The 57,671-nt window shown below is 39.0% G+C and carries 54 protein-coding genes and 1 pseudogene (2 of these 55 only partly in view); 10 read left to right on the top strand and 45 right to left on the bottom strand.

Annotation, left to right across the window (positions count from 1 at the left end):
- From SK642_RS04695 to dhaK, 7 genes and pseudogenes are all read right to left on the bottom strand, one after another.
- A protein-coding gene (locus SK642_RS04695) for an ABC transporter ATP-binding protein (protein WP_033683570.1) crosses the window boundary here: on the bottom strand, positions 1-110 show its beginning. 1,573 nt of this gene lie to the left of the window's left edge; 110 of the gene's 1,683 nt are visible here — the first part of the coding sequence; the start codon lies at positions 108-110; the stop codon falls past the left edge of the window.
- 21 nt (positions 111-131) lie between these two features.
- Complete coding sequence (locus SK642_RS04690; protein ID WP_001244587.1) at positions 132-851, bottom strand: ABC transporter ATP-binding protein; 720 nt, start codon at positions 849-851, stop codon at positions 132-134.
- A gap of 134 nt (positions 852-985) precedes the next feature.
- The gene (locus SK642_RS04685) at positions 986-1,726 is read right to left on the bottom strand and encodes an ABC transporter permease (RefSeq protein ID WP_000949748.1); all 741 of its coding nucleotides are present in this window, start codon (positions 1,724-1,726) and stop codon (positions 986-988) included.
- Positions 1,727-1,897: 171 nt separating this feature from the next.
- A pseudogene (locus SK642_RS04680) lies at positions 1,898-2,532 on the bottom strand (TetR/AcrR family transcriptional regulator).
- Between the two features lie 475 nt (positions 2,533-3,007).
- Positions 3,008-3,382, bottom strand: coding sequence for a dihydroxyacetone kinase phosphoryl donor subunit DhaM (gene dhaM / locus SK642_RS04675; protein WP_033683569.1), 375 nt, complete (start codon positions 3,380-3,382; stop codon positions 3,008-3,010).
- Positions 3,382-3,957: a dihydroxyacetone kinase subunit DhaL gene (gene dhaL / locus SK642_RS04670; protein ID WP_033683568.1), complete on the bottom strand. Its 576-nt coding sequence runs from the start codon at positions 3,955-3,957 to the stop codon at positions 3,382-3,384. The genes dhaM and dhaL overlap by 1 nt, the downstream gene beginning before the upstream one ends.
- Before the next feature lie 21 nt (positions 3,958-3,978).
- Entirely contained in the window at positions 3,979-4,968 is a 990-nt protein-coding gene (dhaK, locus tag SK642_RS04665; protein ID WP_000720681.1) for a dihydroxyacetone kinase subunit DhaK, read from the bottom strand.
- Positions 4,969-5,120: 152 nt separating this feature from the next.
- Between dhaK and dhaS the strand changes: the two genes are divergently transcribed.
- Positions 5,121-5,651, top strand: a complete 531-nt coding sequence (gene dhaS, locus SK642_RS04660; RefSeq protein WP_000168605.1) for a dihydroxyacetone kinase transcriptional activator DhaS — start codon at positions 5,121-5,123, stop codon at positions 5,649-5,651.
- Positions 5,648-6,637, top strand: coding sequence for a DhaKLM operon coactivator DhaQ (dhaQ, locus tag SK642_RS04655; RefSeq protein ID WP_033683567.1), 990 nt, complete (start codon positions 5,648-5,650; stop codon positions 6,635-6,637). Before dhaS ends, dhaQ begins: the two co-directional genes overlap by 4 nt.
- A 195-nt stretch (positions 6,638-6,832) precedes the next feature.
- Here the strand turns inward: dhaQ and SK642_RS04650 are convergent, their stop codons facing one another.
- The 3 genes from SK642_RS04650 to SK642_RS04640 form a co-directional block, all read right to left on the bottom strand.
- Positions 6,833-7,327 (bottom strand): YkgJ family cysteine cluster protein, encoded by a 495-nt coding sequence (locus tag SK642_RS04650; RefSeq protein ID WP_033683566.1) that lies wholly within the window; start codon positions 7,325-7,327, stop codon positions 6,833-6,835.
- A 133-nt stretch (positions 7,328-7,460) separates the two neighbouring features.
- Positions 7,461-9,194, bottom strand: a complete 1,734-nt coding sequence (ptsP, locus tag SK642_RS04645; protein ID WP_033683565.1) for a phosphoenolpyruvate--protein phosphotransferase — start codon at positions 9,192-9,194, stop codon at positions 7,461-7,463.
- 5 nt (positions 9,195-9,199) lie between these two features.
- Positions 9,200-9,463 carry a phosphocarrier protein HPr gene (locus SK642_RS04640; protein ID WP_000146947.1) on the bottom strand — a complete coding sequence of 88 codons (264 nt, stop codon included), beginning with the start codon at positions 9,461-9,463 and terminating at the stop codon, positions 9,200-9,202.
- Positions 9,464-9,813: 350 nt separating this feature from the next.
- On the opposite strand from SK642_RS04640, the gene nrdH reads away from it, so the two are divergent.
- The 4 genes from nrdH to SK642_RS04620 all read left to right on the top strand — a co-directional run bounded on the left by nrdH (position 9,814) and on the right by SK642_RS04620 (position 14,335).
- A complete protein-coding gene (gene nrdH / locus SK642_RS04635; RefSeq protein WP_000259243.1) occupies positions 9,814-10,032 on the top strand; it encodes a glutaredoxin-like protein NrdH in 219 nt (72 codons plus the stop codon).
- Positions 10,033-10,111: 79 nt separating this feature from the next.
- A complete protein-coding gene (gene nrdE / locus SK642_RS04630) occupies positions 10,112-12,271 on the top strand; it encodes a class 1b ribonucleoside-diphosphate reductase subunit alpha (RefSeq protein WP_033683564.1) in 2,160 nt (719 codons plus the stop codon).
- Between the two features lie 189 nt (positions 12,272-12,460).
- Positions 12,461-13,423 (top strand): class 1b ribonucleoside-diphosphate reductase subunit beta, encoded by a 963-nt coding sequence (gene nrdF / locus SK642_RS04625; protein WP_033683563.1) that lies wholly within the window; start codon positions 12,461-12,463, stop codon positions 13,421-13,423.
- A 144-nt stretch (positions 13,424-13,567) separates the two neighbouring features.
- Positions 13,568-14,335, top strand: coding sequence for a DeoR/GlpR family DNA-binding transcription regulator (locus tag SK642_RS04620; protein WP_033683562.1), 768 nt, complete (start codon positions 13,568-13,570; stop codon positions 14,333-14,335).
- Positions 14,336-14,374: 39 nt separating this feature from the next.
- Here the strand turns inward: SK642_RS04620 and lacG are convergent, their stop codons facing one another.
- The 7 genes from lacG to SK642_RS04585 form a co-directional block, all read right to left on the bottom strand.
- Positions 14,375-15,781, bottom strand: a complete 1,407-nt coding sequence (lacG, locus tag SK642_RS04615) for a 6-phospho-beta-galactosidase (protein ID WP_033683561.1) — start codon at positions 15,779-15,781, stop codon at positions 14,375-14,377.
- A gap of 455 nt (positions 15,782-16,236) precedes the next feature.
- Positions 16,237-17,928 carry a lactose-specific PTS transporter subunit EIIC gene (locus SK642_RS04610; RefSeq protein ID WP_033683560.1) on the bottom strand — a complete coding sequence of 564 codons (1,692 nt, stop codon included), beginning with the start codon at positions 17,926-17,928 and terminating at the stop codon, positions 16,237-16,239.
- A complete protein-coding gene (locus SK642_RS04605) occupies positions 17,928-18,245 on the bottom strand; it encodes a PTS lactose/cellobiose transporter subunit IIA (protein ID WP_001078323.1) in 318 nt (105 codons plus the stop codon). The genes SK642_RS04610 and SK642_RS04605 overlap by 1 nt, the downstream gene beginning before the upstream one ends.
- Positions 18,246-18,280: 35 nt before the next feature.
- A complete protein-coding gene (locus SK642_RS04600) occupies positions 18,281-19,117 on the bottom strand; it encodes a PRD domain-containing protein (protein WP_033683559.1) in 837 nt (278 codons plus the stop codon).
- A gap of 305 nt (positions 19,118-19,422) precedes the next feature.
- On the bottom strand, positions 19,423-20,145 hold the full coding sequence (locus SK642_RS04595; RefSeq protein WP_033683558.1) for a class I SAM-dependent methyltransferase: 723 nt from the start codon (positions 20,143-20,145) through the stop codon (positions 19,423-19,425).
- Complete coding sequence (locus SK642_RS10015) at positions 20,123-20,827, bottom strand: methyltransferase domain-containing protein (protein ID WP_033683557.1); 705 nt, start codon at positions 20,825-20,827, stop codon at positions 20,123-20,125. Before SK642_RS10015 ends, SK642_RS04595 begins: the two co-directional genes overlap by 23 nt.
- A 3-nt stretch (positions 20,828-20,830) precedes the next feature.
- Positions 20,831-21,745 (bottom strand): DMT family transporter, encoded by a 915-nt coding sequence (locus SK642_RS04585; protein WP_033683556.1) that lies wholly within the window; start codon positions 21,743-21,745, stop codon positions 20,831-20,833.
- A 195-nt stretch (positions 21,746-21,940) separates the two neighbouring features.
- Here SK642_RS04585 and SK642_RS04580 point away from each other — a divergent pair, with 195 nt between their 5' ends.
- The 3 genes from SK642_RS04580 (at position 21,941) to lacB (SK642_RS04570) (ending at position 23,528) form a co-directional block, all read left to right on the top strand.
- Positions 21,941-22,417, top strand: coding sequence for an RrF2 family transcriptional regulator (locus SK642_RS04580; RefSeq protein ID WP_033683554.1), 477 nt, complete (start codon positions 21,941-21,943; stop codon positions 22,415-22,417).
- 152 nt (positions 22,418-22,569) lie between these two features.
- The gene (gene lacA, locus SK642_RS04575; protein WP_033683553.1) at positions 22,570-22,998 is read left to right on the top strand and encodes a galactose-6-phosphate isomerase subunit LacA; all 429 of its coding nucleotides are present in this window, start codon (positions 22,570-22,572) and stop codon (positions 22,996-22,998) included.
- Positions 22,999-23,009: 11 nt separating this feature from the next.
- Complete coding sequence (lacB, locus tag SK642_RS04570; protein WP_033683552.1) at positions 23,010-23,528, top strand: galactose-6-phosphate isomerase subunit LacB; 519 nt, start codon at positions 23,010-23,012, stop codon at positions 23,526-23,528.
- 127 nt (positions 23,529-23,655) lie between these two features.
- Here lacB (SK642_RS04570) and lacD read toward each other — a convergent pair whose 3' ends face one another.
- The 24 genes from lacD to gyrA form a co-directional block, all read right to left on the bottom strand.
- Positions 23,656-24,636, bottom strand: coding sequence for a tagatose-bisphosphate aldolase (lacD, locus tag SK642_RS04565; protein ID WP_001229114.1), 981 nt, complete (start codon positions 24,634-24,636; stop codon positions 23,656-23,658).
- A 1-nt stretch (position 24,637) separates the two neighbouring features.
- Complete coding sequence (locus SK642_RS04560) at positions 24,638-25,567, bottom strand: tagatose-6-phosphate kinase (RefSeq protein ID WP_033683551.1); 930 nt, start codon at positions 25,565-25,567, stop codon at positions 24,638-24,640.
- Positions 25,568-25,577: 10 nt separating this feature from the next.
- Positions 25,578-26,093 carry a galactose-6-phosphate isomerase subunit LacB gene (gene lacB, locus SK642_RS04555; protein ID WP_001216918.1) on the bottom strand — a complete coding sequence of 172 codons (516 nt, stop codon included), beginning with the start codon at positions 26,091-26,093 and terminating at the stop codon, positions 25,578-25,580.
- A 30-nt stretch (positions 26,094-26,123) separates the two neighbouring features.
- Entirely contained in the window at positions 26,124-26,549 is a 426-nt protein-coding gene (gene lacA, locus SK642_RS04550) for a galactose-6-phosphate isomerase subunit LacA (RefSeq protein WP_000029277.1), read from the bottom strand.
- Between the two features lie 284 nt (positions 26,550-26,833).
- A complete protein-coding gene (locus SK642_RS10010; RefSeq protein ID WP_080708934.1) occupies positions 26,834-27,730 on the bottom strand; it encodes an aldose 1-epimerase family protein in 897 nt (298 codons plus the stop codon).
- Between the two features lie 100 nt (positions 27,731-27,830).
- Positions 27,831-29,306, bottom strand: coding sequence for a PTS galactitol transporter subunit IIC (locus tag SK642_RS04540; protein ID WP_033683550.1), 1,476 nt, complete (start codon positions 29,304-29,306; stop codon positions 27,831-27,833).
- A gap of 46 nt (positions 29,307-29,352) precedes the next feature.
- Positions 29,353-29,658, bottom strand: coding sequence for a PTS sugar transporter subunit IIB (locus tag SK642_RS04535; RefSeq protein ID WP_000590547.1), 306 nt, complete (start codon positions 29,656-29,658; stop codon positions 29,353-29,355).
- A 38-nt stretch (positions 29,659-29,696) separates the two neighbouring features.
- Positions 29,697-30,173 (bottom strand): PTS sugar transporter subunit IIA, encoded by a 477-nt coding sequence (locus tag SK642_RS04530; RefSeq protein ID WP_033683549.1) that lies wholly within the window; start codon positions 30,171-30,173, stop codon positions 29,697-29,699.
- 261 nt (positions 30,174-30,434) lie between these two features.
- Complete coding sequence (gene lepA, locus SK642_RS04525) at positions 30,435-32,258, bottom strand: translation elongation factor 4 (RefSeq protein WP_033683548.1); 1,824 nt, start codon at positions 32,256-32,258, stop codon at positions 30,435-30,437.
- A 78-nt stretch (positions 32,259-32,336) separates the two neighbouring features.
- Positions 32,337-33,065, bottom strand: a complete 729-nt coding sequence (locus SK642_RS04520; RefSeq protein ID WP_033683547.1) for a metallophosphoesterase family protein — start codon at positions 33,063-33,065, stop codon at positions 32,337-32,339.
- 1 nt (position 33,066) lies between these two features.
- Positions 33,067-34,734 (bottom strand): DNA repair protein RecN, encoded by a 1,668-nt coding sequence (gene recN / locus SK642_RS04515; RefSeq protein ID WP_033683546.1) that lies wholly within the window; start codon positions 34,732-34,734, stop codon positions 33,067-33,069.
- Positions 34,735-34,740: 6 nt separating this feature from the next.
- Positions 34,741-35,172 (bottom strand): arginine repressor, encoded by a 432-nt coding sequence (locus SK642_RS04510; RefSeq protein ID WP_020900686.1) that lies wholly within the window; start codon positions 35,170-35,172, stop codon positions 34,741-34,743.
- Positions 35,165-35,980 carry a TlyA family RNA methyltransferase gene (locus tag SK642_RS04505; protein ID WP_033683545.1) on the bottom strand — a complete coding sequence of 272 codons (816 nt, stop codon included), beginning with the start codon at positions 35,978-35,980 and terminating at the stop codon, positions 35,165-35,167. The genes SK642_RS04510 and SK642_RS04505 overlap by 8 nt, the downstream gene beginning before the upstream one ends.
- The gene (locus tag SK642_RS04500) at positions 35,973-36,848 is read right to left on the bottom strand and encodes a polyprenyl synthetase family protein (RefSeq protein ID WP_033683544.1); all 876 of its coding nucleotides are present in this window, start codon (positions 36,846-36,848) and stop codon (positions 35,973-35,975) included. The genes SK642_RS04505 and SK642_RS04500 overlap by 8 nt, the downstream gene beginning before the upstream one ends.
- Positions 36,845-37,057 (bottom strand): exodeoxyribonuclease VII small subunit, encoded by a 213-nt coding sequence (locus SK642_RS04495; RefSeq protein ID WP_000043226.1) that lies wholly within the window; start codon positions 37,055-37,057, stop codon positions 36,845-36,847. The genes SK642_RS04500 and SK642_RS04495 overlap by 4 nt, the downstream gene beginning before the upstream one ends.
- On the bottom strand, positions 37,035-38,375 hold the full coding sequence (xseA, locus tag SK642_RS04490; RefSeq protein WP_033683543.1) for an exodeoxyribonuclease VII large subunit: 1,341 nt from the start codon (positions 38,373-38,375) through the stop codon (positions 37,035-37,037). Before xseA ends, SK642_RS04495 begins: the two co-directional genes overlap by 23 nt.
- Before the next feature lie 127 nt (positions 38,376-38,502).
- Positions 38,503-39,141 (bottom strand): uridine kinase, encoded by a 639-nt coding sequence (gene udk / locus SK642_RS04485; protein WP_033683542.1) that lies wholly within the window; start codon positions 39,139-39,141, stop codon positions 38,503-38,505.
- Between the two features lie 109 nt (positions 39,142-39,250).
- On the bottom strand, positions 39,251-40,129 hold the full coding sequence (gene truB / locus SK642_RS04480) for a tRNA pseudouridine(55) synthase TruB (RefSeq protein WP_033683541.1): 879 nt from the start codon (positions 40,127-40,129) through the stop codon (positions 39,251-39,253).
- An 11-nt stretch (positions 40,130-40,140) separates the two neighbouring features.
- Entirely contained in the window at positions 40,141-41,415 is a 1,275-nt protein-coding gene (locus tag SK642_RS04475) for a DUF2130 domain-containing protein (protein ID WP_033683540.1), read from the bottom strand.
- 94 nt (positions 41,416-41,509) lie between these two features.
- Positions 41,510-42,790 (bottom strand): O-acetylhomoserine aminocarboxypropyltransferase/cysteine synthase family protein, encoded by a 1,281-nt coding sequence (locus tag SK642_RS04470; protein ID WP_033683539.1) that lies wholly within the window; start codon positions 42,788-42,790, stop codon positions 41,510-41,512.
- Between the two features lie 146 nt (positions 42,791-42,936).
- On the bottom strand, positions 42,937-43,734 hold the full coding sequence (locus tag SK642_RS04465; protein ID WP_033683538.1) for a formate/nitrite transporter family protein: 798 nt from the start codon (positions 43,732-43,734) through the stop codon (positions 42,937-42,939).
- A gap of 285 nt (positions 43,735-44,019) precedes the next feature.
- Positions 44,020-44,817 carry a formate/nitrite transporter family protein gene (locus SK642_RS04460; protein ID WP_033683537.1) on the bottom strand — a complete coding sequence of 266 codons (798 nt, stop codon included), beginning with the start codon at positions 44,815-44,817 and terminating at the stop codon, positions 44,020-44,022.
- Between the two features lie 270 nt (positions 44,818-45,087).
- Positions 45,088-45,831 carry a class A sortase gene (locus SK642_RS04455; RefSeq protein WP_033683536.1) on the bottom strand — a complete coding sequence of 248 codons (744 nt, stop codon included), beginning with the start codon at positions 45,829-45,831 and terminating at the stop codon, positions 45,088-45,090.
- The gene (gyrA, locus tag SK642_RS04450) at positions 45,831-48,299 is read right to left on the bottom strand and encodes a DNA gyrase subunit A (RefSeq protein WP_033683535.1); all 2,469 of its coding nucleotides are present in this window, start codon (positions 48,297-48,299) and stop codon (positions 45,831-45,833) included. Before gyrA ends, SK642_RS04455 begins: the two co-directional genes overlap by 1 nt.
- Before the next feature lie 194 nt (positions 48,300-48,493).
- Between gyrA and SK642_RS04445 the strand changes: the two genes are divergently transcribed.
- Positions 48,494-49,480, top strand: a complete 987-nt coding sequence (locus SK642_RS04445) for an L-lactate dehydrogenase (protein ID WP_033683534.1) — start codon at positions 48,494-48,496, stop codon at positions 49,478-49,480.
- A gap of 453 nt (positions 49,481-49,933) precedes the next feature.
- On the opposite strand, the gene pyk is transcribed toward SK642_RS04445, so the two are convergent.
- The 4 genes from pyk to SK642_RS09710 all read right to left on the bottom strand — a co-directional run.
- The gene (pyk, locus tag SK642_RS04435) at positions 49,934-51,439 is read right to left on the bottom strand and encodes a pyruvate kinase (protein ID WP_033683532.1); all 1,506 of its coding nucleotides are present in this window, start codon (positions 51,437-51,439) and stop codon (positions 49,934-49,936) included.
- Positions 51,440-51,497: 58 nt separating this feature from the next.
- Entirely contained in the window at positions 51,498-52,505 is a 1,008-nt protein-coding gene (pfkA, locus tag SK642_RS04430) for a 6-phosphofructokinase (RefSeq protein ID WP_020900675.1), read from the bottom strand.
- 81 nt (positions 52,506-52,586) lie between these two features.
- Positions 52,587-55,688 carry a DNA polymerase III subunit alpha gene (locus SK642_RS04425; protein WP_033683530.1) on the bottom strand — a complete coding sequence of 1,034 codons (3,102 nt, stop codon included), beginning with the start codon at positions 55,686-55,688 and terminating at the stop codon, positions 52,587-52,589.
- A 130-nt stretch (positions 55,689-55,818) separates the two neighbouring features.
- On the bottom strand, positions 55,819-57,671 hold the 3' end of the coding sequence (locus SK642_RS09710) for a YSIRK signal domain/LPXTG anchor domain surface protein (RefSeq protein WP_051734066.1). Its footprint extends 3,796 nt past the window's final position; the window shows 1,853 of its 5,649 coding nt (coding positions 3,797-5,649); its start codon lies off the right edge, out of view; its stop codon occupies positions 55,819-55,821.

Below are 57,671 nucleotides of genomic sequence, written 5' to 3'. Positions count from 1 at the left end.
ATTATAATTTTAATAGAATAAGCAAAAGCAATATTAGTTAAAGGAACTAATATATTAAAAATCATGAAAGTATAAAAATACTTCTTATGGTACTTTGTCAATTGTTTCATTCCTAATCTACCTCGTAATTCTTACATTTCATTTAGAAAATGTGACATAAAATATTCTTCTAAGTCAATATTCTCCCTCCTAATCTCTTTCATAGAGACCTGTTCTAGCATTTCTCCATTTTTGATAAAACCAATTTTATCTGCTATCTGTGAAATTTCCGATAATATATGACTCGATATTAGTATTGTAATTCCATGCTCCTTAGAAAGAGACAACAAAAGATTTCGAATTTCTTGAATTCCTATTGGATCTAAACCATTGATTGGCTCATCTAAAATTAACAATTTAGGTTTTGTTAGAAAGGCACGAGCTAAACCAAGCCTTTGCCTCATTCCTAACGAAAACTCTTTTACTTTTTTAGTCGTATTCTTTAATCCGACCATTCTTAAGGCTCTTATTATATCTGATTCAATAATATTTTTCCCCATATACTGAGCGTGAATTTCTAAAATTTCTTTTGCAGTGCAATTATCATAAAAAATTGGTGTTTCAATAACACTTCCAACCTGACTTAGGATTTCTTCTCTGTGTTCTTGTAGATTTTTCCTAAAGATTTCAATACTACCAGATGTAACAGTTGATAAGGATAACATGCATTTCATTAAAGTTGTTTTCCCTGCGCCATTTGGTCCTAAAAATCCATAGATTTCTCCTTCAGAAATTTGTAAGTTAATACCACTTAAAATTTCTTCTTTATCAATTGTTTTAAAAACTTCTTTTATTTCAACAATATTTCTCATTTCTATCTCTCTTTCTATATCTAGCTTTAAATGCAAGGATTTTTCTTCAGGAGCATAAATACCAATTTATCCAGCTCTTCTTTTAAAGTAATCATTAAAGAATTATCATTTTACTTCCATTAAATTCAGCTATACTACTTGATATTAATATCTTGTCTTGAAATAGTATAAATTGAAAATGAAGTAATCATTAAACTTATGAAACTTGCAAATATCAAAAAGAATAAGTTATCAGCAATATTATTAGATAAACTTCCTGGACTTACATTTGAAAGTAATGCTGCTAAACCAAGTCCTGTAAGCATTGTTATAGCTGTTGAATGCTTAATCATACCTAAAACAAAAGGTAGTATTCCGATTAATACCGTTCCAACCGTAATTCCAGCTAAGTTAATCATTTGATTAGCTATTGGGATATAATTTGATTCGGTTAAAACTGCTACTAATTTAATTAATAATTGAATAACTAAATGTGCAGTAAAATGAGCAATAAATGATATCAGAATTACTGTAAGTACTTTTCCCCATAGTAACTTTATTTTAGAAACAGGGTAGGAAAACAGCTGAAAAATTGTTCTTCGTTTAAATTCATCAATAATAATCGTAGACAATAAATAAGATTCGAAAATTAAAAATGCTGCTTTGGTAAATAAAGAGCCAAACAATGATGTTGCAATTGCCCAACTTCCCCATTTATCAGTAATTCTAATAACATTAGAATCCTGTCCAGTGAATTCTCCTAGTTTATTGTCAGTACCTAAACCCATAATAATGATTGCTGTAATACCTAACACTATAAATATAGTACACAGCCATGCTAAAAATAATTTAAATTTAGAAACTTTATTTAATTCAATTTTAATAAGCGACAACATAGATTTTTCCTCCAAAAAATTTTGTTAATATTAATTACACTATTCAAAAAACACCTTACATACTCCCGGTATGTTAAGATTCAAAAAATAAACATACTAAAGGTATGTATACTGGAATTTTTAATACCATATCTAGAGTATGGTATTTTTTTAAATATCAATACTTAAAATTTATTTGACACCTTTTAAGTGATCAAATAATTGGAAAATTACTTCCATCATTTCATCAGTAATCAACTGCACTCCCAAACCTTCAAAAGTTAGTTTAATGAACTTCATTTTACTCTTTAATTCTTCTACTGAATAAATAGAAATTTGAAACCCAATCCAAATATTCAAAGTTAAAACAATCAAATCAGCTAGCTCTTCAGGATATTCTGTTTTAATTGATTTATCTTTAACACCTTCGAAAACTTTTTCTCTAATCCCTGGTAAAAAATCAGAAAATAAACTTAAATACTGCTCTCCTAACAAACGTGGACTTCTTAGCATAATTGAGACAGAGTATACTAATCTTTGTTGTTCTAAATTAGAGAACGCATCCATCAAAGAATTTTGTATTTTTTCTAATGCAGTATCTCCTCTCCAATTGTAATTTAAAATTTCTTGATTATTTTCGCTAATGATTGATTGCAATATTTCATCTTTAGACTCGAAATGATGATAAATAACACCTTTTGTCAACCCACCTAACCCATCGATTATATCTTGTATTGAGGTATTATCAAATCCTTTTTCTAAAAATAAATCTTTCGAAACTTCTAGTATTTTTTTCTAGTTTCATGTGGGTTTCTATTCCTTGCCATTATAACTCCTTTCCAACATACTAATGGTACGTAATTTCATTATAATGCAAGAAACTAATAATGTCAAGATTCTTTTTATCCTCTCTAATTTTCAAAATTCATTGGCAAACTACTATCCCATACAATTGACAGCCCAAATCTTTCAGAATAGAACAATCCTAACTATCGAATACCCTAACTTCATATATATCCATGTAATTCTAGACCTAGAATTCCTATAAACTAAATGTTTTCGCACTATTCTAAGCCATTGATAGCCTTAAATGTTAATTTTTGAAGGATTCTAAAGCTAGAATAGTCCCATCACAATCTGTTTTGAATGATTCACAATTTAGAAACACTATAGCTTTACTCCTGTTAAAATAAAAAGGAACTGCATAAAGCAATCCCTTTCTGATTTTGAAATTATTTACTTAAAATTTGATAGTTGAGATAATCAATAGCTCACCTATAAAAGGAATGATAGGAAGATTCCTTATTTATTGATTTCAAGCTCCGCCAACTGTGTTTGAATAACTGACAGTTCTGCACCAGCCTGAAGAAGAGCAGCTGCAGTATAGGCACCTTCTACAATTGGAACCCTGTTGATGATGATACTTTTATCACTGAAATCAGCCACCATTTCTAAGTTCATTTTAGCAGAACCTAGGTCAAAAAAGGCTAATAAAGTATCTGCTGGATTTTCGGAAACAACCCTATCTACTTGATCAAAACTCGTTCCAATTCCTCCATCTTCGGTTCCTCCTACATAAGTAATCGGAACATCTTTAGCTACTTCACTAATCAGTTCAACGACACCTTGTGCAATGTGTTTGGAATGTGAAACGATAACAAGACCAATACTTCCCATTAAACCACCCCAGTTTCTAAAAGAGCAGTAAAGAGTAATCCTGATGAGAATGACCCAGGATCAATATGTCCAAGAGAACGTTCTCCTACATAAGATGCCCTTCCTTTAGTTGCAAGTAAATCTTTGGTAGCATTCACTAGCTTATCAATAAGCTCATGAGTCAATTGACCAGCAGACAAGGCAGCAATAACAGGAGTCCAAACATCAACCATTGTCTTCTCTCCAACTTCTGCTTTTCCACGTTTGACAATCATATCCAGACCACTTTGTAAGATTTCTTCTAATTTTGAATGAGAATCAGCCTTGGACATTCCCATAAAAGCAGAGCCATACAAGGGACCAGAAGCACCTCCTACCTTACTTAGTAGTTGCATTGAGACAAGTTTAAACACATCACTGCTGGTTTCAAATTGCTTTCCTTCTAAATTTTCCATAACTGCAGCCATTCCACGCGCCATGTTTCCACCGTGGTCTCCATCTCCTATAGGAGTGTCTAGCTCACTAAGATAATCTTTCTGTTCTTGAATCTTTTCATTAAAAAGCTTCATCCATTCAAGAGCTTGTTCAGCATTCATGCGACATTTCCTCCTTGAGTTTTACCAAGCTGGTGTTGTAACAGGTGCATTTAAAGCATCCAACCACTCATCATCTGCCAATCGAATCAATGTCAATGACAAACCAGCCATATCGATTGAAGTCATATAGTTTCCAATTTTCTTAAACGCCAACTCAACACCTTTTTCATGGAGTAATTTAGCCACATCATTTGCAAATACGTATTGCTCCATAAGTGGTGTGCTTCCTAAACCATTGATGAGAAGCCCATAGCGTTCACCAGCTTTAAGTTGGAAACCTTCAGATAATTTTTCAACCAATTCTGAAGCCAATTGTGCTGAAGGTTGCATTTTCTCTTTTTTATATCCAGGCTCACCGTGAATACCAACTCCATATTCAAATTCATCATCTTCTAGAACAAATCCTGGTTTACCAACTTCAGGAACGGTTGCTCCAGACAAGGCCAACCCAATTGTTTTAATTTCTAAGACAAGTTTGTCGGCCAAGTCCTTCATTTCAGATAATGATTTACCAGAACGAGCTGCATCACCCAAAATTTTATGGACTAAAATAGTACCTGCAACACCTCGACGCCCTTGGGTATAGAGACTATTTTCAACAGCAATATCATCATCAACCACAACGCTTGCTACATCAATACCTTCCATTTCAGCAAGTTCTTGTGCAATTTCAAAGTTCATGATGTCTCCAGAATAGTTCTTGATAACCATGAAAACTCCAGCACCTTCATCAGCCGCCTTAATGGCTTCTAATATTTGGTCCGGAGTAGGTGAAGTGAAGACTGCTCCACAAATGGCAGCAGACAACATTCCATCTCCTACAAATCCAGCATGACTTGGTTCATGTCCTGAACCTCCACCTGAAATGAGTCCAACTTTTCCTGTCTTTTCTGCCTTTCTAACGATGACATCAAAACCATCTAAGCGTTCTACCAAGTCATCATGCATGAATGACAATCCCTGCAACATTTCATCAACAACTTGTGTCGGTTCATTTATAATTTTTTTCATGAGAAACTCCTTTCGGCATGTACCTTTGTTTTCGTTTTCATTATATATTTTTTATTGCTGGCTGATAAGGGACAGATTCTATTATTTGTCCCCTTTTAAACCCGTTTAAAACATTTTTTGGTAAAATGAAGTAAGTAAAAGAAAGGTTTCCTATGGCATCATCACTCATTACAAAAAAACGAATTGCCAAGGCATTTAGAGACCTATTAGCTACTAGAGAATTTGATAAAATCTCTATTGTAGATATCATGGAATCAGCTGGCATTCGTAGACAGACCTTTTATAATCACTTTCTTGACAAATATGAACTGCTAGACTGGATATTTGAAAATGACTTAACCGAGTATATCACCAATAACTTGGACTTCATTTCAGGCCAAAAACTATTACAAGAATTATTTTTTTATTTCGAACAAGAGCGTGACTTTTATATTCAACTTTTTGATATTCAAGGGCAAAATAACTTCTATGACCACTTTATCAGTTACTGTCGCTTGCTTGTATCAAAAATTTTAAAAGAATACGGTCAGATTGATATCGATTCATCTGCTTATACTTGTTTTTTGTTAGACTATCATTCACATGCTCTAGCAGAAATCGTGAAGGCTTACGTCAATAAAAAAAGTCCAGTTCCACAACCAGACTTTCTAATCATGACAATTATTGGAAAGAGACCACAATGACATTTATTTCAAATCATAAACAGAAAATTATTTCAAGTTACATTTCAGCAACTGTTAGCAGTCATCCCGAATTAGAAAAACACCCTACTTTACCATTAGTCTATCAAAAAAATCGAAATCCTCATCAGGTTCCAATCTTGTCGGGTGGAGGTTCCGGTCACGAACCCGCTCATATTGGATATGTGGGAGAAGGAATGCTTACTGCTGCTATCTATGGCCAATTATTTACTCCACCTACAAGAACTGAAATCTTAGAGTCCATTCGTTTTTTAAACAATGGTCACGGTGTCTTCATCATTGTAAAAAATTTCGAAGCAGACATCAAAGAATTTAGCTGGGCCATTAACACCGCTAGACAAGAAGGAATTAAAGTCGGCTATAGTCTAGCACACGACGATATTTCTATTGAACCTCACAATAGATTTCAAATTAGAGGAAGAGGGCTTGCAGGGACAATCTTACTTCATAAAATCCTAGGATTTGCAGCTCAAAATGGTGCTGACATCGAGCAACTAACTGATTTAGGTCATCAGCTTGCTCCCGAAATCGCAACGATTGGCTTTGCAACGAAATCTGCTAGTCTCCCCCAAGCCACCCGTCCACTATTTAACTTGGAAGAAGGAAATATTTCTTATGGTATTGGGATACATGGCGAAGAAGGCTATCGTATCGTCCCATTCCAATCATCGGAAATCCTTGCAAATGAAATTATAAGTAAATTAAGATTACACTATCATTGGAAAAAGGGTGATCAATTTATATTGCTTGTAAATAATCTAGGCACTACCAGCAACCTAGAAATGGGAATATTTATCAATGATCTCCTTCAACTCTTAGAAATTGAAGGAATCACTATTCCCTTTATAAAATCAGGAACATTTATGACCAGTCTGGATATGGCAGGTATATCCGTAACTCTTTGCCCTGTAAAGAATAAGCAATGGTTAGAAGCTCTCAATGCTTTAACGACAGCTTTTGCATGGTAATTTGCTTGTATAACTCAAAAGGGCTCCGTCACTTGGTAGCCCTTTTGATCTTATATAACGTTTAGATGAAAATGTTGAGCTTTTCATAGTTTTCCTTAGAGGCCAGCACTAGCTCCTCTTTTGTTTTTGGTCTAGGCACAGGAGCACTCCCTTCATATTGCTAGTTATTATAAAAAATTTTGATCCTTTAAATCTCTATAACTTATTCTTTAATTTTTCAACAAAGAGATAGGCTGCTGGACAGGTCAAGGTATTCTTAATCGTTAGATGGTTGATTTGATGGATCTTTTTACGGTCTGTATGGGGAAATTCACGACAGGCTTTTGGACGAACGTCATAGATGGAACAGAGATTATCTCCTCCCAAAAATGGACAAGGCATGGATTTAAAAACCTTATCTCCATCTTCATCCACCTGCAGAAACTCCGCTTCAAAAGCTGGTAGTTTCATCTTAAAATACTTAGCAATACGGGTAATATCTGCTTCCTTGAAGTCAGGGCCTAAAGTCTTACAACAGTTAGCACAGGCAGTGCAATCAATCTCCTCAAAGACTTCTTGATGAATCTGCTGGGCTATCTTATCTAGATTTTTTGGTGGCTTTTTCTTTAAATTGGCCAAGACTTTGCGATGCTCCTTCTGCTTTTGCAAAGCTAGCTGGTGGTAATACTCAATATCAATTTCTTTAGACATGGTTTCTCTCTTATTCTATTTACTTCCCCCTATTATACCATGCCTCTGGAGCATTGAAAAGTGAACTTTATAAGACTATACTTTTCCAAAATACGTCAAAAAACCTTGCAACTAAGTTACAAGGTTAATGACATTAATCGAAGTTAACGTATTCTTTTTGAAGTTCAAGAACTTCTTCCATTGTTGAACACTCTGTAAGGGCACGGTTAGCGTACTCTTCCATCTTAGCAGTATCCAATTTCTTCATCAAGCTACGTGTACGGAGTACAGATGTTGCTGACATAGAGAACTCATCCAAGCCCATTCCGACAAGAAGTGGAACAGCTTTTTGGTCACCAGCCATCTCACCACACATACCAGCCCATTTACCTTCAGCGTGAGCTGCCTTGATAACGTTGTTAATCAAGCGAAGGATTGATGGGTTATATGGTTGGTAAAGGTATGAAACTTGTTCGTTCATACGGTCTGCTGCCATTGTGTATTGGATCAAGTCATTTGTACCAATTGAGAAGAAGTCAACTTCTTTAGCAAATTGGTCTGCAAGCATAGCTGCTGCAGGGATTTCAATCATGATACCAACTTGGATATCATCCGCAACTGCAACTCCTTCCGCAAGAAGGTTCGCTTTTTCTTCATCAAAGACTGCTTTGGCTGCACGGAATTCTTTCAAGAGGGCAACCATTGGGAACATGATACGCAATTGACCATGAACAGAAGCACGAAGAAGGGCACGGATTTGTGTGCGGAACATTGCATCTCCAGTTTCGGCAATAGAGATACGAAGGGCACGGAATCCAAGGAATGGGTTCATTTCGTGTGGCATATCGAAGTAAGGAAGTTCCTTATCTCCACCGATATCCATCGTACGAACAACTACTGGTTTACCATTCATTCCCTCAAGAACAGCCTTGTATGCTTCATACTGCTCATCTTCAGTTGGGAAGTCTTGAGAATCCATGTACAAGAACTCTGTGCGGTAAAGTCCAACGGCTTCAGCACCGTTATTGTTAACACCTTCAACGTCTTTTGGAGTACCGATGTTAGCAGCCAACTCGAAGTGTTTACCGTCAGCAGTCACTGTTTGAGCATCTTTCAACAGTGCCCATTCAGCTTTTTGTTTAGCATAAGCTTCACCAGCTGCTTTAAATTCTGTCGCTTGCTCATCAGTTGGGTTGATAATCACTTCACCAGTAATTCCGTTAACGGCAAGGATATCACCGTCTTTCACTACTTCAGTGATGTTATTTGTTCCCAATACAGCTGCAATTTCAAGTGTACGTGCCATGATAGCTGAGTGGCTTGTACGTCCACCGATGTTTGTTACAAAAGCTTTTACAAAGTTTTTGTCCAATTGAGCTGTATCAGATGGTGTCAAGTCATGTGCAATCACGATTACTTCTTCATTGATTGAAGCTGGGTTTGGTAATTTCTTACCAAGAAGGTTTGCTAATACACGTTTTGTCACATCGCGGATATCCGCTGCACGTTCTTGCATGTATGGGTTGTCTTCCATGCCTTCAAAGATAGTGATGAACATGTCAGTCACTTCTTTAAGACCTGCTTCAGCATTGACTTTCTTAGCACGAATTGTTTCTTTAATCTGACCAATCAATTCTGGGTCAGCAAGAACCATCAAATGAGCGTCAAAAACTTGAGCCGCTTCTTCACCAAGCGTACCTACAGCTTTCTCACGGATAAGAGAAAGCTCGTTTTGAGAAGCTTCAAGAGCTACATCCAAACGAGCCTCTTCTGCGTTTGTATCTTCGACTGAAACAGTCTCGAATGACAAATCCGGTTGAACGAGTAGATATGCTTTTGCAACTGCAACACCGTCAGATGCTGCGATTCCTTTAAGCATTTCTGTCATTTTCCTTATGCCAATCCTTCTTTTTCCATTGTTTCTGAGATTGCAGCGATAGCGTCATCTGCATCTGCACCTTCAGCTGAGATAGTTACGTCAGCACCTTGGCCAACACCAAGACTCATAACACCCATGATTGATTTAAGGTTAACTGATTTACCTTTGTACTCAAGAGTGATATCTGAAGCAAATTTGCTAGCAGTTTGTACCAACAATGTTGCTGGACGTGCGTGAATACCTGTTTCTGCCACTACGTGGAAATCTTTAGAAGCCATAGTTTGACTCTCCTTTTGTTCTTTCTTTTTTGAGTTATATGTGATAACCCTTACAATTTGGTATTATATCATCTTCTAGGATTTTTTTCAAGCATTTTATGGGATTTATTCGATTTCCTTTCAGATAACTTGCTGAAAATCTTCTATTCTAGATAACAAAACACAGGATATAGTTTTCTAAAAAACAACTTATAGGAGAATTATCACTATTTTCCAAAACAAACACTACATATTGTGTTTTGTTTAGTTATGTACAAAAACAGACCACTATATTTAGTTTCAAATCGTTGACAAAATTTTAATTTCTGATATACTAAGAAAGTAATCTATTTTGAAAGAGGAGTTACACAATGGTAACCGTTTATTCTAAAAATAACTGTGTCCAATGTAAGATGACCAAACGTTTCTTGGACAGTAATAACGTTGAATATAAAGAAATCAATCTTGATGAGCAACCTGAGTATATCGATCAAGTTAAAGAGCTCGGTTTCAGCGCAGCTCCTGTTATCCAAACACCAACTGAAGTCTTCTCAGGTTTCCAACCAGGAAAACTGAAACAATTAGCATAATCTTAGTACATCATCCAGAAGGAACTGCTTCTAGGGCTAACTAGAGGCCTTTCTTTTGTAATTAGATAAGGGAAATTTTATGGGATTAAAACATCTTGAAGACGTAACTTACTTCCGTCTCAATAACGAAATCAATCGTCCTGTTAATGGACAAATCATGCTTCATAAAGATAAAGAAGCCTTGGATGCCTTCTTTAAAGAAAATGTAGTTCCAAATACTATGTTTTTTGATTCAATCAAAGATAAAATTAACTACCTCATTGAACACAACTACATCGAAACAGCCTTTATCAAGAAATACCGACCAGAGTTTTTGGAAGAATTATCGCAATTTATCAAAGATCAAAACTTCCAATTCAAGTCTTTCATGGCTGCCTATAAATTTTACAATCAATATGCCTTAAAGACTAATGACGGTGAATATTATCTTGAAAGCATGGAAGACCGTGTCTTCTTTAACGCCCTTTATTTCGCTGACGGTGATGAGGCGATTGCAATTGATATTGCCAATGAAATCATCCACCAACGCTACCAACCTGCTACTCCTTCCTTCTTGAACGCTGGACGTGCTCGTCGTGGGGAGTTGGTATCTTGTTTCTTGATTCAGGTCACAGATGATATGAACTCTATCGGACGTTCTATCAACTCTGCTCTTCAACTTTCACGTATCGGTGGTGGTGTGGGAATTACCCTCAGCAACCTTCGTGAAGCTGGAGCTCCTATCAAGGGCTATGAAGGAGCAGCTTCTGGTGTCGTACCAGTTATGAAGCTTTTTGAAGACAGCTTCTCTTATTCAAACCAATTGGGGCAACGTCAAGGCGCTGGTGTTGTCTACCTCAACGTCTTTCACCCAGATATCATCGCTTTCCTTTCAACTAAGAAAGAAAATGCCGATGAAAAAGTTCGTGTTAAGACCCTTTCGCTCGGTGTTGTTGTACCAGATAAATTCTACGAATTGGCTCGTAAAAATGAAGAAATGTACCTCTTCAGCCCTTACTCTGTAGAACTTGAATATGGTGTGCCATTTAACTACATCGACATCACTGAAAAATACGATGAACTAGTCGCAAATCCAAACATCCGCAAGACAAAAATCAAGGCGCGTGATTTGGAAACGGAAATCTCAAAATTGCAACAAGAGTCTGGATACCCTTATGTAGTTAACATTGATACGGCTAACCGTGCAAATCCTGTTGATGGTAAGATTATCATGAGTAACTTGTGCTCTGAGATTCTTCAAGTTCAAGAACCAAGCTTGATCAACGATGCTCAAGAATTTCTTCAAATGGGAACAGACGTATCATGTAACCTTGGTTCAACCAACGTGGTCAACATGATGACTTCACCTGACTTTGGTCGTTCTATCCGTGCTATGGTTCGCGCCCTTACTTTCGTTACAGATAGTTCACACATCGTAGCTGTTCCTACTATCGACCATGGAAATAGCCAAGCTCACACCTTTGGTCTTGGTGCCATGGGACTTCACAGCTACCTTGCCCAACAATTGATTGAATATGGATCACCTGAGTCTGTTGAGTTTACAAGCATCTACTTCATGCTCATGAACTACTGGACCTTGGTTGAGTCAAACAATATCGCGCGTGAACGTGGCATCACCTTCCACAACTTTGAAAAATCAGACTATGCTAAGGGAAGCTACTTTGACAAGTATATTACAGGTGAGTTTGTTCCAAAATCAGACCGTGTTAAAGAACTCTTCAAAGATGTCTTTATCCCAAGTGCTGCTGACTGGGCTGAACTTCGCGACAAGGTTCAAGCAGATGGTCTTTACCACCAAAACCGCCTTGCTGTAGCACCAAATGGTTCTATCAGTTACATCAACGACGTTTCTGCTTCTATCCACCCGATTACGCAACGTATCGAAGAACGTCAAGAGAAGAAAATCGGTAAAATCTACTATCCTGCTGCTGGCTTGTCAACAGAAACCATTCCTTACTATACTTCTGCCTACGACATGGATATGCGTAAGGTCATTGATGTTTATGCTGCTGCGACTGAGCACGTGGACCAAGGACTTTCACTCACTCTCTTCATGCGTAGTGACATTCCAAAAGGACTTTACGAATGGAAGAAAGAAAACAAACAAACGACACGTGACTTGTCTATTCTTCGTAACTATGCCTTTAACAAAGGTATCAAGTCTATCTACTACGTCCGTACCTTTACTGATGATGGTGGAGAAGTCGGTGCCAACCAATGTGAAAGCTGTGTGATTTAATCTCTGCTTGAGGAAACTACATTTTCTCAGATTAGCGATTCATTTACCACACTAAACTAAGCTGGAACAAACATCTATACTATGAAATAAAAGTCGGTCTTCCGACTTTTTGTGCGATACTCCTCTAGATTTATGATAAAATAGAGATAATTGTGAAATCACAATACTAAACACGGAAAGAGATTTCAAATGGAAACTTACTACAAAGCCATTAACTGGAATGCCATCGAAGATGTCATCGATAAATCAACTTGGGAAAAGTTAACAGAGCAATTCTGGCTTGATACACGTATTCCCTTGTCTAACGACTTGGATGACTGGAGAAAGCTATCTAACAAAGAGAAAGACTTGGTCGGAAAAGTCTTTGGTGGTTTAACACTTCTCGATACTATGCAATCTGAAACAGGGGTTCAGGCCCTTCGCTCGGACATCCGTACACCGCATGAGGAAGCTGTCTTCAACAACATTCAATTTATGGAATCTGTCCATGCAAAATCTTACTCATCAATCTTCTCTACTTTGAATACCAAGGCTGAGATTGAAGAAATTTTCGAATGGACTAATACCAATCCTTATCTACAAAAGAAGGCTGAGATTGTCAATGAAATCTACCTCAACGGTAGTCCACTTGAAAAGAAAGTTGCCAGCGTCTTCCTTGAAACCTTCCTCTTCTACTCTGGTTTCTTCACTCCCCTCTACTATCTTGGGAACAATAAACTAGCCAACGTCGCTGAAATCATCAAATTGATCATTCGTGACGAGTCTGTTCACGGAACCTACATTGGTTACAAATTCCAACTTGGTTTCAATGAATTGCCTGAAGAAGAGCAAGAAAAGCTAAAAGAATGGATGTACGACCTGCTCTATACTCTTTACGAGAATGAAGAAGGCTACACAGAGAGCCTCTATGACGGTGTTGGTTGGACGGAAGAAGTTAAAACCTTCCTTCGCTACAATGCTAATAAGGCACTCATGAACCTGGGACAAGATCCACTCTTCCCAGATTCGGCTGATGATGTCAACCCAATCGTCATGAACGGTATTTCAACAGGAACTTCTAACCACGACTTCTTCTCTCAAGTCGGAAATGGTTACCTTCTTGGCGAAGTTGAAGCTATGCAAGACGATGACTACAACTACGGTTTAGACTAATTGCATTATCCCAGAACTGAGAGCCAAAAACATCATGGTTTGTTTAAAACAACCATGATGTTTTTGTTTTGTTTTCTTTTGTTTTTTAAATTGATTGATTGAACACTTTATGATAAAATAGTAATAGAAATAGAGGTGATAAGGATGTTAAAGCAGGAAAAACTAGATAATATTCTAGAAACGGTAAATACAAAGGGAACTATTACTGTAAAAGAAATCATGGCTCGCTTGGATGTATCAGATATGACTGCTAGACGCTACTTGCAAGAGTTGGCAGACAAGGATCTACTTGTTCGAGTTCACGGGGGAGCTGAGAAAATTCGCACAGGTTCTATTTTAAACAATGAACGTTCCAATATTGAAAAACAAAGCTTGCAGATTGCAGAAAAACAAGAAATCAGCCGTTTTGCAGGTCATTTAATTGACGAAGGTGAAACTATTTTTATTGGCCCAGGTACAACCTTGGAATCTTTTGCCCGTGAACTTCCAATCGATAATATTCGTGTTGTAACAAACAGTTTACCAGTTTTTCTCATCCTAAACGAACGAAAACTAACAGATTTGATTTTAATCGGTGGAAACTATCGCTCTATCACTGGAGCCTTTGTCGGAACACTAACCTTGCAAAACTTGGCCAATCTCCAATTTTCTAAAGCCTTCGTTAGCTGTAATGGTATTAAAGACAATGCGATTGCGACCTTTAGTGAAGAGGAAGGTGAATCTCAACGCATCGCCCTCAACAATTCCAATAAAAAATACTTACTAGCTGACCATAGTAAGTTCAATAAATTTGATTTCTACACCTTCTACAATATCTCTGATATTGATACCATCGTTTCAGACTCTAAACTGAGCAAAGAAACATTCGATCAACTTTCAAAACAAACAAAAATTATTCTTTCTAGACCATAAAACTATCCCCACCAATTGGTGGGGATTTTTGTCAACAATTTAATCAATAATCTGAGTTTCCGCTACTTTCTTGTACCAGTGAGCTGATTTCTTAGGATAACGTTCTTGAGTTTCAAAGTCTACATAGAAGAGACCGTAGCGTTTTTCATACCCATTTGACCATGAGAAGACATCCATTAATGACCAAATGAAGTAACCTTTTACATTCGCTCCATCAGCAATAGCATCAGATAATACTTCCAAGTGTTGTTTGACATAATCAATACGGCCATCATCGTAAACAGTATTATCGACGAACTCATCTTTATATCCGAGACCATTTTCAGTGATGTAAATCTTCTTATAGTTCGGATAATCTTTCTTCACGCGCATGATTTGGTCATACAAACCTTGAGGGTAGATAATCCAATCCCAGTCCGTACGTGGTACATAATCAGGAGCTACACGACGACCAACACCTTTGATTTGGTATTTAGAGCTTCCTTTTTCACCTTTACCATTATGGATGATTTCAGTTTCTCCATCAAAGGCTTCCATCCAATCACTCATATAGTAATTGATTCCAAGGAAGTCGTTCAAGTCTTTCGCAGCTTCTAATACTTCGAAATCTTCTTCATGAAGATCTAAGATACCACCATTGGCAGCCAAGATAGCCTCTACCCCTGCCAGGGTCTTTTCAGAGTAGTGACCCAGATAAGTTGCATCCAAGATAAATTTATTGTGAATAATATCTTCCAACTCAGCTGCACGAACATCTGCTGGATTTTCAGGATCTAGAGGATATTTAGTAGGCAGGGCGTGAACAACACCAATTTCCCCTTTATAGCCTTTCTCTTTATACAATTTTACCGCGCGTGCATGAGACACCATCATATTGTGGTGTGATTGAAAGACTTTGGCAAGGTCGTACTGGATACCTGGAGGGAATTTACCAACCAAATATTGACCATCACCGATTGGTCCAATTTCATTGAATGTTGTCCAATAGTTTACTTCTGGAAATTCTTCAAAACAGAAGGCAGCGTAATCTACAAAGTGTTCGATATTTTCACGGTTTAAGAAGTCTCCATTTGAGTGGAGAGCTTCTGGTGTGTCAAAGTGATGAAGAGTTACAAAAGGTTCAACATGACGTTTGTGACACTCTGCAAATAGATTATGATAAAACTCGACACCTTTCTGATTTACTTGACCGTAACCGGTTGGGAAAATACGTGACCAAGCAATAGAAATTCGAATACCATTGACACCATACTCTTCTGCTAGCTTGAGATCAACTGGATATCGATTGTAAAAATCACTAGCTGGCTCCGCAGTGTACCAGTAGTTATCTTCAAGATATTTATCCCAAGCAACTGGTCCTTTTCCATCAGTATGTGTAGCACCTTCTGCTTGATAAGCAGCTGTAGCGCCACCGAAAATAAAGTCTTTTGGTAATGTTTTTGACATATAATTCTCCTTTTAATTAAAAAAGAAATAAGATGGAGAGGAGGCTAGTGAGGTTTTATTCTCCATCTCACTTCTTGTACTAAGTCACCGAATTGTGACATGAGAAGGTAAAAACAATATCTTTTTACCGACGAATTAACAAGGCGATTAGGAAATTCGCCATAGCGATTTCCGTAACGAGAAGAAACTATTTCATAGTCCCTATTATTAATCGAATTGTGACATGAGAAGGTAAAAACAAAATCTTTTTACCGACGAATTAATAAGGCGATTAGGAAATTCGCCATAGCGATTTCCGTAACGAGAGGAAACTATTTCATAGTCCCTATTATTAATCGAATTGTGACATGAGGAGGTAAAAACGATATCTTTTTACCGACGAATTAACAAGGCGATTAGGAAATTCGCCATAACGATTTCCGTAACGAGAGGAGACTGTTTCACAGTCCCTAGCCTTAATCGAATTGAGCTTGTACAAATGCTAGAGCACCTTTTCCATCACGAGTTAATTTGATGTATTGAGCACCTTCTGTTTTCGCAAGTTTAATACCGAGTTTATCGGTTTCTGCTTTCATGTCTTCAAAGTTAGAAGCTACTTGAGGGGCAAGGATAACCAAATCAAACTCTGGCAACATTTCACGGTGAGCACCATAGCCACCTGCTGCTGCTTTCACAGGAACATTGTACTCTGCTGCTGCCTTATTCAAAGCATTTGCAAGAAGTCCACTTGTCCCTCCACCTGCACAAAGAACCAAGACATTTTTTTCTTTAGTGATTGTATTTTTAGCTGCATCGACACCCGCTTTTTCAAGAATAGCATCTGCTTTTGCAGTGTTGAAGTTTGCAGCAACTTTTTCTTTCAATTCATCATTAGACTTACCTGAACGCTCTTCTTCAAGAATTTGTTCATCATAGACTTTAAGGAATGGATAGTAAATGACTACGTCAACCACGATTAGAAGGGCAGCAAGAATGAATGATAGAACTTGGAAGTTAGTACCAAGAACTAGACCTAGTGGAGCTGGAGTTGTCCATGGTAGATTAGCAGTAAATGAGTTCATTCCAAGTGTTTCAATAAAGAATTTGAAAATCCAAACGTTTGCGATAGGAGCAAAGATAAATGGAATGAAGAAGATTGGATTCAATACAAGTGGTGCACCAAACAAGATTGGTTCATTTACACCAAAGAAAGTTGGCACTACTGAAGCACGTCCGATTGCACGGTTTCGTTTCGATTTGGTCAACCACATGAACATGAATGGAACAACCAGTGTCGCACCAGTACCACCCATGGTAACGATAAACATTTGTGTACCAGAAGTAAGAATCTTGTCAGCGTGCATACCTTGTTGAAGAAGGTTCAAGTTGACTTCGGCATTTGCATAGGTAATAGCTGCGATTGCTGGTTCAACGATAGATGGACCATGGATACCAACAAACCAGAAGAAGGCAAAGGCACCAAAGATAATGGTAATACCAAGATAACCATCAGCAGCAGAGAATAATGGTGCAAAGAATTTACCGATTGATTCTGCTACGCTTGCACCAACAAATTGACGAGCAAGGATATCAAGAACATAAAGAGAAACAACTGAGAGAGTGAATGGAATCACATCTTTAAAGACTTGTGAGATATTTGGTGGAACTTCGTCAGGCATGCGAATAGTGACGTTGTTCTTAACACAAACCTTATAGATAGCTACCGTAACAAAGGCAGCAAGGAAGGCTGAAAGCAAGCCTTTTGTCCCCAAGAATCCAGTAGCTAGGCCATTTTCGATAGGATCAGCTGCCAACATCAACAAACCAACAATTGCTGCCAACAGTGTTGACATATAGTTGATTTGGTTAGTTTTTTCCATGCTACGGTTTACTGAGTCGGTCAGTGATTTAGCTGTTGTACCAGCTACCAAGAGAGCTAGAATCCCCATTGAATAGCTGTAAGGTTTCATCAGAAAAGCTACAACTTCATCAGACCATTTAAAGCCCCATGAGTTTGGTACAAAGGCAATCAAGATAAAAATACTTGAAAAGAGAATAACAGGCATACCTGCAATAAAACCATCACGAATAGCACGAAGATAGATATTACGAGATAGCTTCTCAAAGAAAGGTTTTCCTTTCTCAATAAATGCAATTAGTTTATTCATTATTTAACTCCTCTCTTGTAGAGTTCAATTAAATGATGCATCAAATCTTTTAACAAAATAGTTGTCATCAAGTGGTCTTGGCCATGCATCATGGTTACACTATAAGCCAAATCCTCGCCAGCTGCTTCCTTGGTCAATAGACTTGTTTGCGCGTGGTGAGCCTCTGCAATGCAAGAACCAGCTTCCTCAACTAAGCTATCCGCTTTTGCAAAATCACCAGCTTCAGCAGCCTTCAAGGCTTCCAATAGTTTTGAACGAGCATCGCCAGCATAGGCTACGATTTCAAAACCTAACAATGTTACTTCTTCTCTATTCATGATAGAATTCTCCTTATGTATTTTTAATTAAATTTTTATGACAATAAACGTTGGATATGTAGAACTAGATAAACTCGTTCACTCTTATACAAATCAAGACCCGTATGTTGCGTAATCACATCATAGATCTTGGAACCAATCTCGAAGGCTTTTGGATAGGATTGTTTAATATGATCTTCCATATCAAGAAGAGATTGGTTATCATCTCTAGATCTATCCAAATAATCCAAGAAATAATTCAAATGAATCATAAAACGATCATAGAAATGATTATTCTCTTTGGTTCGTTGAATTGCATAACCCTTTAGCACTTCTTCAACATTCCTGAGAATTTCTTTCCTCTTATCAATCGACTCCACAAGTTCCACTTCATTCTCGCCTTCGGCATTAATGAAATGATAAGCAATCCGAATAATTTCGTCCTCAGGAAAATGATTCGCTAGCTTCTGACGGTAAATTTCAAAAGCTTCATTTGCGATTTGAAAAGCGACTGGATACTTAGTGGAAATATCTGGCAGATTGCTATCCTTGTACCTTCCTTGTGCTAGAGCTTGATAAGAACAGTAAACATGGTCTGTCAACGTTACGTAAAGATATTCTTGAATCGGATAATGATATTTCTTTGAAAGCTTATCAATAATCTCATAGGTCACTGTGATAAAATCAAGCGGAACATCTTTTAGAAGAGCCATAAAGTTTTCTCTGGACTCTTCGGTCTTCATCCGAAAGATTTTCTCAACCTGCTGTTCAGCAATCAAATCTCCCTTCTTCTTTCCAAATGCAATCCCCTTACCAATTACAATCACCTCTTCTCCTTTATCATTTCTGACCAGCGAGACATTGTGATTCATTGGATTTAGAATTCGATACATGTCAACCTCCTTTTATATCTTAAAGGTATATGAGTACAAAAAATGACCACAAATGAACCAGAAAATCAGCCGATTTCTAATTCACCTGTGATCATGCCTAATATTACTTAGTAACACTCACCTTGTATTAACTTGTGATTTAAGTATAGCACAAGTAAGTTATTTTGTAAACCCTTACGAATAACTTTTTTTACTTTATTTAAGCATATTTTTATCAAAAAATAAAACCGTAAACAAAATTAGAAAACAAGTGTTTATAGCGCAGAAAATTTCATCTCAATTCAAAAACAAGTGTACTAATAACTCTATATTTTTTTGAAAGCTCCAAACCAAAATCCATTATTCCTAATAAACAACTCATCACCAAAAGCTCTAGTATGTTTTGAACCGATTTCTAATTTTACAAGACGCATAGGAGCCAATAATTCAATTAACTCACTTTCTGTATAAACTCTTTCTAACATTGAATCTAGTTTTCTACGTATATAACCTTTTTCTAGTAAAGAATTATCAGGAATTGCGTCTCGGAAAATTCCATCTTTCCGTGGACAATAAAAATAATACATTCCTCCTGTTTTCAACATCCTTTTTACCTCTGAAAAATAGTTCTGTCTATCTTTTTCATCCACTATAAATGTAATCGCAGACATTATATCAAATATAGAATCGAAATGGTTGTCAGGAAAATCTAAACCTTTACCTACATCTGTCTGTGTTATATGACAATTAAATTGTGGAAATGACTTAGTCAATAATCGTTTTGCACTATCAGCAGCCTCTTTTGTTAAATCTACACCACAATAAGTATCCGCATAATGATTTTCAATTAAATAGTAAAGATTCCTTCCAAAACCACAACCAACTTCTAATACCCTACACTCATCGTTTTGAGTAACGATTTGATTTCTCAAAGAAAAAATCTTTTGAACTGCATCATTAGGAACTAAGCGTGTCTCTGTTTTTGATGATTGGGCATGTAATTCTTCCCATTTCTTGTGATTATCTTCATTTAAAACAAATGTATCCATTGAACTCTCCATATCTCATTATCGTTTCTACATGATGAAATCCAGCACTCTTTAACATTTCTTTATTTTCAGCGTGAGTATGGTTAATCATAACTCCCTCCAAGCTCAATTGCTTAGATAGAATTTCTTCTGGACTAAATCCATGTTCTTGCTTGAATTTAATATAATTGGAAACTATCAACTTATTTACCTTCGGATCTGTCATGATTTCTTTCTCAAATAGAATAAACGCTCCACCTTCAACTAAAGATTCATATATTTTTGATAAAATCTTTATTCTCTTGTCTGGGAGAATAAACTGAAGGAAATAATAGCTAATAATTAAATCGCTGGGTTCTAACCTGGCTTCCTCCACGGAGCTTGTTATAAATTCAAGCTCAGGAAATTTTGATTGTGCCACCTGATTCATTTCTGGAATTTCTTCTATCCCGATAAAACGAACTTCTTTTTTAGATTTGTGACGCTGGTATAATTTACCAATCAGATTACCCGTTGCGGAGCCTAGCTCATAACATAAGGAATGGTCACGAATAAAAAAATCGCTTAGATGACAAACAAGGTTATGTCCTTCATCATATAAAGGAATAGATTGTCTAACATGCTCATCAAAATGTTGAGCTACACCATTACCAAAACTCCATTGTGTTCCATTTTGAATAACAATATCATTTCCAACTTCCATAGACTACTCCTCTTCTCCCTTGACTTTCCAGTTTACTAATACCAATGCTAACACAACCATCGAACCCCCAAGAACCAAATTCAATGTAAACGGCTCATGTAAGCCCATAATAGAAAAGATAGTTGAAAATACTGGAACTAAAAACAAGAAACTGCTAGCTACTGTTGCTCCCCTTTGTCCTAGACTATAAAACCACAGTCCAAACGAACCAGCAGACGCAGGAATAATTAACCATATAAACCAAACCCAGCCCCAAAATCCTAAATTTAGAAAGTTATAACTTTCATGCACAGGTATTGAGAATAAGTAAAGGAATACCCCACCTAATAACAATTGCCAAGCTGTAAATATCCATGGACCGTTATCAAAAGGAATTTTCTTGGTGACAACTGTATTGATTGACCAACAAAATGAACCAAGTAAAGCAAATAAAGCACCTAAACTAAACGCAGATACATCTAGTCCAATACAAGTAACAACTCCAGCCACACCTAATATTAAGGCACTTATCTTCTGAATAGTCAATGTATCTTTTAACAAAAAATGTGCTAAGAAAGCTAACCAAAGAGGATTCGTAAATAAGATAATGGAAGACATCGATGATGACACATCATGAGCTAGGGCAAGATTAAGAAATCCCATGGTTCCAGCTGTCTGTAAGAGCCCGATAGTCACAACCAATATAAACCCCTTTATCTTGCTACCTTGACTTTTAGGAATGATAGTCCCTCCCTTGCAAAATAAAAACGATAATACTAACATCACTAACCCAGCAATAATAAATCGAACACCCCCAAGTAATAATGGAGGAGTCTTTTCAACTACTATAAGATATTTCCCAGTTGGAAAAGACGACCCCATAAAAAGTGTGGTAAGTAATATAGAAATCAAAAAAATAAAATTTGAACCTCGTTTCATTTATTTCGCCTTCTTTCAAAAGATATTGATGATATTTTTTGTCTTTTATTCTACTCTTTTAAAAATGAATGTCAAGAGATTTATCAAAAAATTCCAAGATTATTTTTTTAAACTCCTATGTATTGAGAAAAAAACAAAAAAAGACTATACTGGTAATTGTGGATAATGATTATCTTTTTATATGGAGGTACAAACATGCGATTGTCATCAGGTTGGGAACAGTCAGTCTATGTCTTACTCATGTTAGATCAGCTCCCTGAAGGAAAATATATCAATACAATTTCCTTGAGTGAACGGCTAGAAGTTTCAGATTCTTATTTGAAAAAAATTATAAAACTATTAGACAACGAAGGATTGGTTAAATCCGTTAGAGGGAAAAATGGAGGCGTTGCTCTTTCTAAACCCCTCAGCCAAATCACTTTTTACGATGTATTTGTAGCTATAGAAGGAAAAAATCGAATCTTTGAAAGTCAAAATCTTCTAAAAAAATTCTTAGGCAACAAGGAAAGTAAAAAGGCTAAAAGATGCGTCGTAACCAACTCTCTTGATATTATTGAAAATACTTTAGTTGCAACCCTGACTTCTATTACACTCAGCCAGGTAGCCCATCAATCTGAGATTAACTATGATTTAACCGATATCAGAAATTGGATCAATAAATGCCAAAACTAGCTGAAGAAAAAATTCTTCAACTAGTTTTTATAAATCCTTGACAAATAATTTTACAAGGACTATACTATATTTGAAGATATAATATATCTTCTATATCGTCAACAATGATATTTCATTGCATGCTTTTGGATAGCTAAAGAAAGAAGGTTCTTATGAAAGTTATTTTAGCTACTGACCAAGATGGTTTCCAACTGAAAGAAACCGTCAAACACTATCTGCTTCATTCTGGTTATGAAGTAATTGACCTCAACTCTACACAAGGTTCTGCGGATTTCGTTGATTCTACTGTCAATGCTATTACAGAGTTTAGAAAATATAAGCAAGCTCGTGCTATTCTTTTTGACAAGTTTGGACATTCTTTTATGCCTGCTAATAAGTTTAAAGGTATTATCTGCGCCGCTGTTTCCGATGAACACTCTGCCATGATGACTATTCGACACAATTCTACTCCAATCATTACAATTGGTTCTGGAATTACAGGTGATATTTTAACAGTTGAAATAGTCAAATCCTTTCTTGAGCACAACTATGATGCTGGTCGTCACCAAGTTCGAATTGATATGCTGAACAAGCTCTGCTAGGAGGTATTCCCATGAAAATTGCTCTCGGTTGTGATCACATTGTAACAGATGTGAAGATGAAGATTTCAAAACACCTAAAAGAACAAGGTCATGAAATCATTGATGTTGGTACTTATGATTTCGTCCGTACTCACTATCCTATTTATGGTCGCTTAATTGCAGAGGAGGTCGTCAATGGACGGGCTGACTTTGGAGTTGCCCTTTGCGGTACAGGTGTTGGAATTGCTGTATCTGCTGATAAAGTTCCTGGAACTCGAGTTGTACTTGTCGGAGATGTTGCGACTGCTCGTTCCGCTCGTGAAAATCTCAATGCTAATATTGTTGCTTTCGGTGGTGCAATCCTAGGTATCAATTTCATTAACAACATTGTAGATGAATTTATCAATACCAAATACAAACCAAGTCCTGAAAAAGAGGAATTGATTTCGAAAATTGATAAACTATCTGAAGTGAGCCCAGATGTAGCTGCCAATGATCATATCTTCGATGAAGAGAATGCCAAGTGGGAGCGTGGAGAATATCACGATTAACTTGTATTCCGCCTTCTATATTTTATCTAACCTTGAGGATAACTAGCTCAAGGTTATTTTTACGTCATCAAAAAAGTCTAGAGATATTTCTTATCCCTAGACTGAAGTTTTTTTCACAATTTGAGTGCTACACGCGTTCTTTCCATGAAGTCGCTGTTGTTTGAAGAACTTTGTTGAGCTCGTCAATGTTTTCAAATCCAGTTGTGCGAAGCCATTCGCGAGCTGCTGCTTCACCATCTTTGATGTAAGCTTCAACTGATCCAGCCCATGTAGCACGGCCACAAAGAACTCCGTTAAAGTTTGCACCTGATTCATGAGCAAATACAAGAGTATCTTGGAAAAGTTTAGCTGATACACCAGCACTCAAGTAGATGTATGGCAAGTTTGTTGCTTCATCCTGTGCTTTGAAGAAGGCTGCTGCTTCTTCACGTGTGTAAACCACTTCACCCTCAGCGAAGCCTTCAACATATTTAATGTTAACAGGAACTTCTACTTTCAAGACATCAATGTTAAAGCGTGGGTCTGAGAAGACTTTCATAGCACCAATAACTTTGTGTGGTTTTACTTTCGCGTATTCTACAGAACCTGCGTCCGCAATTTTTTCATCGTAAGCAAGGATTTCAAGGAAGAATGGGATATCTTCAGCCACACACTCAGAACCGATACGTTCGATGTAAGCTTGTTTTTCTTGGTTGAGTTCGTCTGAGCTATCTACATCATAGTAAAGCAAGAATTTAACTGCATCTGCACCTTCTTCTTTAATACGTTTTGCAGACCAAACATCCAAGCAGTCTGGCAAACGTTTTGTACTTGTTGTGTCATAACCTGTTTTTTCATAAGCAAGGAGAAGACCTGCTTTTTCATCAAGAGCTTTAGTTGCTGGAAGTCCATATTCTGGGTCAAGAAGCATAGATGAAGCGTATTTAGTCAATTCATCTGCTACCAAAACTTTGAGTTCTTCCATTTGAGCCACAGTTGGTTCTTCTGTTTGGTGTTGAGCCATGAGGCGTTTCAAAGCACCACGTTGGTCAAATGCAAGAGCTGAGATGATACCATTTTCATCAGAAAGTTTTTCTAAGCGTGCACGTTTTTGTTCTGTTAAAGCCATTTTATACCTCTTTTACTATTAATTGATCATATAGAGCTTGATAGTTAGCCATGTTGACATGACCAGTCATTTTTTCTTGAGCATTGAGCATACCAAGGACATTTGCCTTGATGAGAAGTTCTGCATCCGATTCTTTATGAAGTAGTCCTGAAGAAATCCCTGCCACAGTAGAATCTCCAGATCCGACAGGGTTAACCACTTGAATTCTAGGAATATCCACCTTGTAGAAAGTATCCCCATGTTTGGCAAAGGCACCGTTGGCACCAAGTGAAACGATAATCCATTCAATCCCTGCAAACAAAGGTTCTTGGAGAACTTCTTTTAATTCATCCAAATCCTCGGAAACTTCTCTTCCTAGAAGCTGAGATAATTCCTCATTATTTGGTTTGATGACTGTTGGTTTGTGTGATGATTCAAGAACAGCCTGAAGAGCTGCACCTGAGCAGTCCAAGACTACAGGTTTGCCAGCATCATTTGCAATTTTCACAAGTTGAGCATAGTAATCAACTGGAAGACCAGCTGGCAGACTACCTGAGATAGCTACTACTTCAACTGACTCTAGGAGATTTTTGAAATGTTCCAAAAAGTCTTGACCTTCCTGTTCCAATACTACAGGACCTTTTTCAAGAACTTCTGTTTGGTTGTCTCCGTGGAGAATAGCAATACAGTTCCGAGTTTCTCCCTGAATTGAGAAGAAATCTTTCTTTACTTGATCATCGATATGTTCAACCAAAAACTCACCAAGTTTGCCACCCACTAAACCAGTAGCAAGAACAGAATCGCCAAATTCTGAAAGTACTCGAGTAACATTTAGTCCTTTACCACCAGCTGTTTTGGTTACATCCACCACACGATTGACAGTATCAATCTTCAACTCATCCAAGGGATAGGAGATATCGATGGATGGGTTCATTGTGACTGTTAAAATCATAGGTCACCTCTTAGTCGTGGTATTCTCCGCGATCCCATTTTTCAAGGAATTCAGTGAAGAAGTTTGCGTCTGTTTGTTGAGCATTGTGACTTTCAACGTGTTCAATTTTCGCAATCAATTTTTTGTTTTCTTCAGTTGGTTTGTATTCAGCATGGATGAAAGCTTCGATGATATCACACATAAGCAATTCACCAGTAATTTTACCACCAAAACCGATAACGTTAGCGTTCAATTGTTCTTTAGCATAAAGAGCTGTTGTCATATCACGAACCAAGGCAGAACGAACACCTGGAACTTTATTTACAGCATTGTTGATACCAACTCCAGTACCACAGATACATACCCCAAGATCAGCTTGACCGCTAGTTACAGCTTCACCAACTTTTTTACCAAAGATTGGGTAGTGAGTACGTGTGTGGTCATAGGTACCAAAGTCAATGACTTCATATCCTTTTGATTTCAAAAATTCTGAAACCGCCATTTTTTCATCTGTTACGATGTGGTCACATCCAATTGCAATTCTCATTTTTAACTTACCTTTCTTACTGTAATCTAATTAGCACATTTTGTTCAACATATCAACACGAATTTGGTGACGTCCACCATCGTATTTACCGTTAACAAATCCTTTAGCAATGTTTTTAGCCAATTCATCACCAACAAGTTGTGCACCCATAGTGATCATACGTGAGTTGTTGTGGCCACGAGTCATATAAGCTGAACGTTCGTCAGATACTTCTGCAGCAACCATTCCTTTGATTTTAGTTGCAACCATGAAAGGACCAGCACCATAAGCATCAATCACAATACCAAGGTTTTGTTCTTCTTTGTTTACTTCTGCAGCAACAGCAAGAGTCACATCAACAAAGTCTTGACCTTCAGCTGTAACATCCACAACGTGGAAGTTTTCTTTTTCCAAGAAGTCTTTCACAACTTCTTTCAATCTCAAACCTGCAGCATCTGCACCGATAACAATAGACATATTGTATACTCCTTTTTATTTTTCTAGGCTAGTAAAACCTTTTATAGTTAGCAGTTCATCTACAAAAAGCTTTCTAGCAGTTTATTGACAAATTGGATTGAATGAGATGACTTACACCTTATTCAAGTTTAGGAAATCAGTTTCCTAGAAATAATCCTCCTCCACGAAAGAGAATATAACAAGCGATTTTTTGTTTGTTACAAACATCATTTGTTGCTTACAAACATAATATACTCCTATTTCCTGAAAAAGTCAACAGTTAATGTTTGTTTTTGTGTTTTTAACTAAAAAATTTCGATATCAAAACCAATTTGATCCACTTGACCAGGTTCTAGGAGACGAACATTCTTCTTATCTTCGATATGATCTCCTTCTTCAAGGGATGTTGACAAGCCAGACCATGGTTCAAAAGCAATGAACGGACCTTTATTCAAGGTTGACCAGATAATGAGGTTTGGAAACTCTGCAAAGTGTACTTTCAACCCTTTATCATGTTTACGAGAACGAAGGGCAATTGTTCTAGATTGCAATTCATCTAAGGTAACTGCATCAGTACTGAAAAGATCATAGCTGAGGTCTAATTCTTTTTGACCTTCTAACCATGGACTTCTATCTTGGAAATCCAACATACCTGTTTCTGGGAAAGGGCGTGGAACAGAGCAAGTCTCTTCTTTCTCAAACTCTAAATAGTAATCTTCATAGACTTCATCATCAAGTAGAGGACAATTAAAGCCTGGATGCCCACCAATAAAGTAAGGCATGACCTTGCTAGTTTCTTTATTGAAAATCTTGTATTGAGTCCGTACTGTCTTACCAGTAAGGATATAAGTGATTTCTAGGCGGAAATGATATGGGTAGTTTTGATAGCTATTCTCATCGTCTTCAATTGCAAAAGTTACACTCTTGTCTGTTTGTTCGACTAATTCAAATTCTTTCTTACGAACCAAACCATGACGAGGAATCTTTCCTTTGCTTTCTTGCCCTTTCTCATCTATATAGAAAGCTGTATCCTCTCTTAAAGAACCACAAATAGGGAAGAGAACAGGAGCTTGTCCACTCCAATAAGTAGCATCTCCTTGCCACAAATACTCAAGATCTTCAGCATCTTTTATAGAAGAAAGAGCTCCACCAAAACTGTTAAATTGAACTCTTAGTTGTTCTGATTTTAATTCAATTACCATTATTTTCTCCGATTTCTTGATAGTTTATAAAAAACTAGGCTGTCACTCCTAATGGATGTCGACAACCTAGCTTTAACAATTTACATTTTATAGGAGCGCATTATTTTGCTTTTGCTGCGTACTCTTCGTTACGTTTGATCATTTGTTTTCTGTACCATGCAAAGATACCGATATAGAATACAAGGAAGACTACAGCACCAAGGATTGCTTTGATATCACCTGTTGTAGTGTTACCAATTGTCCAACCAAGAAGTTTTTCGATTGGTCCTTCAAGAGTTGAGTGAGTAATCAATTGAGTTTGACTCACACCTGCTGGGAAGGCACCTACACCTTTAGCAAGTTCTGTTGCAAATGGCGCGATAAGTGTACCTGAAAGAAGGAAGAGTGGCAACAAGAGTGTTCCGAAGATAATCATACGGAGCAATTTACCACGTGTTACAACCAAGAGAGCTGGAGTAACACCCATAGCGATGATACCTGCAAGTGGCAAGATACCATTTCCGACTTTTGAAAGAAGCACTGCTTCAACCAACATGATTGGTGCAAGTACGTTAGCACAAGCCCAGATTTCAGCACGACCAGCGATGAAAGGCCAGTCAAGACCGATGTTGAATTTACGTCCTTGAAGACGTTTAGTAGCAACGTTTGTAATACCTTGTGAAAGTGGTTCTACGGCAGCGATGAACCATGAACCAATAAGTGAGAAGAGTTCCAAAGATACACCAGCTGTCAAACCAAGAGACAACCAACCTTTGATAACTAGACGCCATTTATCTGCATCTGCAACACCTTCAATTGGATGTGGAGTTCCCATAATACCGATAACAATACCAAGAATGAAACCGATGAAGAATTTAGATCCCCAGAAACCGATTTTCTTATTCAATTTAGCAGCGTCAAAGTCATATTTATCAAGACCTGGGAAGAATTTTTCAAAAATCTTATCCAAAACCATGATAACTGGGTTCATCATGTAGTTCATGTGAGTTGAAGTCATTGGTGATGAACTTGGAGCGTTAAGCAGGTCATCAAATGTAGGTTTCATCAAGTCAGAGTTGATGATTTTAAGAACCCCAACAAGTACAATAGCTGCTGTAGCAATCAATAGTGAAACCCCTTGGCTCACACCGTTGTTGTCTGCATACCATTTAATCAAAAGACCTGTGATAGACAAGTGCCAGATATCGAAGATATCAACGTCAAGTGTATCAGTTTTCTTCATAGCAAGCATCACTACGTTGACAATCAACATGATGAGCAAGAAGTAAAGTGTCCAAGCAGATCCCCAAGTGATTGTTGCAAGTGGTGCCCAACCAACGTCAGTGATACTCAATTGGATACCTGTGTTTTCAACGAATTTTGCAAGTGATGCTGAGAAAGCACCATTTAGCATACCGATGATAGCACCGATACCAGTAAGAGCGATGGCAAGTTTGATACCACCTTCAAGCGCTTTGGAGAATTTCACTCCAAAAAGTAAAGCCAATACTGTCAAAATGATTAACATGATGACAGGTCCACCCATATCTAAGATAGGTGTGAAAAAGTCTTTGATTAGACCAAAGATTGCATCCATAACAGTTCCTCCCTTTTTGTGTTATATGAATGTTAACAAATTAAAATTAGCTTAATCCGTGTTCTTTAATAGCTGCTTCAATATTGTCAAATACTGGAGCACTCATAGCTGGGATACGGAATAAGATTGGTCCAGCTTCAATAACTGGAATACCTGGGTCAAAACCAAGGTCTGTAGCAGCAATTGGTGTAAAAATGTCATAACCTTTGATAAGGTCTTCGTTAACGTCTTTAACCATTACCGCATCACAGTGAACATCAAAACCACGATTTGAAAGTTCTTCTTCAAGAGCACTTTTAATTTGGTGACTTGAGTTAACACCTGCACCGCAGGCAGCAAGAATTTTAATCATATGGATTTCCTCCGATTTAATATTTTTAATAGACAAGATTAAGCGGTTGCTTCAGAGATATAAGTATAGAGAGCTTCTGGTTCAGAAATTTTAGCCAAATCTTCCAAATGGCCATTTCCTGTAAAGAAGTCCATCAACTGAGCAAGAATGTTAGTTTGACTTGAACTTGAGTTATTAATGATAAAGAAGAGCAAGGATACTTCTACTTCCTTATCTGGCGCAATCATATTATGGAAAGTCACAGGTTTGTCTAGACGAACGACCACAACTTTTTCGGCAAGATTATGAATCGTATCTGTGTGAGGAATAGCCACATTCGGCAAATCCTTACCCAAAAATTCCATATCTAAGCCAGTTGGAAATGACTTTTCACGCGTGATCAAGGCTTCACGATAGGTTGGAGTCACGATTTCTCGTTCTTCCAATAAAGTTGCAACCTGATCAAAGAGATGTTCTTGATTATCCGCTTCTAAGCAAAACACAAGGTTTTTGTCAAAGAAATGATCTAATCCCATAAGGTTTTCCCTTCTTTCCATTAACTTTATGCTATAAGTATAACACTATATGAAATCGTTGTCAATGATTTTCTGTTCTTTTTTGTCTCTTTTTTTATATTTTTGTTGTTTTTATAGTTTGACTTATAAAAACAAACACTTAAACAAACACACCAAACATTTTTTCTGTTCTAGAAACTAAAAAAGCAGACCATTTAAGTCTGCTTTACTATTGATTCTTATATAAATTTCCTATGAATAAGGAAAAGCAATTATGATAACTTATTCTTCATCCATACTCAAGACACTGAGGAAGGCTTCTTGTGGGACTTCTACAGATCCGATGGCTTTCATGCGTTTCTTACCAGCTTTTTGTTTTTCAAGGAGTTTACGCTTACGAGAAACGTCACCACCGTAACACTTAGCAAGTACGTTCTTACGAAGGGCCTTGATATCTGTACGCGCCACAATCTTGTGTCCAATTGCTACTTGAATCGGCACCTCAAATTGTTGACGAGGGATGATTTTCTTGAGCTTATCAACGATGAGTTTCCCACGTTCGTAAGCAAAATCCTTATGAACGATAAAGCTGAGGGCATCCACCTTGTCTCCATTGAGAAGGATATCCATTTTGACTAGCTTAGATGGGCGGTACTCTGACAATTCGTAGTCAAAGCTTGCATAACCACGAGTCGAAGACTTAAGTTTATCAAAGAAGTCAAAGACGATTTCAGCGAGTGGTATTTGATAGATGACATTGACACGGTTATCATCGATATAGTCCATAGTCACAAAGTCCCCACGCTTGCGCTGAGCCAATTCCATTACTGCTCCGACAAACTCCTGCGGTACCATGATTTGAGCTTTAACATAAGGCTCTTCAATAGTCGCAATCTTGGTCGGGTCTGGGAACTCAGATGGATTAGACACATCCATAGACTCACCGTCGGTCAAGTTAACCTTATAGATAACGGATGGAGCGGTCATGATGAGGTCGATATTGAACTCGCGCTCTAAACGTTCTTGGATAACATCCATATGGAGAAGTCCAAGGAAACCACAACGGAAACCAAATCCAAGTGCCTGAGATGTTTCTGGTTCAAACTGCAAGCTGGCATCATTCAGTTGCAATTTTTCAAGGGCTTCACGAAGATCATTGTACTTATTAGATTCAATTGGGTAGAGACCCGCAAAGACCATCGGATTCATCTGCTTGTAGCCATGTAATGGCTCTTCCGCAGGATTGGTCGCCAAGGTAACGGTATCACCGACACGAGTGTCCTGAACCGTCTTGATAGAAGCCGCAATATAACCAACATCACCAGTCGCAAGGAAATCACGACCAACTGCTTTGGGTGTAAAAATACCTACCTCAGTAACATCAAAAGTCTTGCCATTGCTCATGAGCTGAATCTTATCGCCAGGTTTAACAACTCCGTCCATAACACGAACTTGGAGGATAACCCCACGGTAAGCATCGTAAACAGAGTCGAAAATCAAAGCCTTAAGTGGCGCCGTCACATCACCCGTTGGAGCTGGAACTTTTTCTACGATTTGCTCAAGGATTTCTTCGATACCGATACCAGCTTTGGCAGATGCCAATACTGCTTCACTAGCATCCAAACCAATGACATCCTCAATCTCTGTACGCACGCGCTCAGGATCTGCAGCTGGCAGATCAATCTTGTTAATGACTGGCATGATTTCCAAATCATTGTCCAAGGCCAGATAAACGTTAGCAAGGGTTTGAGCCTCAATCCCTTGGGCAGCATCGACCACCAAAATAGCCCCCTCACAGGCAGCGAGCGAACGTGAAACTTCATAGGTGAAGTCTACGTGTCCTGGTGTGTCAATCAAATGGAAAATATAAGTTTCCCCATCTTTTGCAGTGTAATTCAGCTCAATAGCGTTGAGTTTAATGGTAATTCCACGTTCTCGCTCTAAATCCATGCTATCCAAAAGCTGGGCCTGCATTTCACGGCTTGAAACCGTCTCCGTCTTTTCCAAAATGCGGTCTGCTAGAGTCGACTTTCCATGGTCAATATGGGCGATAATAGAGAAGTTACGAATCTTCTCCTGTCGTTTTTTCAATTCTTCTAAGTTCATGATTCTCTTCCTTTCAGGGTATCTATTTATTATAAATTGTTTTTGACATTTTGACAAGACTATACCCTGCTAGGAGTACTAATCTTCAGCGACAAAGCCGTCATTTTCGATAAAGTGGTGTTCTGTCATTCCTTGGTCTGCAAAGACAATCCCATGAAGGACACCACCATAGACAGCTCCTCCATCCATGCCAATCTTACCGTCTTCTGTAGTCCAAAGCTCAGCTGTACCACGCTCTTGCTTCAATAAACCATAAACCGGTGTATGTCCGAAGACAATGATTTTTCCAGTATGATTTTCGGCTTCATGGAATGGCTTTCTAAGCCAGACTTTCTTATAATCTGTTGTTTCATGCCAATCATCCAAAGTTAAATCAATACCTGCGTGAACAAAGATATACTTGTCTGTCTCTACCACAAATGGCATTTGACGAATAAATTCAACCAAATCTGCCGCTTCAGTAGCAACCCGTTTGGCATCTTCTACTCCGTCAACAGGAGCATCCAAGGGACGACCTAGGATAGAGTTAATGGTTGTATCTCCACCATTGCGACGATAGTGGTCATAACTTTCTTCTGGGTCATCGAGCCAAGTCAAAAACATATACTCGTGGTTTCCTGACAAACAGATAGCCCCTTGATTGTCCACTAAGTCCTTAACCATTTCAAGGACACGGCGACTATCCTCACCGCGGTCAATCAAATCGCCTAGAAAGAGTAACTGGGTTTGACCATCCCAAGTTTTGAGAAGGTCTTCTAGCATCCCAGCTTTTCCGTGAACATCTCCAATTACATAATAGTCTGTCATCTTATTTCTCCTTGTTTCTCAACAATTCTCTGGCTTGCGTCAGGGCTGCTTCCGTCACATCATCACCTGCCAACATCTTGGCAACTTCCTCCACTCGCTCTTCAACCGTCAAGAGACGAACAGTCGAAACCGTTGAATGCTCATTGCTAATCTTCTCAATAAAGAATTGATAATCCGCAATTGCAATCACTTGTGGCAAATGGGAAATAGCCAGAACCTGACCATGCTGGCCAATCTTGTGAATCTTCTGCGCAATAGCCTGAGCTACACGACCTGAAACTCCCGTATCCACCTCATCAAAAACAATGCTGGTCTTACCTTCTTTGCGTGAAAAGGCAGACTTGATAGCTAGCATGAGACGGGATAATTCCCCACCAGATGCAACCTTGACCAAGGGTTTAAAGTCTTCGCCAGGGTTGGTTGAAATGTAAAACTCAACCGTTTCATTGCCCTCGCGACTGAATTTGCCCTTGCTAAAACGAACCTGAAACTGAGCTTTTTCCATATAAAGGTCTTGCAGTTCTTGTTTAATTTCTGCTTCAAGCTGCTGGGCCAAGTCATGACGAGCAGATGCAAGCTGACCTGCCAAGTCGACAAGATTGACTTCCAATTTCTTAAGCTCAGTTTCCATGTCCTCAGACGAGAGGTTATTGCCTGTCAAGAGATTGTATTCATCCGTAATCTTAGCAAAGTAAATCAAGACATCGTCTACAGTCCCACCATACTTACGAGTAATGGTATGAAGAAGGTCCAAACGATTCTCAACCTGCATAAGACGATTGCCATCAAAATCAAGGCCCTCAATAATAGCTTCCAAACGTTTGCTAATGTCTTCTAAGACATAGTAGGTCTCAGACAGAGAGCTGGAAATTTCACGGTATTCGGTGTCATACTCTTCGACACTTTCCATGTCATTCATAGCCGAACGAACATTGGCCAGACTCGAGAACTCTTCATTGTCTAACATGCTATAGGCATTAGTCAGTGTATCCGCAATATTTTTATGGTTGAGAAGTTTCTCTCGTTCTTGGTTGAGAGCCAGGTCTTCTCCAGCCTGCAAGTTTGCAGTCTCAATCTCTGCCATTTGAAATTCCAACATTTCGATACGAGCCTTGTGTTCCTGTTGGTTTTTCTTGACTTCCAGAACCTGCTTGCGCATTTTTCTATAGGCATCAAAACTCGTCTGATAGGTTTCTTTTAAGTCCCAAAAAGCTGCATCGCCAAATTCATCCAGCATCTGGATGTGTAGTTGAGGACGCATTAACTCTTCTTGGTCATGCTGACCATGAATATCCACCAGATGTTGCCCAATGGCACGCAAGACAGACAGATTGACCATCTGGCCATTCACACGACTGATACTACGACCATTTTGTAGAATTTCCCGACGGATGATAATCTCATCACCCAATTCTAAACCTTGCTCATCGAAAATTTCCTGCAAAAGGCGACTATTCTCAACTGAGAAAAGCCCCTCAATCTCTGCCTTTGGTGCACCATGACGAATAACATCTGTCGTCGCACGAGCTCCCAACATCATATTCATGGCATCAATGATAATCGACTTCCCTGCACCCGTTTCACCAGTCAGGACAGTCATTCCCTTTTCAAAATTGAGGGAAATAGCCTCAATAATGGCAAAGTTTTTTATCGAAATTTCAAGTAACATATAGACCTACCAATTTTTTACTTGTTCAAAGATTTCCTCAGCTAGACTTTCACTTCTGGCAATGACTAAAATCGAGCTATCATCAGCCAAACAACTAAAAATCTTATCAGCAAAAGTCTCGATTAACTGAGCTTTTACAAAAGCCGTATTTCCTGGAATAACTTGGAGATTAATCATCTTGTCCATCAATTCTGCCGATTCGATATTGTCTTCAGCCAATTGCAAACTTTTTACGATTGATTTTGGCAATTCATAGACATAGGTGTTGTCTCTCAAAGGAATTTTGACAATCCCTAGTTCTTTGATATCTCGTGATACCGTCGCTTGAGTGGCAGTGATACCTGCTTCTTTCAAATGTTCTACAATTTCTTCTTGCGTACCGATTTGATAATCTGTCACAAATCGTCTAATTTTTTCAAGTCTTTCTTTTTTATTCATTTTTAAATTGACTATGCGCCCTCTCTACTACTTCTTCAATATCAGCAAGAACCTGGTTACTTGCTGACTCTTCTTTTTTCAAATACGCTAAAAACTCAATATTCCCATGACCACCTTGGATGGGAGAAAAGTCCAATCCAAGGACTGAAAAGCCTTCCTCTACTGCCATAGCTGTGACAGATTCAAGGACATTCTGATGGACCTTGGCATCTCGAATAATACCATTTTTCCCGATTTGCTCACGTCCTGCCTCAAACTGGGGCTTAACTAGAGCCACAACCTGACCGTGATCAGACAAGACTCGGTGCAAGGCTGGCAGAATCAAACTGAGGGAAATGAAACTGACATCAATACTGGCAAAGCTCGGTTCCTTTTCGAAATCAGTCTTTTCAGCATAGCGGAAATTAAACTGCTCCATGCTGACAACTCGCGGGTCCTGGCGTAGTTTCCAAGCCAACTGATTGGTACCAACATCAACTGCAAAGACCAACTCGGCACCATTCTGCAACATGACGTCGGTAAAACCTCCAGTAGAGGCACCGATATCAATCGTGGTCGCTCCTTCAACTGACAAATCAAAGACCTGCAAGGCCTTTTCCAATTTCAAGCCACCACGGCTAACATACTTGAGTTTTTCACCCTTGAGTTTTAACTCGGTGTCGTCTGGAATTTTCTCTCCTGGTTTGTCAAAACGCTCTCCATTCAGGACTGCTACGACTAAACCAGCCATGACACCACGCTTGGCCTGCTCTCTCGTTTCAAACAAGCCCTGTTTATAAGCTAGTACATCCACTCTTTCCTTAGCCATTGATTCTCAAACTTTCTACTATTTTTACAATCGGCGCTGTTTCAAAGGGAATCTGCTGGGCGATTTCTTCTAACTTGGCATTAGCTTGATCCAAGGTTTGATTGCAAAAGGCAACAGCCGCTTCCAAGCCCAACAAGGCTGGATAGGTTGATTTTTCTGCCTGCAAGTCCTTTTGTGGTGTCTTGCCGATTTCCTCAAAACTAGCTGTCACATCCAGTACATCGTCTCTGACCTGAAATGCAAGCCCAATCAATTCACCAACAGTTTTCAATTTTACCTGCATTTCAGGAGCTAATTCAACAATGATAGCAGCTGCTTGGAAGGGATATGCTAGTAATTTTCCAGTCTTATTGGCATGAATGGTCTGAAGTTCTTCCAAGGACAAATGCTGGTGTTCGCCCTCCATATCCAAAACTTGTCCTGCCACCATACCCAGACTACCTGAAGCAAGAGATAAGTTAGCAATCAAGTCCACCTTGATCTGACTTGGCAAATCTGCCTGCGCTATCAAGGCATAGGGATCTAGGAACAAGGCATCTCCAGCCAAAATGGCCATAGCTTCACCAAATTTCTTATGATTGGTCAAACGCCCCCGACGATAATCATCATCATCCATAGCTGGAAGATCATCATGAATCAAGCTCCCTGTATGGATCATTTCCAAGGCCGCTGCTACCTGAGCGTGAGCAGGTTTGATGGCAATATGCAAGGCTTCCAGAACTTCTAACAAGAGAAAAGGCCGAATACGCTTGCCACCAGCATGAATGGAATAGAGAACGGACTCTCGCAAACTAGAGGCAAACTGCTGGTCTCCATAAAAATCTTCCAAGGCTGACTCGACAAGAGCTAATTTTTCTTGCTTCTTCATTCAAAATCACTTTCTGTTCCGTCTTCTTGCATGACCTTGACCAAGGTCTTTTCAGCCTTGTCCAGCGTCGCTTGGAGCTCTTTTGACAAGACCATACCCTTTTGAAAGGCAGCAATCGCATCTTCCAGAGCAATTTCACCATTTTCCAAACTTTGGACAATGGTTTCCAGTTCTGCTAGATTTTCCTCAAATTTCTTTTGTTTTGACATCTTTAACCTCTAATTCTACTTGACCATCTCGCATCAAAAGCGTCACTTGGTCTTTTTTCTTCAAACTCTCAACCGAATCGATAACTGACTCTTCTTTTTTGACAATTGCATAACCACGCGCCACGATTCGACTGGTATCCAACATCAGTAAGGCTTCTGAAAGTCTTTTCACCTCAGCAACCTTGGAATCATAAACCAGCGCCATTTGGCTACGTAGGAGCTTATCCAACTGTCCTAGACGGTCGTGATAACGTTGAATTTTGGTAACAGGTGATAATTGGATTAGTTGATGGGTCCTTGCTTGTACTATCTGTTTGTTATCAGAAATCCGTGTTCGCAAACTTTGTTTTAAGCGCAGTTGCAGTTGGTCCAAACGTTGTAAATAGCCATCATACAAGCGCTCTGGCTGTCTAAAGATAACAGACTGACTGCATTTTTTCAAAGTTTCTTGTTTCTTAGCTAGGACATTTCGGACTGCTGTTGCCATCCGTTTTTCCTGATTTTGCAAATGAGCTAATAGATCCAACTTGGTCACAGGTGTTGCTAGTTCAGCAGCAGCCGTTGGTGTCGCAGCGCGGCGATCTGCCACAAAATCCGCCAAGGTCACATCCGTCTCATGCCCCACACTAGAGATAACTGGCAAACGAGATTCAAAAATAGCTCGTACCACAATTTCTTCGTTAAAGGCCCAAAGATCCTCGATAGAACCTCCACCACGACCAATAATCAGCAAGTCCAAATCGTCACGTTGATTGGCACGCGCAATATTTCTAGCAATTTCCTCCGCAGAACCCTCACCTTGAACCTTGGTTGGATAAAGAAGAATATCGACACCTGGAAATCGCCTGCTGACAGTCGTGATAATATCTCGAATAACAGCTCCACTGCGACTGGTCACCACACCAATTCTCTTAGAAAATTGGGGCAGAGGTTGCTTGAAGCGTTCTTGAAACAGACCTTCTTCTGTCAATTTTTTCTTGAGTTGTTCAAACTGAATCGCAAGCGCCCCAACCCCATCAGGCTCAGCCTTTTCAATGATGATGGAGTAACTACCGCTCGGCTCATAGACCTGCACACGCCCAATCACATTGATTTTCATCCCTTCTTCCAGGTCGAAACCTAATTTCTGATAAATCCCAGACCAAATAGTCGCTTGAATAACTGCATGATCATCTTTTAGGGAGAAATATTGGTGAGTAGGTCGTTTACGAAAGTTGGAAACTTGACCAGTTAAATAGACCCGTTCCAAGTAAGGGTCTTTATCGAATTTCATTTTCAGATACTTGGTCAAAGTTGTTACCGATAAATACTTTTCCATCTCCACCTACTATTCATTTCCTTGCTCTTTCATGGGTATTATTATACCAAAAATATGCCTAAAAATCTTCATTTATGTACCATTATGAGGGAAAAATAGAAAAAGGAGGCAAGACCTCCTCATCTGATTATTTGCTGTTTCGAGCTTCTTCCAAAATCTTTGCAATCTTGGTCGTCAACAGGTCGATAGCAACTGTATTGCTGACCCCTTCAGGAATGACGATATCCGCATAACGCTTAGTCGGCTCGATAAACTGATGATACATGGGTTTAACCACACCTAAGTACTGGTCAATGATGCTATCAAGGCTACGGCCACGCTCCTCCATATCACGCTTGATACGACGAATAATGCGCACATCATCATCCGTATCCACAAAAATCTTGATATCCATCAAATCGCGCAGACGCTTGTCCTCCAAGACCAAAATCCCCTCAACGATAAAGACATCTTGAGGCTCCTGACGATAGGTCTTACTGCTTCGTGTATGCTCTGTATAGTCATAAGTCGGAATGTCCACCGGACGCCCTGCCAACAATTCCTTAATTTGCTCGATCATCAAGTCTGTATCAAAGGCAAAAGGATGGTCATAGTTGGTTTTGACGCGCTCTTCAAAGGTCAAATGAGACTGATCCTTGTAGTATGAATCATGCTCAATCATGGAAATCTTTTCATCAGGAAAATGCGATAAAATGGCCCTTGAAACACTGGTCTTACCACCACCAGAACCACCTGTCACTCCGATAATGATTGGTCTATTTTGCATGCTATCCTCCGTTTTTTTATCCGTCGTCTATTCTATCACATTTTTTACAAAATTTATAGTCTGGTTTGGATAGTCTAGGGGAAACAATACTCCCTACACCCCAGTTAGATTAGCTAAAAACCTTCCTTGGCTTATAGAGATTGTCCCTTTTTTCTAAAATAGCTAGCAATTTATCTCCCTCAAAGGCAGCTAATTCTTGGTCTGTTTGGGCGAGCTCGATAAAACGACCAAAGCGCACTTCTGTAGCCTCTTCTGAACTTAGAAAAACTTTGACAAGGTCACCTGTCCCAATCTCTAGAGGATGGAGAAAGTCCAGTTGACCAGCCTCAACTCTTTCAGCAATTTCTTTCAAAGTCAAGGCATCTTCTAACTGTAACCCTGCAGCACTAGTCCGAGTCAGATGAGACATATGAGCCACATAACCAAGCTTTTCACCCAAATCAACCGACAAGGTACGGATGTAAGTCCCCTTACTACATTTCACACGGAAAGTAAAACGTGCCAAATGACCATCATAAGAAATCGGACTTGTTCGATCAAATTGATAAATGGTCACCTGACGTTCTGGACGCTCCACTTCCTGACCAGCACGCGCATACTCATAGAGCTTGCGACCATTGACCTTGACAGCCGAATACATAGGCGGAATCTGAGTAATAGGCCCAGTCAGATTCGCAATGGCTTCATCGACAATGATTTCATCCAAGGGCGACAAAACAGGAGTCTCTGCGACCACTTCTCCACTAGCATCCTCGGTCGTCGTTGAATATCCAAGAGTGATTTCCCCCTCATAGACCTTGCCTTCATCCTGCATAAACTCGACCATGCGCGTCGCCTTACCAACCGCAATGGGCAAAACACCGACTACATCTGGATCCAAGGTTCCACCATGTCCGATTTTCTTTGTCCCCAAAATCTTACGCAGTTTAAAAACCGCATCATGCGAGGTCATCCCCGCTTCTTTTTTTAAGTTGATAATACCGTTCATATCTTTCTTTCTCACTCCTCCTTCAGAGCTTCAAACTTAGCCTTCATAGTTGGATTTTTACGAGTCAATTTTTTAACCGAAACATCTTCCAATTTATTGTTTGCTAGACGGAGTTGGTTTTCAGATGTGGTTAGGAATTTCTTAACCTCTTCCATGCGTTTGATGGCCTTGTCGATTTCATCAATAGCTTTGCCAAAGTTGGTCGAAGCAGAGTTGTAGTTCTTAGCAAAGGCTAATTTAAAGGCATCCAAGTCTTCCTCAAAATGCGTAATATCAATATTTTGCTCCCGAACCAAGGCCAACTCTTGCTTGTATTTCAAAGAATTAAGAGCCGCATTTCGCAAGAGTCCAATCAACTGGATAAAAAATTGAGGACGTACCACATACATCTTTTCATACTCGTGGCTGACGTCAACAATCCCTGTGTTAAAGTAGTCATTATCAGCCTCAAGCATGGTCACCAAAACTGCATACTCACAGTTCTTTTCACGACGGTCCTTGTCCAATTCCTTGTAAAAATCTGCATTCTTGTGCTTCTTCTCTGTCCCGTCCGCTTCGTTTTTCATCTCAAACATGATGGAAATAATTTCGACCCCATTTTCATCACTCTCACGGAAGATAAAGTCCCCTTTGGAACCACGCGCAGAGACCTTGTTATCCTTTTCAAAGTAAGCATTCGGGAAGGCGAAACTACGGACCTTGTTAAACTCACTCTCTGCATACTGTTCCAGACTTTCCCCGATTGCTTTTGTAGATTGTTGAGCCTTGAAATTCTTGTAAAATTCTACTTGTTCACTGGCTGCTTTAAGCTGGGCTTCATAGTTTTGTTTAACAGAAGCCAAAGATAACTCATTTTCCTTTTCTTGCAAGAGAAGCTGGTTTTTGACCTGATCCCGTTCTTTTTCTAGATCAGAAAGGGTCTTTTGGAGCTGATTTTCATGCTCCAAACGCAAGGTCGCCAATTTGTTTTCCAAGGCCTGTACTTCCTTGTCCTTGGCCAAGAGAGCCTGATGACTTGTCTGTTCAACTTCTTTCTTGGCCAACTCTTTCTCTGTATCAAAGTTTTGGATTTGACTCTGCAATTGCGCAATTTCTTGGTCTTTTTGAGCTAGTTTAGACTGTTGCTCATTCATAGCCTTTTGCTCAGCCAAAGCCAGTTCCTGCTTCATGCGATCGTGCAGTTCCTTATCAAACTCTGCCGTTCTCACTTGGGACAAAAGTTCGGCATACTGACTTTCATTTACTGTAAAGACTTCCCCACAGTTGGGACATTTGATTTCGTTCATATCGTTCCTCTTTCTAGACTTCTTTAATCATTATATCATGCCTGAGGGAAAATCAAAAACAGTGAGTCGAAACCCACTGTTTATATCTTTTACTTTAAATTTTTTCCAAGGCCAAGCGCAAGTCTTCAATCAAATCCTCTACATTTTCAAGTCCGATAGACAAGCGGATTTGGTTTGGCGTGACACCTGCTGCTTCCAGGTCTTTTTCTGACAATTGACCGTGAGTAGTTGTGGCTGGATGAACAACAAGAGACTTGGCATCTGCTACGTTTGCTAAGTCAGAGAAGATTTCCAAATTATCGATTACCTTGCGTGCTTCTGCCTCCCCACCTTTGACATGGAAGGTAAAGATTGAACCCACACCTTTTGGTAAATATTTCTCAGCCAAGGCATGATAAGGACTGTCTGCAAGTTTTGGATAGTTTACCTTTTCTACCTTAGGATGGTTGACAAGAAAATCAACAATTTTCTCAGCATTTTGCACATGGCGTTCCACACGAAGTGAAAGGGTTTCAAGTCCTTGAAGTAACAAGAATGCATTAAATGGCGACAAGGCCGCACCTGTATCACGAAGCAATTGAACACGGACAGCGATAATAAAGGCTGCAGCACCCACATCACGAGTATAGCTCAAGTTATGATAGCTTGGATCTTCCTCAACAAATTGAGGGAATTTCCCTGAAGCTGCCCAATCAAAACGACCACTGTCCACGATGACACCACCAATAGTCGTACCATGCCCACCGATAAACTTAGTCGCTGAGTGAATGGCAATATCTACACCGTGAGAAAAGACATTAATCAAGTAAGGTGTAGCAAAGGTATTATCCGAAACAAGTGGAATCTGGTGCTTATGCGCAATCTCAGCCAATTTTTCCAAATCTGGAATGTTAATCAAGGGGTTACCCAAGGTTTCAATCAAGACAAGCTTGGTATTTTCATTGATAGCTGCTTCCACTTCCTCCAAATTATCCACATCCACAAAGGTTGTTGTGATACCATAACGAGGAAGGGTTTCTTTCAAGAGGTTGAAGGTCCCGCCGTAAATAGTTGATGCCGCTACTACATGATCACCAGCATGGGCAAGTTCCAAAATCGTATAAGTCACTGCAGCCATACCTGATGCTGTTGCAAGAGCTCCAACACCACCTTCAAGAGCAGCAATTCTTTCTTCAAAAGCAGCCGTTGTAGGGTTGGTAATACGAGTATAAATGTTGCCTGGTTTTCTCAAGGCAAACAAATCGGCACCTTCCTGCGTATCGTCAAAAACAAAAGATGTTGTCTGGTAAATCGGCACTGCACGAGACTTAGTTGCTGGATCAACTACTTGCCCAGCATGCAATTGTAAGGTTTCAAATTTAAAATCACGAGTCATAAGGTGACCTCCATATAGTTTGATTAAGGATATTGTAGCACCTTAGGATTATCTTGACTAATACCTCTTTTCTATATTTTGATATAAGGAGTGGCTATTGCTTCTTACAAAATCGAAAAAAGCACGACTCACTCGTGCTCATTTTCTTAATCTACATAAGTATCTTCGTTTTTATTGAGGAAGGCATACGGAAGACCCATCAAGAAACCACCACCAATTAAGTTTCCGATGAAGGTTACACCCCAGTGACGAAGCATATTTCCAACACCGAAGTTAGCAATTGAATCAGCAGCGACACTGAATTTCACAATCGCGAAAGAAGCAAAGTTCGCAGCAATGTGCTCGTTTGTTAAGAATACAAACATGTAAATTGCCGACAAAACAAGCCAAAGTTTGGCACCACCATCTTTGACCAAAACAAATGAAAGAATCGCAATATTTACGAAAATATTTGCCAAAATCGCCTCAAGCAAGACTAATTCATTTGAACGACCTAACTTCATCTCAACAACCCCTGAGATGAAACTATCGTGAGTCAGATGTGCATAGGCTGCCGAGTGAGCGAAGCCCCAACCTGCTATCAAGGCTCCAATAAGGTTGAACAAGGTACAGTAAAGTAAAATCTCAGCTGTTTTTCTCCAAGAGATTTTTTTCAAGAAACTACCAGCAGTCAAAAACATCATGTTTGATGTTACCAACTCGGCATTCAAGAAAACAATATAGGCCAAGCCCCAAGCAAAGACAAATGGGAAGAGGAAACGTCCACTACCTGGTGCGATTTTATTAATCAAGTCAGCCCCAACTGCACCTGCAGCTGTACTGAAAGTTAAGAAGGCACCTGCAAACATCGAACGAATTGCATACTTAAATTTGCTTTGGCTATAAAGTCTTTCCTTCTTCTTGCAAGCAAATTCAATCTTTGAGATAAATTCTGAAGAAACCATAATAAACTCCTAAAACTTTTATTTGTGATAATTATAACATAAAATAGCTATAATGAAAAGCCTTTCCTAATTGTATTTTTTCTAAATTTTAGAAATCGTTTATATTGTTTTAATAACAAACTTTTAGAAGTTTTAATCATCAGAATATTGAGTTTGCATGGAATAAGTTTTATTCTATTTAATATATTTTATTATTACAATTTACAAAACGATTTTCTCTGCAAGCCTATTTTATAAAAGAAAAAGGGAGAATTATTCTGATTCTCCCTGATAAACTGATTCTTCTTAATCGACATAAGTATCTTCATTCTTATTGAGGAAGGCATATGGTAAACCGATCAGAAGCCCTCCACCTATAAAGTTGGCAATAAAGGTAACTCCCCAATGTCGAAGGATATTTGGAAGATCAAAGTGAGGTACTTGATCAGCAATCATGCTGAATTTCATAATACTGAAAGAAGCAAAATTGGCAGCGATGTGCTCATTGGACAAGAAGACAAACATTGAAATAGCTGATAAAATGATCCATAGTTTGGCAGCACCATCTTTGACTAATATAGACGAAAGAATGGCAATATTTACAAATACATTGGCAAGAATCCCCTCAAGCAGGACTAACTCACTTGGACGCGCCAACTTCTTGGCTACAAGCTTAGGAAGGAAACTATCATGGGTCAAATGGGAAAAGGCTGATGAGTTAGCAAAGGCCCATCCAGCTACCAGGGCACCAATGAGATTAAACAAAGTACAATAGAGTAAAATAATCATTGCCTTTTTCCAATCAATCTTTTTCAAGAACACTCCTGCTGTTAAATACATCATATTGGAAGTTATCAATTCCGCATTTAGAAAGACGATATAGGCCAGCCCCCAAGCGAAAACAAATGGAAAAAGGAAATACCCACTACTTGGAACAATACTATTTAATAAATCCGCACCAATAGCCCCAGCAGCTGTACTGAAGGTTAAAAAAGCACCTGCAAACATAGAACGAATAGCATACTTGTACTTACTTTGATTGAAAAGACTTTCTTTCTTGTGGCAATAATAATCTATCTTCGAAATAAACTCTGAAGAACTCATAAACATCTCCTTGTTTTTTATATTTATCATTATAACATAAAATATTTGAATAGATAATCATTTTCTTAAATTTATAACATTTGTATTGATTTATACTCTTCGAAAATTTCTTCAAACCACGTCAGCTCTATTTGCAACCTCAAAACAGTGTTTTGAGCAACCTGCGGCTAATTTGCTCTTTGATTTTCATTGAGTATTAGCATTACATAGTTTGCTTATAAAGCCATAAAAAGAACCAGTAAAACTAAATGTTTACTGATTCTTTAAAAATTAATAACGTTGTTTATATGGTTGGTTGAAGGCTGTTAGGACTTCTTCAGGTGTTTGTGAATAGTCTTTTGTTTCTTTCAAATCACCTTTTACAATAATCCGCTCTGTCGCTTCATAGTCCACACACGTTACAAGTGTGATTTCATCAACACCACTACGGTCATCAATCTCATCAACACGATCTGGAGTTACATGCTTGACCTCATGGATGATATAGGTATAAACCTTATCCTTATCTGTTAGATAAATTTTCATCCCATTTTTAGCACGTGATAATGGAGAAAAGAGCATCTGACTGGCATTTTCTGCTGTAAAAATGTGATGGCTCGCAAGTGAATAGTTTCCTTTCCCCATCACTTGATCGCGCTTCATTGTACCAGCTCCATAGAAGAGATTGACATTATCAAGCCCCTTAAAAATTGGCAAGTTAATTTCTACTTCAGGAATAGCAATTCCACCAATAACTGGCAATTTTTGCGAATTCCATTGTGAGGATAAGACGGCTTCTGACGAAATGGCTTTTACTGAGTCAAAGTCAAAATTACCTTCTGTATCTTGATTTTCTTCCAATTTTTCTTTTGATACCTGACTGACTTGATACTTGTTAGTATTCCAAACCATGAAGATATCACGAATTTTTGAATTGAAAATCAAAGCCACTGACAAGATGATTAAGAATCCTGCCAAAATATTGATTAGTAAATTTTTACGATTTGTTTTCTTTTTGTTCTTTTTATGAGACATTATGCTTCACCTTCTGTTTCGTTTTCTGTCCCAACTTCTTCTTTTTCTGCTGCTGCAACCGTAGTAAAGGTTACAATTTTAGCGTCTTGATCCAGGCGCATCACTTTAACTCCCATAGTTGAGCGACCTGTTTGTGAAATATTGGCAACGTTGGTTCGAATCATAACACCTGTATCAGTGATAATCATCAAGTCTTCATCGCCTTTAACAGTCAAAAGACCTGATAGAGGACCATTTTTCTCAGCTACATTAGCCGTCTTCATCCCTTTACCACCACGACCTTTTGTTGGATATTCGGTCGCAACTGTACGCTTACCATACCCTTTTTCTGTGATGATAAGAACCTCGTCTTGGTCTGTAATCACACTGGCACCAACTACTGTATCTCCTTCACGAAGATTGACACCTTTCACACCCGTAGCGATACGACTCATTCCACGAACGGCTGATTGATTAAAGCGCACTGCGTAGCCAAACTTAGTACCAATGATAATATCCGTATCTTCTTCTGTCAACAGTACATTAATCAATTCATCTTCATCTTTGAGGTTCAGTGCTTTAAGTCCATTCTGACGAATGTTAGCAAACTCCTTAACGCTGGTTCTCTTCACAATACCATGACGGGTTGTGAAGAAGAGGTAAGCTTCATCACTACGTTCAGATTCAACATTGATGATAGTCTGAATACTTTCGCCTTCATCCAATTTCAAAAGATTGACAATCGGCAATCCCTTGGCAGTACGACCATATTCAGGAATTTCATATCCTTTAAGGCGATAGACTCGACCTTTATTTGTAAAGAAGAGCAGGTGATCATGAGTGCTAGTCGACACTAACTCACGAACAAAATCATCATCCTTAACACCTGTACCTTGAACACCACGACCTCCACGTTTTTGAGCAGTGAACTCATCCTGGTCTAGACGTTTAATGTAGCCCTTGTTAGACAGTGTAATCAAGACATCCGATTCTTCAATCAAGTCTTCATCTTCCAGGCTCAAGACTTCACCAACCATCAATTCAGTACGACGTTGGTCACCAAACTTACGCTTAACTTCGTCCAATTCATCTTTAATGATTTGAGAAACACGCTCAGGCTTAGCAAGAATATCCGCCAAATCTGCAATCAGAGCCAAGAGGTCATCATACTCAGACTGAATCTTATCACGTTCCAAGCCTGTCAATCGGCGAAGACGCATATCTAGGATAGCCTGACTTTGACGTTCAGAAAGCTTGAACTTACTCATCAACTCAGCTTGTGCTTCCGCATCCGTTTCACTAGCACGGATGATACGAATCACTTCGTCGATATGGTCTAGCGCAATCAAGAGACCTTCTAAGATATGCGCACGCGCTTCTGCTTTTTCCTTATCAAAACGTGTCCGACGAACAACCACTTCTTTTTGGTGCTCGATATAAGCATCCAAAATCTGTCGAAGAGACAAAATCTTCGGTACCCCATTTTGGATAGCCAACATATTAAAACCAAAGTTGGTTTGCATTTGGGTCATCTTGAAGAGGTTATTGAGGATAACATTTGCTGAAGCATCGCGCTTAACTTCAATAACGAATCGAACTCCTTCACGGTTGGACTCATCACGAACCGCTGTGATCCCCTCAATACGTTTTTCCTGAACTAGACGAACGATGTGCTCGTGAACCTTGGTTTTGTTGACCATGTAAGGAAATTCTGTTACAACGATGCGCTCACGGCCAGTCTTAGTTTCTTCGATTTCAGTACGAGAACGAAGAACAATCGAACCTTTACCTGTTTCATAAGCCTTATGGATACCTGATTTCCCCATAACAAGGGCACCAGTTGGAAAATCTGGCCCAGGTAAAACTTCCATCAAATCCTTAGTAGTCACTTCAGGATTGTCCATGACCAACTTCACAGCATCAATAGTTTCTCCCAAGTTGTGAGGCGGAATATTGGTTGCCATCCCAACGGCAATACCAGTTGCTCCATTAACCAACAGGTTTGGAAAGCGTGCTGGCAAGACTAGGGGTTCACGTTCATTGGCATCATAGTTATCAACGAAATCAACCGTATCTTTATTGATATCACGAAGCATTTCCAGAGCAATCTTGCTCATGCGTGCCTCAGTGTAACGTTGTGCCGCAGCACCATCACCATCCATGGAACCAAAGTTTCCATGCCCATCTACAAGCATGTAACGGTAGCTCCACCATTGAGCCATACGAACCATGGCTTCATAGATAGAGGAATCTCCGTGAGGGTGATATTTACCCATGACATCCCCTGTAATACGAGCAGATTTTTTATGAGGTTTGTCTGGAGTAACACCTAATTCATTCATTCCGTAGAGAATCCGACGGTGAACGGGTTTCAAGCCATCTCGAACATCAGGAAGAGCCCGCGCAACGATAACACTCATGGCGTAGTCGATAAAACTCGTCTTCATCTCCTTTGTCAGATTGACATTCACTAAATTTCTATCCTGCATTAATAAATGCCTCATTTCACAATTAGTAATTAACTATATTATACCACAATGTCTGCAATATTTCAGGTATCTAAAACAGCTAAAACGTTTACATCAAGAACTCTAATGCATATCCGTGACAAAGCATTTTAAAAGTGATAGAATTGAAATAACTGGGGAAAACCCTGAATAAAATTAAGGAGATGTTTAGAATAATGACTTCAACTAAACAACACAAAAAAGTTATCCTTGTTGGTGATGGTGCTGTAGGTTCATCTTACGCTTTTGCTCTTGTTACTCAAGGAATTGCACAAGAACTTGGTATTATTGAAATTCCTCAATTGTTTGAAAAAGCAGTTGGTGATGCTGAAGACCTTAGCCACGCGCTTGCATTTACTTCACCAAAGAAAATCTATGCTGCTAAGTACGAAGACTGTGCGGATGCTGATCTTGTTGTTATCACAGCTGGTGCTCCTCAAAAACCAGGTGAAACTCGTCTTGACCTTGTAGGTAAAAACCTTGCTATCAACAAATCAATCGTAACACAAGTTGTTGAATCAGGTTTCAAAGGTATCTTCCTTGTCGCTGCTAACCCAGTTGACGTCTTGACTTACTCAACTTGGAAATTCTCTGGATTCCCTAAAGAACGCGTTATCGGTTCAGGTACTTCACTTGATTCAGCTCGTTTCCGTCAAGCACTTGCTGAAAAAATCGGTGTTGATGCTCGTTCAGTCCATGCCTACATCATGGGTGAACACGGTGACTCAGAATTTGCTGTTTGGTCACACGCTAACGTTGCCGGTGTTAAATTGGAACAATGGTTGCAAGCAAACCGTGATTTAGATGAAGCTGACCTTGTAGAACTCTTCATTTCTGTTCGTGACGCTGCTTACTCAATCATTAACAAAAAAGGTGCTACATACTACGGTATCGCTGTAGCTCTTGCTCGTATCACAAAAGCAATCCTTGATGATGAAAATGCAGTACTTCCACTTTCTGTATTCCAAGAAGGCCAATATGGTGTTGAGAACGTCTTTATCGGTCAACCAGCTATCGTTGGTGCACACGGTATAGTTCGTCCAGTAAACATCCCATTGAACGACGCAGAAACTCAAAAAATGCAAGCATCTGCAAAAGAATTGCAAGCTATCATTGACGAAGCATGGAAAAATCCTGAATTCCAAGCAGCTTCAAAAAACTAATTTAAATATAGACAACTCCTTGAATCATCAGGGAGTTGTTTTTTTCTGTATTTAAACCTAATATCTGATTTACGTTCGCTTCTACAAGACAGCATAGCTTATCTAAGCCATAAAAACATTAAAACAACAACTGTAATCTACACTCATACTCAATGAAAATCAAAGAGCAAACTAGGAAACTAGCCGTAGGCTGCTCAAAGCACCGCTTTGAGGTTGTAGATAAGACTGACGAAGTCAGTCACATATATACGGCAAGGCGACGTTGACGCGGTTTGAATTTGATTTTCGAAGAGTATCACATTACAAATGTCATGAAATAAGCCGTGCTTGACGCACTTGATACCGTCTCATTAAATCGCAAGTAAAAAATTTTGCCCCATTTGCCCCCTAGACAAAAAAAGAGCCCATCATACAGGCTAGAATGCTTGATATGATAGGCTTTTTGTTATTAAATTAACGTACTGTGCGGATACGCATTGTGTTTGTACGAACAGCTTCTCCAAGTGGTACACCAGCTACGATAACGATATCGTCACCAGATTGTACAAGACCTGCTTCAACTGCTTTACGTTCAGCAATTTCGAACATATCGTCAGTTGAAGATGGAGCATCTGTCAACATTGGGATAACACCCCAGTTCAACATCAATCCACGTTCTGTCAATTCGTCGAATGTCAATGCCAAGATATCAGCATTTGGACGGTATTTAGAGATCAAACGTGCAGTGTGACCTGTCTTAGTAAGAGTTACAACCAATTTAATGTCCATTGAGTTAGTAGCATCTTTAACAGCTGAAGCCATTACTTCTGTCTTAGAGTTACGTTCGAATGAATCTGAGTTCAAACGTCCGTATTCGTTAAGAAGAGTTTGAGCGTTCTTGTCGATTGTAGCCATTGTAGTTACTGACTCAAGTGGGTATTTACCGTTTGCAGACTCACCTGAAAGCATTGTAGCGTCAGTTCCATCGATAACAGCGTTAAATACGTCTGATACTTCTGAACGAGTTGCACGAGGTTTTTCAGTCATTGTTTCAAGCATGTTTGTTGCAGTGATAACAACTTTACCTGCAGCATTGACTTTCTTGATGATCATTTTTTGGTAAACTGGAACCATTTCGAATGGTACTTCGATACCCATGTCACCACGGGCAATCATGATACCGTCAGCAGCTTCGATAATTTCATCCAAGTTGTCGATACCTTGTTGGTTTTCGATTTTAGCGAACAATTGAACATGTCCGTTTCCAGTTTCTTCACAGATTGCACGAACTTCGTTTACGTCTTTTGCAGTACGTACGAATGAAATCGCGATGAAGTTGATACCTTGTTCAAGACCAAAGCGGATATCATCGTTATCACGTTCAGCAAGAGCTGGGAAAGGAATTTTAGTGTTAGGGATATTAACACCTTTTTGTTTTGCGATTACACCGTCATTTTCAACTTCAACTTCAAATTCACGAGTTGCATCATCTTTAGCAACAACACGAAGACCAAGTTTACCATCGTCAACCAAAACTTGACGACCAACTTCAACATCATCATAGATATCAAGAGCTCCAGCAACGTTCAATGCAATCACATCACGAGTTGATTTAATTCCTTGTTTAGTTGCAACACGGATTTTTTCACCAGTTGTGTAAGAGTACTCTTTTGCATCTCCTTCAAACAATTCTGTACGGATTTCTGGTCCTTTTGTATCAAGAAGGAAACCAACTTTTTTACCTGCAAGTTTTTCAGCAAGTTTAACAGTTGCCATACGGTCACCTTGTTCTTGGTGGTCACCGTGTGAGAAGTTGAAACGGAATGTGTTAGCACCAGCTTCAATCAATTTAGCAATGTTTTTAGCAGAAGCTTCAACATCCAGTTTTCCACTCCAGTATCCGTCATCACCAAATTTTTTACCACCACGGATCTCTACCGCAGGACCTAAAGTTGCAACGATTTTTACACGTTTGTTCATGATTTTTGTGACTCCTTTATATATATGACCTCTTTGGTCTTATTAACTAAATTATAAATTATGACAAGCTCTTATTCAAGCTAGATAGTTCAAGGTCAGCTTTGTGTGGGTTATTTACCACAATCTTACCATCTGCAGTCAAGCTAAACAATGCCCCTTCTTCTGCAGTACCAAGAATTGGGTTTTCAACCATTTTCTCATTACGGATACCAACCGCAACACCACCGATACCTTCTTTAAGAAGTTTAACGGCATGAGCACCCATACGTGATGCTAAAACACGGTCACGCGCAGTTGGAGAACCACCACGTTGAATATGTCCAAGTTCTGTCACACGAAGGTCGCTTGTATCTCCAGCTTCTTTCAGTTTTTGACCAAATTCAGCAGCTGACATCACACCTTCTGCCAAGACGATGATATTGTGTTTTTTACCACACTCATAACCAGCTTTGATGCTTGCTACGATATCTTCCATCTTGAAGCCTTCTTCAGGGATGATGATTTCATCAGCACCAGTTGCAATACCAGCCCAAAGAGCGATATCACCAGCGTTACGTCCCATAACTTCGATAACAAAAGTACGACGGTGACTTGATGATGTATCACGAATCTTATCGATAGCGTCCATAGCAGTCGTAACCGCTGTGTCAAAACCGATTGTGAAGTCTGTACCAACGATATCGTTATCGATTGTACCTGGAAGACCGATAGCTGGGAAGCCATGTTCAGTCAAACGCATAGCACCGTGGTAAGATCCGTCACCACCGATAACAACTACGCCTTCAATTCCGTGTTTTTTCAATTGCTCAATCCCTTTAAGTTGCCCTTCAAGTTGAGCGAACTCTGGGTAGCGAGCTGAGTGAAGGAAAGTACCACCACGAGAAATGATGTCTCCTACTGAAGCTGCATCTAGGGGATGAATTTCACCAGCAACCATACCAGCATATCCATCATAGATACCAAAAACTTCCATTCCTTCTGAAATTGCTTGACGAACAACTGCACGGATGGCAGCATTCATACCAGGGGCGTCTCCACCACTAGTCAAAACAGCAATACGTTTCATTTGGTTTATGCTCCTTTTTCTTTTAACATTCTTACTGATTATACCACATTTAATTGGAAAATTCTTCTATTTTCCGTAATTTTAGCGATAAATCGTTTTCATAACCATTCCATCTAATTGAGCTTCTAATTCATCAGATTTAGCTACAAAATGATGGGGAGAAACAATGGTTTTCTGTTCCTCTTCATATCTGATAATGACTGGGATTGGGCCTTTATATTGCTCTAAAATACGCGAAATTTCTTGATCCGATTCATGATTTTTCACTTGAATCCAGAAGCGCTCAGCCACTGCTTCTCTTATTTCTTGTGCAATCATTTGCAGACGGCCATCACGGGACTGGATTTTCCCTCTGATATAGTAGAAGGCTCCTTCTCTTACTTCCTGCCCAACCTGTCGATATAAATCTGAAAAGAGGGTAACATCCAGTTTTTTCTTACTATCATCGACCTGTAAGAAAGCCATATTTTCACCCTTTTTGGTGCGAATAGTTTTAATTTTTTGAATTTCTACCAAGATAATGGAGTGACTATTTTCTGATAAATTTCCGATTGGTGTAATCGGGTAAATAGCTTTACTTGCGATAGTTTGTAGGGGATGTTTGCTGACACCTATCCCTAAAAGTTCTTGTTCCATATAGAATTTTTCTTGATCTGTCCAATCTTCCGATTCCTGCCAACTATAAATAGTATCTCCAAATAAACTTCCTAACTCTTTTACAAATTCAAATAGATTAGCTAAGTTATTAAATACTTTTTGACGATTTTTTTCAAATGAATCGAAAAGGCCAACTTTTACCAAAGGTTCTAGCAGAGGAAGTTTCAGATAATTCTCAGGTAATTTAGCTATAAAATCTTCAATGTTAGAATAAGGTCTATTTTCAATAATCCAAAGCGCCAAATCTTTGCTGACTCCCTTAATCGATTTCAAACCTAGATAGATAGACTTATTGGCAATTTTATCGTGATAGGGAATGGTGTTAATTGACAGAGGGGCTACTTCAAATCCTGCTTCTAGGGCATCCATTAAGTAATCACTGTTGGAAGAATTCAACATGACCTGATAAAAAATCGCTGGATAATGTGTTTTGAAATAGGCCAACTGGAAAGCCAAGGCTGAGTATGCATAGGCATGAGAACGGTTAAAACCATAACCTGCAAACTTCTCCATGACATCAAAGACCTGCTCTGCCTTTTCCGCAGTATGACCAGCTTCTAAGGAGCCTTGAATAAAGGAAGCCCTCATCTCATGCATGGCAGAAGCATCCTTTTTCCCCATAGCCCGACGCAAAATATCGGCTTTCCCAAGACTAAATCCAGCAAAACGCTGAGCAACCTGCATAACCTGCTCCTGATAGAGCATAATGCCGTAGGTTGGAGCCAAAATATCCTCCAGCACTGGATCCAGAACCGTCACTTCTTCCTGCCCATGCTTTCTTGCCACAAAATTATTGATATAATCGCTAGCACCTGGACGATTTAAAGAAGTAGTTGCTACGACATCTTCAAAACAGACTGGCTGAACACGCTTAAGCAGACGAATAGCACCAGGTTGCTCAAATTGAAAGATACCTTTTGTATTACCAGATGCAAAAAGAACCAGCGTTTCTTTGTCTTCCAAATCGATTTCTTCAATTTTCAGATGAATCCCTTCTGTTTCAGCAAGCAATTCTTGCATCTTCTGGACAAAGGTCAAATTTCGCAGTCCCAGAAAGTCCATCTTCAAAAGCCCACTTGCTTCAACTCCATGAGCATCATATTGAGTCAGTGGAATTTCGTCACCATGCTTTAGAGGGATGTAGTTGGTCAAATCTTGGTCACTGATCACAACACCAGCCGCATGGACAGAGGTTTGTCTTGGATAGCCCTCTATCTTGCAAGCAATCTCAAAGGCTTTTTGGTATTCTAACTTACTATTGATTTGCTGACGAAACTGGAGATTGCCCTCATAGGCTGACTTTAGATTATCACGAAAACTGATTTTCTTGGTAATTGCGGACAATTCATACTCTGGCACACCAAAACGCTTCAAAACATCACGTAAAGCTTGCTTGGCCCCAAAGGTAGAAAAAGTAACGATTTGAGCCGCATGCTTACTACCATATTTATTACCAACATACCTGATAAAATCTGGACGATAAATATCTGGAATATCAATATCAATATCAGGCATGGTATAGCGTTCACGATTGAGGAAACGTTCAAAAATCAGATTCTTCTGAACTGGATCAATCCCTGTAATGTCTAAGGCATAGGAAACCAAGCTACCAACTGCAGAACCCCGTCCCATTCCCATATAATAGCCATTCGAACGTCCAAAACGCAATAAATCCCAGACAACCAAGAAATAATCATCAAAGCCCATATCATGAATAACAGCCAATTCTTGGTTTAGACGGTCTTGATATTCTTTACTAGACACCCCCTTCTGAGAAAGTCCCAGTTCAGCACGTTCTCTCAACTCTTCTACTGCTGGTCTAGCTGGATTAAAACGAGGCAGTTTCAGACTAGTATCTAAGTCATAAGAAATGCTTGAAATAAGCTTTTCTAAATTGTCCAAGGCTTGCGGAAAACGTTCTTGGAATAATTTCTCTAAAGAACTTGCCGATATAAAGACATCTTGTCGTGAGCCCAAGGGAACTTCTCTAAGAGGTAGATTTTCTTTAATCGCTGTTAATACTTGTAGAACTTCTCTATCCCTGCTTTCAAAAGCATTGACCCGATAAAGGGGCAAGATTGGATGATGAAATTCGCTTGTCAGTGTTTCTGGATAAATCCCAATATAATAATCATATCCTAGATTTAGCGACTCAATCTCTTCAAAATAAGGCACAATGACTGCAATATCCTCCAGATACTGGGACAGGACTGACCATGTTTTCTCCCCCTGCATCTTGGCTGTTGAAAGCTTCATCAACTGCTGATACCCCACACTAGATAGGGCTAAAAAACGCAGATTCACTTCCTGCTCATCTACTAAAAGAGTCATTTCAAGCCCTAGTAGAGGATGAATGCCGTATTTTTTTGTAACCTCTAGAAAGTCGAAAGCCCCATAAAGGTTATCAATATCCATCATAGCCAGATGAGTGTAGCCATAGTCTTTAGCTGCTCTCACATACTTGTCTATCGAAATAACGCTCTCCATAAAACTATAGACTGTTTTTGTATCTAGTTGTGCGATCAATTTACACTTCTCCTCTATCCTTCTCACTATATTATACCATTTTCAAAAAGAGAAAGAAAAGAACCTGAGATATGAAATCTCAAGTTCTTTTACTATTTGATTGAAAAACCGTATCTAAAGAGATTAGAAATTATTTTTCATCTTCTCTTTTCTTACGAGCTACCAATCCAAATCCACTCAAGGCTCCTAGAAGTCCAAGTGTTGCTAAATCAGCATGATCTTTTGTACCAGTATTTGGAAGTTCATTTTGACCATCCGCATACTTAGGTGTATTAGATTCAGACTGTTCATTTGGTCCTTCTGGTTGTACAGGAACAACTGGAGTTTGTTTTGGAGTTTTTCTTTCTGGAGTTACCGGTACGTAGCTGATTGGTGTATCCTTAGTTGGATCTTTCGGCACGTCTGGTACTTCGTATCCTTTAGATGGATCTTTCGGATCTTTTGGTTTCGTTGAACTTGGTGGTACAACTTTACCTGGATCTTTTGGATTATTTTCATAAGGTGTTGGAGTTGGTGGTGTTACACCTTCTGGTACTTTCGGTACAAGTTTCCCCACTGGTACATATCTAACTTTTAGATCTTGATTAGGTGAATCTACTGTTAAATCTGTTGTAGATGCTTTAACTTTAGATCCATCAGCTTCTACTAAGTCACCTTGTGTATCTTGGTTAGGTTTTACAACATATCCTTTAACAACCGGTGATGTTTTTTCTGCAAATTTAGTTGTACCTGCAGCTTTCCATCCGCTTCTAGTGTCTGTTGCTGCTACGTCTGCAATACCGTCACCTGTTGTGTCGTATCCTACTACTGAACCGTCTTTTGGATTTACAACTACTGTACGTATGAAGCTTACTTTATTTGTTACTTTTGGAGCTTCAGTTGGTGATACTTCTTCAGTTGTACCGTCTTTAATGTAAGTAATTGTACGAGTTACTGATTTGATGTTGTTTAGTTTATCAAGAGCATCTTTCGTCCATTTTGATCCATTTGGATTCTTAGGATCGATTGGGTCTCCTGGTTTAGGATTTTGTGGATCTTCGTTAGGGTTTTGTGGAGTTGTTGGTGTTACAGGAACTGTCTTCGCTACTGTTACTACGAAGTTTTGATCAACTTTTGAATCTTTATCGAAGTTCTTATCTGTCGCTGTTACAAATCCGTCAGTTACTAATTCATATCCAAGTCCTTTCAACTCTGCAAGTTTAGTTGCTGTTGTGTAGTTGATTGGTTCTCCAGATTTACCTTCTAATTTGTCTGTATGAAGAACTGTATTTGTTCCTTCAACAACATATGTTACTGTCGCTTTTTGATTTACTTCCACTAACACGATTCTTGTGTCTTCTCCTGGTTTTGGTGGAGTAACTACTTTCCCTGTTGAGTTGAATCCTGGTACGACTTGTTTTGGTTTGATTTCATATCCTTCTGGTATTTCCGGTATCGGTGTTTCTCCTCCAACTGTTGGATCATTTGGATTGTTTCTATATGTCGGTTTTGGTGTGTTTGGTATTTCATTTCCACCTTCGTCCACTAAGATAACTTTTCCTAATGGTTTATACACTACTGTATCACTTGCTTCTGGATTTGTTGGGGTTACCTCTTTTCCGCCTGCTTGTGCTTTATCCGCATAGTATCCTTCTACTTTTGGTGTTGTTACGACTCCATAAGTATGTGTTTCTTCATTCCATGTCGTTACGTTTGTAACTTTGTTTGTTTTCCCAGTGAATGTGTAATCTGTTTGTTCGTTAGGCGTTGGTGTGCTTGTCCCTGCTCCTTCGTACGTTACCGTTTGTTTTGTTGCTTTTGTGATATCTTCTTGCTTCGCTACTAACACGATTCTTGTGTCTTCTCCTGGTTTTGGTGGAGTGACTACTTTCCCTTCTGGGTTGAATCCTGGTACGACTTGTTTTGGTTTGATTTCATATCCTTCTGGTATTTCTGGTATTGGTGTTTCTCCTCCAACTGTTGGATCATTTGGATTGTTTCTAT

This window comes from Streptococcus mitis (assembly GCF_000722705.1).
GTDB lineage: Bacteria > Bacillota > Bacilli > Lactobacillales > Streptococcaceae > Streptococcus > Streptococcus mitis_P.
Note: the sequence above shows the minus strand (reverse complement) of the source record. Positions and strands in the feature narration are given on the sequence as shown.

Coding starts and splice junctions, on each gene's coding strand:
- SK642_RS04690 (WP_001244587.1), bottom strand. CDS start 851: ATGAGAAATATTGTTGAAATAAAAGAAGTTTTTAAAACAATTGATAAA.
- SK642_RS04685 (WP_000949748.1), bottom strand. CDS start 1,726: ATGTTGTCGCTTATTAAAATTGAATTAAATAAAGTTTCTAAATTTAAA.
- dhaM (WP_033683569.1), bottom strand. CDS start 3,382: ATGGGAAGTATTGGTCTTGTTATCGTTTCACATTCCAAACACATTGCA.
- dhaL (WP_033683568.1), bottom strand. CDS start 3,957: ATGAATGCTGAACAAGCTCTTGAATGGATGAAGCTTTTTAATGAAAAG.
- dhaK (WP_000720681.1), bottom strand. CDS start 4,968: ATGAAAAAAATTATAAATGAACCGACACAAGTTGTTGATGAAATGTTG.
- dhaS (WP_000168605.1), top strand. CDS start 5,121: ATGGCATCATCACTCATTACAAAAAAACGAATTGCCAAGGCATTTAGA.
- dhaQ (WP_033683567.1), top strand. CDS start 5,648: ATGACATTTATTTCAAATCATAAACAGAAAATTATTTCAAGTTACATT.
- SK642_RS04650 (WP_033683566.1), bottom strand. CDS start 7,327: ATGTCTAAAGAAATTGATATTGAGTATTACCACCAGCTAGCTTTGCAA.
- ptsP (WP_033683565.1), bottom strand. CDS start 9,194: ATGACAGAAATGCTTAAAGGAATCGCAGCATCTGACGGTGTTGCAGTT.
- SK642_RS04640 (WP_000146947.1), bottom strand. CDS start 9,463: ATGGCTTCTAAAGATTTCCACGTAGTGGCAGAAACAGGTATTCACGCA.
- nrdH (WP_000259243.1), top strand. CDS start 9,814: ATGGTAACCGTTTATTCTAAAAATAACTGTGTCCAATGTAAGATGACC.
- nrdE (WP_033683564.1), top strand. CDS start 10,112: ATGGGATTAAAACATCTTGAAGACGTAACTTACTTCCGTCTCAATAAC.
- nrdF (WP_033683563.1), top strand. CDS start 12,461: ATGGAAACTTACTACAAAGCCATTAACTGGAATGCCATCGAAGATGTC.
- SK642_RS04620 (WP_033683562.1), top strand. CDS start 13,568: ATGTTAAAGCAGGAAAAACTAGATAATATTCTAGAAACGGTAAATACA.
- lacG (WP_033683561.1), bottom strand. CDS start 15,781: ATGTCAAAAACATTACCAAAAGACTTTATTTTCGGTGGCGCTACAGCT.
- SK642_RS04610 (WP_033683560.1), bottom strand. CDS start 17,928: ATGAATAAACTAATTGCATTTATTGAGAAAGGAAAACCTTTCTTTGAG.
- SK642_RS04605 (WP_001078323.1), bottom strand. CDS start 18,245: ATGAATAGAGAAGAAGTAACATTGTTAGGTTTTGAAATCGTAGCCTAT.
- SK642_RS04600 (WP_033683559.1), bottom strand. CDS start 19,117: ATGTATCGAATTCTAAATCCAATGAATCACAATGTCTCGCTGGTCAGA.
- SK642_RS04595 (WP_033683558.1), bottom strand. CDS start 20,145: ATGGATACATTTGTTTTAAATGAAGATAATCACAAGAAATGGGAAGAA.
- SK642_RS10015 (WP_033683557.1), bottom strand. CDS start 20,827: ATGGAAGTTGGAAATGATATTGTTATTCAAAATGGAACACAATGGAGT.
- SK642_RS04585 (WP_033683556.1), bottom strand. CDS start 21,745: ATGAAACGAGGTTCAAATTTTATTTTTTTGATTTCTATATTACTTACC.
- SK642_RS04580 (WP_033683554.1), top strand. CDS start 21,941: ATGCGATTGTCATCAGGTTGGGAACAGTCAGTCTATGTCTTACTCATG.
- lacA (WP_033683553.1), top strand. CDS start 22,570: ATGAAAGTTATTTTAGCTACTGACCAAGATGGTTTCCAACTGAAAGAA.
- lacB (WP_033683552.1), top strand. CDS start 23,010: ATGAAAATTGCTCTCGGTTGTGATCACATTGTAACAGATGTGAAGATG.
- lacD (WP_001229114.1), bottom strand. CDS start 24,636: ATGGCTTTAACAGAACAAAAACGTGCACGCTTAGAAAAACTTTCTGAT.
- SK642_RS04560 (WP_033683551.1), bottom strand. CDS start 25,567: ATGATTTTAACAGTCACAATGAACCCATCCATCGATATCTCCTATCCC.
- lacB (WP_001216918.1), bottom strand. CDS start 26,093: ATGAGAATTGCAATTGGATGTGACCACATCGTAACAGATGAAAAAATG.
- lacA (WP_000029277.1), bottom strand. CDS start 26,549: ATGTCTATTGTTATCGGTGCAGATGCTGCAGGTTTGAGATTGAAAGAA.
- SK642_RS10010 (WP_080708934.1), bottom strand. CDS start 27,730: ATGGTAATTGAATTAAAATCAGAACAACTAAGAGTTCAATTTAACAGT.
- SK642_RS04540 (WP_033683550.1), bottom strand. CDS start 29,306: ATGGATGCAATCTTTGGTCTAATCAAAGACTTTTTCACACCTATCTTA.
- SK642_RS04535 (WP_000590547.1), bottom strand. CDS start 29,658: ATGATTAAAATTCTTGCTGCCTGCGGTGCAGGTGTTAACTCAAGTCAC.
- SK642_RS04530 (WP_033683549.1), bottom strand. CDS start 30,173: ATGGGATTAGATCATTTCTTTGACAAAAACCTTGTGTTTTGCTTAGAA.
- lepA (WP_033683548.1), bottom strand. CDS start 32,258: ATGAACTTAGAAGAATTGAAAAAACGACAGGAGAAGATTCGTAACTTC.
- SK642_RS04520 (WP_033683547.1), bottom strand. CDS start 33,065: ATGACAGACTATTATGTAATTGGAGATGTTCACGGAAAAGCTGGGATG.
- recN (WP_033683546.1), bottom strand. CDS start 34,734: ATGTTACTTGAAATTTCGATAAAAAACTTTGCCATTATTGAGGCTATT.
- SK642_RS04510 (WP_020900686.1), bottom strand. CDS start 35,172: ATGAATAAAAAAGAAAGACTTGAAAAAATTAGACGATTTGTGACAGAT.
- SK642_RS04505 (WP_033683545.1), bottom strand. CDS start 35,980: ATGGCTAAGGAAAGAGTGGATGTACTAGCTTATAAACAGGGCTTGTTT.
- SK642_RS04500 (WP_033683544.1), bottom strand. CDS start 36,848: ATGAAGAAGCAAGAAAAATTAGCTCTTGTCGAGTCAGCCTTGGAAGAT.
- SK642_RS04495 (WP_000043226.1), bottom strand. CDS start 37,057: ATGTCAAAACAAAAGAAATTTGAGGAAAATCTAGCAGAACTGGAAACC.
- xseA (WP_033683543.1), bottom strand. CDS start 38,375: ATGGAAAAGTATTTATCGGTAACAACTTTGACCAAGTATCTGAAAATG.
- udk (WP_033683542.1), bottom strand. CDS start 39,141: ATGCAAAATAGACCAATCATTATCGGAGTGACAGGTGGTTCTGGTGGT.
- truB (WP_033683541.1), bottom strand. CDS start 40,129: ATGAACGGTATTATCAACTTAAAAAAAGAAGCGGGGATGACCTCGCAT.
- SK642_RS04475 (WP_033683540.1), bottom strand. CDS start 41,415: ATGAACGAAATCAAATGTCCCAACTGTGGGGAAGTCTTTACAGTAAAT.
- SK642_RS04470 (WP_033683539.1), bottom strand. CDS start 42,790: ATGACTCGTGATTTTAAATTTGAAACCTTACAATTGCATGCTGGGCAA.
- SK642_RS04465 (WP_033683538.1), bottom strand. CDS start 43,734: ATGGTTTCTTCAGAATTTATCTCAAAGATTGAATTTGCTTGCAAGAAG.
- SK642_RS04460 (WP_033683537.1), bottom strand. CDS start 44,817: ATGAGTTCTTCAGAGTTTATTTCGAAGATAGATTATTATTGCCACAAG.
- SK642_RS04455 (WP_033683536.1), bottom strand. CDS start 45,831: ATGTCTCATAAAAAGAACAAAAAGAAAACAAATCGTAAAAATTTACTA.
- gyrA (WP_033683535.1), bottom strand. CDS start 48,299: ATGCAGGATAGAAATTTAGTGAATGTCAATCTGACAAAGGAGATGAAG.
- SK642_RS04445 (WP_033683534.1), top strand. CDS start 48,494: ATGACTTCAACTAAACAACACAAAAAAGTTATCCTTGTTGGTGATGGT.
- pyk (WP_033683532.1), bottom strand. CDS start 51,439: ATGAACAAACGTGTAAAAATCGTTGCAACTTTAGGTCCTGCGGTAGAG.
- pfkA (WP_020900675.1), bottom strand. CDS start 52,505: ATGAAACGTATTGCTGTTTTGACTAGTGGTGGAGACGCCCCTGGTATG.